Annotated in this window: 55 protein-coding genes (1 of these 55 only partly in view); 33 read left to right on the top strand and 22 right to left on the bottom strand. The window is 65.7% G+C overall.

Features of this window, described 5'->3' with window-relative positions; translation table 11 throughout:
* Positions 1-618: the 3' portion of an AraC family transcriptional regulator gene (locus A5785_RS14675; RefSeq protein WP_141630904.1), read on the top strand. The gene continues 84 nt to the left of window position 1, outside the view; only the last 618 of its 702 coding nucleotides appear in the window; the start codon falls outside the window, past its left edge; it ends in the stop codon at positions 616-618.
* On the opposite strand, the gene A5785_RS14670 is transcribed toward A5785_RS14675, so the two are convergent.
* From A5785_RS14670 to A5785_RS14660, 3 genes are all read right to left on the bottom strand, one after another.
* Complete coding sequence (locus A5785_RS14670; protein ID WP_005207369.1) at positions 600-1,007, bottom strand: VOC family protein; 408 nt, start codon at positions 1,005-1,007, stop codon at positions 600-602. The two genes, A5785_RS14675 and A5785_RS14670, sit on opposite strands and share 19 nt — an antisense overlap.
* A 61-nt stretch (positions 1,008-1,068) precedes the next feature.
* Positions 1,069-2,085: a zinc-dependent alcohol dehydrogenase family protein gene (locus A5785_RS14665; protein ID WP_039856253.1), complete on the bottom strand. Its 1,017-nt coding sequence runs from the start codon at positions 2,083-2,085 to the stop codon at positions 1,069-1,071.
* Between the two features lie 33 nt (positions 2,086-2,118).
* Complete coding sequence (locus A5785_RS14660; RefSeq protein WP_005207367.1) at positions 2,119-2,796, bottom strand: TetR/AcrR family transcriptional regulator; 678 nt, start codon at positions 2,794-2,796, stop codon at positions 2,119-2,121.
* A 111-nt stretch (positions 2,797-2,907) separates the two neighbouring features.
* On the opposite strand from A5785_RS14660, the gene A5785_RS14655 reads away from it, so the two are divergent.
* Both A5785_RS14655 and dapE read left to right on the top strand, forming a co-directional pair.
* Positions 2,908-4,536 (top strand): sulfatase-like hydrolase/transferase, encoded by a 1,629-nt coding sequence (locus A5785_RS14655; RefSeq protein ID WP_005207366.1) that lies wholly within the window; start codon positions 2,908-2,910, stop codon positions 4,534-4,536.
* 71 nt (positions 4,537-4,607) lie between these two features.
* Positions 4,608-5,723: a succinyl-diaminopimelate desuccinylase gene (gene dapE, locus A5785_RS14650; RefSeq protein ID WP_064867184.1), complete on the top strand. Its 1,116-nt coding sequence runs from the start codon at positions 4,608-4,610 to the stop codon at positions 5,721-5,723.
* On the opposite strand, the gene A5785_RS14645 is transcribed toward dapE, so the two are convergent.
* Entirely contained in the window at positions 5,704-6,354 is a 651-nt protein-coding gene (locus A5785_RS14645; RefSeq protein ID WP_039856239.1) for a TetR/AcrR family transcriptional regulator, read from the bottom strand. The genes dapE and A5785_RS14645 overlap by 20 nt on opposite strands.
* Positions 6,355-6,458: 104 nt before the next feature.
* Between A5785_RS14645 and A5785_RS14640 the strand changes: the two genes are divergently transcribed.
* The 9 genes from A5785_RS14640 to A5785_RS14600 all read left to right on the top strand — a co-directional run bounded on the left by A5785_RS14640 (position 6,459) and on the right by A5785_RS14600 (position 14,559).
* The gene (locus A5785_RS14640; RefSeq protein WP_064867182.1) at positions 6,459-7,493 is read left to right on the top strand and encodes an aldo/keto reductase; all 1,035 of its coding nucleotides are present in this window, start codon (positions 6,459-6,461) and stop codon (positions 7,491-7,493) included.
* Between the two features lie 187 nt (positions 7,494-7,680).
* Positions 7,681-8,535, top strand: coding sequence for a TIGR00730 family Rossman fold protein (locus A5785_RS14635; protein WP_387315592.1), 855 nt, complete (start codon positions 7,681-7,683; stop codon positions 8,533-8,535).
* The gene (locus tag A5785_RS14630) at positions 8,532-9,068 is read left to right on the top strand and encodes a TIGR00730 family Rossman fold protein (protein WP_064867180.1); all 537 of its coding nucleotides are present in this window, start codon (positions 8,532-8,534) and stop codon (positions 9,066-9,068) included. The genes A5785_RS14635 and A5785_RS14630 overlap by 4 nt, the downstream gene beginning before the upstream one ends.
* Before the next feature lie 57 nt (positions 9,069-9,125).
* Positions 9,126-10,901, top strand: coding sequence for a long-chain-acyl-CoA synthetase (locus tag A5785_RS14625; protein WP_005207360.1), 1,776 nt, complete (start codon positions 9,126-9,128; stop codon positions 10,899-10,901).
* Positions 10,902-10,972: 71 nt separating this feature from the next.
* On the top strand, positions 10,973-11,848 hold the full coding sequence (gene folP / locus A5785_RS14620) for a dihydropteroate synthase (RefSeq protein WP_005207359.1): 876 nt from the start codon (positions 10,973-10,975) through the stop codon (positions 11,846-11,848).
* The gene (locus A5785_RS14615) at positions 11,845-12,888 is read left to right on the top strand and encodes a glucosyl-3-phosphoglycerate synthase (protein WP_064867178.1); all 1,044 of its coding nucleotides are present in this window, start codon (positions 11,845-11,847) and stop codon (positions 12,886-12,888) included. The genes folP and A5785_RS14615 overlap by 4 nt, the downstream gene beginning before the upstream one ends.
* Positions 12,889-12,924: 36 nt before the next feature.
* On the top strand, positions 12,925-13,353 hold the full coding sequence (locus tag A5785_RS14610) for a DivIVA domain-containing protein (protein ID WP_064867176.1): 429 nt from the start codon (positions 12,925-12,927) through the stop codon (positions 13,351-13,353).
* A 115-nt stretch (positions 13,354-13,468) separates the two neighbouring features.
* Positions 13,469-13,636: a DUF3117 domain-containing protein gene (locus A5785_RS14605; RefSeq protein ID WP_004019232.1), complete on the top strand. Its 168-nt coding sequence runs from the start codon at positions 13,469-13,471 to the stop codon at positions 13,634-13,636.
* Positions 13,637-13,683: 47 nt separating this feature from the next.
* Positions 13,684-14,559 (top strand): putative RNA methyltransferase, encoded by an 876-nt coding sequence (locus A5785_RS14600; protein WP_064867174.1) that lies wholly within the window; start codon positions 13,684-13,686, stop codon positions 14,557-14,559.
* Here the strand turns inward: A5785_RS14600 and glgA are convergent.
* Positions 14,538-15,704: a glycogen synthase gene (gene glgA / locus A5785_RS14595; protein ID WP_197500830.1), complete on the bottom strand. Its 1,167-nt coding sequence runs from the start codon at positions 15,702-15,704 to the stop codon at positions 14,538-14,540. The two genes, A5785_RS14600 and glgA, sit on opposite strands and share 22 nt — an antisense overlap.
* A gap of 113 nt (positions 15,705-15,817) precedes the next feature.
* On the opposite strand from glgA, the gene glgC reads away from it, so the two are divergent.
* Positions 15,818-17,032: a glucose-1-phosphate adenylyltransferase gene (gene glgC / locus A5785_RS14590; RefSeq protein WP_039855631.1), complete on the top strand. Its 1,215-nt coding sequence runs from the start codon at positions 15,818-15,820 to the stop codon at positions 17,030-17,032.
* A 24-nt stretch (positions 17,033-17,056) separates the two neighbouring features.
* Here glgC and A5785_RS14585 read toward each other — a convergent pair whose 3' ends face one another.
* Genes A5785_RS14585 through cofD form a run of 3 tightly spaced genes read right to left on the bottom strand, consistent with a single transcriptional unit; the run spans position 17,057 to position 20,054 of the window.
* On the bottom strand, positions 17,057-17,635 hold the full coding sequence (locus tag A5785_RS14585) for an NUDIX hydrolase (RefSeq protein ID WP_064867172.1): 579 nt from the start codon (positions 17,633-17,635) through the stop codon (positions 17,057-17,059).
* A complete protein-coding gene (locus A5785_RS14580; RefSeq protein WP_064867170.1) occupies positions 17,632-19,011 on the bottom strand; it encodes a coenzyme F420-0:L-glutamate ligase in 1,380 nt (459 codons plus the stop codon). Before A5785_RS14580 ends, A5785_RS14585 begins: the two co-directional genes overlap by 4 nt.
* A complete protein-coding gene (gene cofD / locus A5785_RS14575) occupies positions 19,008-20,054 on the bottom strand; it encodes a 2-phospho-L-lactate transferase (RefSeq protein ID WP_064867168.1) in 1,047 nt (348 codons plus the stop codon). The genes A5785_RS14580 and cofD overlap by 4 nt, the downstream gene beginning before the upstream one ends.
* A gap of 609 nt (positions 20,055-20,663) precedes the next feature.
* On the opposite strand from cofD, the gene A5785_RS23510 reads away from it, so the two are divergent.
* Complete coding sequence (locus tag A5785_RS23510; RefSeq protein ID WP_168431294.1) at positions 20,664-20,921, top strand: WhiB family transcriptional regulator; 258 nt, start codon at positions 20,664-20,666, stop codon at positions 20,919-20,921.
* Positions 20,922-20,924: 3 nt separating this feature from the next.
* Here A5785_RS23510 and A5785_RS14565 read toward each other — a convergent pair whose 3' ends face one another.
* Positions 20,925-21,401 carry a metallopeptidase family protein gene (locus A5785_RS14565; protein ID WP_064867237.1) on the bottom strand — a complete coding sequence of 159 codons (477 nt, stop codon included), beginning with the start codon at positions 21,399-21,401 and terminating at the stop codon, positions 20,925-20,927.
* Positions 21,402-21,617: 216 nt separating this feature from the next.
* Here A5785_RS14565 and A5785_RS14560 point away from each other — a divergent pair, with 216 nt between their 5' ends.
* The 3 genes from A5785_RS14560 (at position 21,618) to manA (ending at position 24,583) form a co-directional block, all read left to right on the top strand.
* Positions 21,618-22,121, top strand: a complete 504-nt coding sequence (locus A5785_RS14560) for a DUF3499 domain-containing protein (protein WP_082946580.1) — start codon at positions 21,618-21,620, stop codon at positions 22,119-22,121.
* Positions 22,122-22,196: 75 nt separating this feature from the next.
* Entirely contained in the window at positions 22,197-23,318 is a 1,122-nt protein-coding gene (locus tag A5785_RS14555; RefSeq protein ID WP_064867162.1) for a hypothetical protein, read from the top strand.
* Entirely contained in the window at positions 23,318-24,583 is a 1,266-nt protein-coding gene (gene manA / locus A5785_RS14550; protein WP_064867160.1) for a mannose-6-phosphate isomerase, class I, read from the top strand. The genes A5785_RS14555 and manA overlap by 1 nt, the downstream gene beginning before the upstream one ends.
* A 38-nt stretch (positions 24,584-24,621) precedes the next feature.
* Here the strand turns inward: manA and eccE are convergent, their stop codons facing one another.
* Positions 24,622-26,373 carry a type VII secretion protein EccE gene (eccE, locus tag A5785_RS14545; RefSeq protein WP_064867158.1) on the bottom strand — a complete coding sequence of 584 codons (1,752 nt, stop codon included), beginning with the start codon at positions 26,371-26,373 and terminating at the stop codon, positions 24,622-24,624.
* A 302-nt stretch (positions 26,374-26,675) separates the two neighbouring features.
* On the opposite strand from eccE, the gene eccB reads away from it, so the two are divergent.
* A complete protein-coding gene (gene eccB, locus A5785_RS14540) occupies positions 26,676-28,211 on the top strand; it encodes a type VII secretion protein EccB (RefSeq protein ID WP_064867156.1) in 1,536 nt (511 codons plus the stop codon).
* A gap of 42 nt (positions 28,212-28,253) precedes the next feature.
* Here eccB and hpxO read toward each other — a convergent pair whose 3' ends face one another.
* On the bottom strand, positions 28,254-29,411 hold the full coding sequence (gene hpxO / locus A5785_RS14535; RefSeq protein WP_005205997.1) for an FAD-dependent urate hydroxylase HpxO: 1,158 nt from the start codon (positions 29,409-29,411) through the stop codon (positions 28,254-28,256).
* Positions 29,412-29,497: 86 nt separating this feature from the next.
* Entirely contained in the window at positions 29,498-30,127 is a 630-nt protein-coding gene (locus A5785_RS14530; RefSeq protein ID WP_064867154.1) for a TetR/AcrR family transcriptional regulator, read from the bottom strand.
* Between the two features lie 113 nt (positions 30,128-30,240).
* Here A5785_RS14530 and A5785_RS14525 point away from each other — a divergent pair, with 113 nt between their 5' ends.
* From A5785_RS14525 to nrdF, 5 genes are all read left to right on the top strand, one after another.
* Positions 30,241-30,834, top strand: a complete 594-nt coding sequence (locus A5785_RS14525) for an NADPH-dependent FMN reductase (RefSeq protein ID WP_064867152.1) — start codon at positions 30,241-30,243, stop codon at positions 30,832-30,834.
* 340 nt (positions 30,835-31,174) lie between these two features.
* Positions 31,175-31,408, top strand: a complete 234-nt coding sequence (gene nrdH / locus A5785_RS14520; protein ID WP_005174646.1) for a glutaredoxin-like protein NrdH — start codon at positions 31,175-31,177, stop codon at positions 31,406-31,408.
* A gap of 38 nt (positions 31,409-31,446) precedes the next feature.
* A complete protein-coding gene (gene nrdI / locus A5785_RS14515; protein ID WP_231895474.1) occupies positions 31,447-31,989 on the top strand; it encodes a class Ib ribonucleoside-diphosphate reductase assembly flavoprotein NrdI in 543 nt (180 codons plus the stop codon).
* Between the two features lie 86 nt (positions 31,990-32,075).
* Positions 32,076-34,286: a class 1b ribonucleoside-diphosphate reductase subunit alpha gene (nrdE, locus tag A5785_RS14510; RefSeq protein WP_064867150.1), complete on the top strand. Its 2,211-nt coding sequence runs from the start codon at positions 32,076-32,078 to the stop codon at positions 34,284-34,286.
* 55 nt (positions 34,287-34,341) lie between these two features.
* Positions 34,342-35,343, top strand: a complete 1,002-nt coding sequence (nrdF, locus tag A5785_RS14505) for a class 1b ribonucleoside-diphosphate reductase subunit beta (protein WP_005206006.1) — start codon at positions 34,342-34,344, stop codon at positions 35,341-35,343.
* 107 nt (positions 35,344-35,450) lie between these two features.
* On the opposite strand, the gene A5785_RS14500 is transcribed toward nrdF, so the two are convergent.
* The gene (locus tag A5785_RS14500) at positions 35,451-36,029 is read right to left on the bottom strand and encodes a TetR/AcrR family transcriptional regulator (protein WP_064867148.1); all 579 of its coding nucleotides are present in this window, start codon (positions 36,027-36,029) and stop codon (positions 35,451-35,453) included.
* Positions 36,030-36,104: 75 nt separating this feature from the next.
* On the opposite strand from A5785_RS14500, the gene A5785_RS14495 reads away from it, so the two are divergent.
* Positions 36,105-36,512 carry a VOC family protein gene (locus tag A5785_RS14495; RefSeq protein WP_064867146.1) on the top strand — a complete coding sequence of 136 codons (408 nt, stop codon included), beginning with the start codon at positions 36,105-36,107 and terminating at the stop codon, positions 36,510-36,512.
* A 21-nt stretch (positions 36,513-36,533) separates the two neighbouring features.
* Here A5785_RS14495 and A5785_RS14490 read toward each other — a convergent pair whose 3' ends face one another.
* Positions 36,534-37,385, bottom strand: coding sequence for an SWIM zinc finger family protein (locus A5785_RS14490; protein WP_039855638.1), 852 nt, complete (start codon positions 37,383-37,385; stop codon positions 36,534-36,536).
* 58 nt (positions 37,386-37,443) lie between these two features.
* A complete protein-coding gene (locus A5785_RS14485) occupies positions 37,444-40,389 on the bottom strand; it encodes a DEAD/DEAH box helicase (RefSeq protein ID WP_064867144.1) in 2,946 nt (981 codons plus the stop codon).
* A gap of 239 nt (positions 40,390-40,628) precedes the next feature.
* Here A5785_RS14485 and A5785_RS14480 point away from each other — a divergent pair, with 239 nt between their 5' ends.
* Positions 40,629-42,104, top strand: coding sequence for a DUF2252 domain-containing protein (locus A5785_RS14480; protein ID WP_005206011.1), 1,476 nt, complete (start codon positions 40,629-40,631; stop codon positions 42,102-42,104).
* 7 nt (positions 42,105-42,111) lie between these two features.
* On the opposite strand, the gene A5785_RS14475 is transcribed toward A5785_RS14480, so the two are convergent.
* The 3 genes from A5785_RS14475 to A5785_RS14465 all read right to left on the bottom strand — a co-directional run bounded on the left by A5785_RS14475 (position 42,112) and on the right by A5785_RS14465 (position 44,481).
* A complete protein-coding gene (locus A5785_RS14475; RefSeq protein ID WP_005206013.1) occupies positions 42,112-42,600 on the bottom strand; it encodes a beta-class carbonic anhydrase in 489 nt (162 codons plus the stop codon).
* Between the two features lie 86 nt (positions 42,601-42,686).
* Positions 42,687-43,472 carry an isocitrate lyase/PEP mutase family protein gene (locus A5785_RS14470; protein WP_005206015.1) on the bottom strand — a complete coding sequence of 262 codons (786 nt, stop codon included), beginning with the start codon at positions 43,470-43,472 and terminating at the stop codon, positions 42,687-42,689.
* Positions 43,450-44,481, bottom strand: coding sequence for an ABC transporter substrate-binding protein (locus A5785_RS14465; protein WP_372495550.1), 1,032 nt, complete (start codon positions 44,479-44,481; stop codon positions 43,450-43,452). The genes A5785_RS14470 and A5785_RS14465 overlap by 23 nt, the downstream gene beginning before the upstream one ends.
* A 296-nt stretch (positions 44,482-44,777) precedes the next feature.
* On the opposite strand from A5785_RS14465, the gene ctaD reads away from it, so the two are divergent.
* Genes ctaD through A5785_RS14445 form a run of 4 tightly spaced genes read left to right on the top strand, consistent with a single transcriptional unit; the run spans position 44,778 to position 49,009 of the window.
* The gene (gene ctaD / locus A5785_RS14460) at positions 44,778-46,556 is read left to right on the top strand and encodes an aa3-type cytochrome oxidase subunit I (protein WP_005205346.1); all 1,779 of its coding nucleotides are present in this window, start codon (positions 44,778-44,780) and stop codon (positions 46,554-46,556) included.
* 22 nt (positions 46,557-46,578) lie between these two features.
* A complete protein-coding gene (gene serB, locus A5785_RS14455) occupies positions 46,579-47,802 on the top strand; it encodes a phosphoserine phosphatase SerB (protein ID WP_064867141.1) in 1,224 nt (407 codons plus the stop codon).
* A complete protein-coding gene (locus A5785_RS14450; protein WP_064867139.1) occupies positions 47,799-48,548 on the top strand; it encodes an aminoacyl-tRNA hydrolase in 750 nt (249 codons plus the stop codon). Before serB ends, A5785_RS14450 begins: the two co-directional genes overlap by 4 nt.
* Positions 48,545-49,009: a cupin domain-containing protein gene (locus tag A5785_RS14445; protein WP_005205330.1), complete on the top strand. Its 465-nt coding sequence runs from the start codon at positions 48,545-48,547 to the stop codon at positions 49,007-49,009. Before A5785_RS14450 ends, A5785_RS14445 begins: the two co-directional genes overlap by 4 nt.
* A gap of 8 nt (positions 49,010-49,017) precedes the next feature.
* On the opposite strand, the gene A5785_RS14440 is transcribed toward A5785_RS14445, so the two are convergent.
* Entirely contained in the window at positions 49,018-49,992 is a 975-nt protein-coding gene (locus tag A5785_RS14440) for a metal-dependent hydrolase (protein ID WP_005205328.1), read from the bottom strand.
* A gap of 98 nt (positions 49,993-50,090) precedes the next feature.
* Entirely contained in the window at positions 50,091-51,089 is a 999-nt protein-coding gene (locus A5785_RS14435) for an LLM class flavin-dependent oxidoreductase (RefSeq protein ID WP_005205326.1), read from the bottom strand.
* Between the two features lie 132 nt (positions 51,090-51,221).
* Here A5785_RS14435 and A5785_RS14430 point away from each other — a divergent pair, with 132 nt between their 5' ends.
* Positions 51,222-52,070, top strand: a complete 849-nt coding sequence (locus A5785_RS14430) for an ABC transporter ATP-binding protein (protein WP_005205325.1) — start codon at positions 51,222-51,224, stop codon at positions 52,068-52,070.
* 91 nt (positions 52,071-52,161) lie between these two features.
* Positions 52,162-52,992, top strand: a complete 831-nt coding sequence (locus A5785_RS14425; RefSeq protein WP_064867235.1) for an NUDIX hydrolase — start codon at positions 52,162-52,164, stop codon at positions 52,990-52,992.
* Positions 52,993-53,026: 34 nt separating this feature from the next.
* Here the strand turns inward: A5785_RS14425 and ligD are convergent, their stop codons facing one another.
* Positions 53,027-54,013, bottom strand: coding sequence for a non-homologous end-joining DNA ligase (gene ligD, locus A5785_RS14420; protein WP_064867233.1), 987 nt, complete (start codon positions 54,011-54,013; stop codon positions 53,027-53,029).
* Positions 54,014-54,091: 78 nt separating this feature from the next.
* Here ligD and A5785_RS14415 point away from each other — a divergent pair, with 78 nt between their 5' ends.
* Entirely contained in the window at positions 54,092-54,880 is a 789-nt protein-coding gene (locus A5785_RS14415) for an enoyl-CoA hydratase/isomerase family protein (protein WP_064867137.1), read from the top strand.
* Between the two features lie 140 nt (positions 54,881-55,020).
* The gene (locus A5785_RS14410) at positions 55,021-56,007 is read left to right on the top strand and encodes a class I SAM-dependent methyltransferase (RefSeq protein ID WP_064867135.1); all 987 of its coding nucleotides are present in this window, start codon (positions 55,021-55,023) and stop codon (positions 56,005-56,007) included.
* 43 nt (positions 56,008-56,050) lie between these two features.
* Here A5785_RS14410 and A5785_RS14405 read toward each other — a convergent pair whose 3' ends face one another.
* Complete coding sequence (locus A5785_RS14405; RefSeq protein ID WP_082946579.1) at positions 56,051-56,356, bottom strand: tyrosine-type recombinase/integrase; 306 nt, start codon at positions 56,354-56,356, stop codon at positions 56,051-56,053.
* Positions 56,357-56,451 lie beyond the last annotated feature (95 nt).

The raw sequence follows: 56,451 nt of genomic DNA, 5'->3' as shown, positions 1-56,451 counted from the left end.
GGCTGTATGGACGTCATCTGGACCGGTGAGAGTCTGTTGTTCGCGGGCCCGGACACTCGTCCGAATGTTTTTGTCTCGCACCAACCGCGTGACATGGTCGGGCTTCGTTTCTTTCCCGGACATGCGCAGGGGCTGCTCGGTGTACCCGCCCGGGATCTCCGTGATCTGCGGGTCGACGCCGACGCCCTGTGGGAGCGACCGCGTGTCGAACGCTGGTGTGAGCTGTTGGAAGCCTCCGACGACAAGGTCGCCACGCTGACCGAGTTGTGCACCGCTGATCGGCACGCGGCCCCGCCGCTCTGGTCATGGCACCTCGTCGACATGCTGCATCGTCGGGTGCCGGTCGCCGAATGTGCAGCGGAACTGTCCGTCACCGAACGGACTCTGCATCGAATGTCGTTGCAGTACTTCGGGTATGGAGCGAAGACGTTGGCCAGGATTCTCCGCATGCGGCACGCGATGAGTGTGCTCGGCGACGACGAGCTGTCAGCGGTGGCATTTCGCACCGGATACGCCGACTACGCCCACATGTTCCGCGACTTCGTTGCGCTTGCGGGCGCGTCTCCGACAGCGTTCGTGCCAACGGAGGCCGACGTTGCTCAGCTCAGCGCGCAGTAGAGGTCAACCGGGTTGTCGTCGGGGTCGAGGATGACCGCGTAGCGCTGTCCCCACACCGCGTCGAACGGGGTGAGCAGCGATCGATAGCCGAGGTCGACAAGGCGGGTGTGCTCGGCGTCGACCGCTGCGGACGAAGAACATTCGAACGCGAGGGCGGCGCGATGGCCTCCCTCCGGCACGTACCAGTCGGGCATGAATGACAGCACGACGGCGCGGGTGTCGAACATGATCTGCATGCCTGCGACGGTGGCTTGTGCGTGTGGGGCGTTCGCGGCGTCGGGGTCGAACTCGAGTCCGAGTTGCGAATAGAACTCGACCGTCGCCGCCATGTCGGCGACGACGAACGAGATGGCGTTGAGAACGGGTCGTGGAGTGATGTCTTCGCTCATGGACGCGACACTATGCGACGGCCGCGGTCCGCACATGAACCTTTCGGACACGGTGGGTTTGTCAGGGTTGCAGCAACGCCTTGATCGCCCGTCGCTCGTCCATCGCGGCGTAGCCCTGCGCCACGTCGCTCAGTGGCAGTGTGAGGTCAAAGACCTTGCCCGGGTTGATGTCTCGACTCATGATGCGCGTGATGAGATCCGGGAGGAACCGACGGACGGGCGCCGGGCCGCCGTGGAGGTGGACGAGTTTGTAGAAGAGCTGGTCGCCGGGAATCTCCACTCCGTGTGCCACCCCGACGAAGCCGACGTGTCCGCCCGGCCGCGTCGAATCGATGGCCTGCGTCATCGACTGCTGCGTGCCGACTGCCTCGATCACCGAGTGTGCGCCGAGCCCGTTCGTCAGTTCCTTCACCGCCGCGACGCCCTCGTCGCCGCGTTCGGCGACGATATCGGTTGCCCCGAACTCCAGGGCCAGCTTCTGGCGCTGCTCATGCCTGCTCATCGCGATGATCCGCTCGGCGCCGAGTTGGGCAGAGGCGAGCACGGCCAACAGTCCGACGGCGCCGTCGCCGACCACGACGACGGTCTTGCCCGGCCCGACCTGGGCTGCGGTAGCACCGAACCAACCGGTCCCGAGGACGTCGGACGCACTGAGAAGGTCGGGCACGATCTCGTCGTCGGGAACCTCGGGTGTCGCGACCAGCGTGCCGTCGGCAAGCGGGACGCGGAGGTACTCGGCCTGCGCGCCGCGTACGGGCGCGCGGTGTACACAGCCGGTCTGGTATCCGGCCCGACAGATGTCGCAGGTGTTGTCGGATGCGAAGAACGAGCCGATCACGAACTGACCGGGCGCCACCCCGGTGACCGCGGACCCGACCTCTTCGACGACGCCGACGTATTCGTGTCCCATCGACACGGGGTGGGTGATCTCGTTGATGCCGCGATAGGTCCACAGATCCGACCCGCACACGCAGGTCGCCGACAGCCGGACGATCGCGTCGGTCGGTTCGATGATCGCGGGTCGATCGAGCTCTTCGAAGCGCACGTCGAATGGCGCGTGGATGACGGTTCCCAGCATGCGTTCCACCATGCCACCGGTGCTCGGCGACTGCTACCGGGCCGTCGACGCCGCCTCGTCGGCCAACACGATCTCGATCGCGGCCCCGAAGACGATCCGTGCGTGCAGTTCGAAGAGCGCGACGAAATCGACTGCATCGCCGTCGATCTCGCGTGCGACGAAGATACCGTCCGCGCCGGAGATGGCGTAGGTGGCGACCAGGTCGACCCCGCGGTCGCTCAACTCGGGCGCGGCGTCGCGAACAAGAGTGGCGAACTGGCCGTGGGTGATGGCGCGGGCATTGAGGTAGATCTCGCGGCCGCTCGGCTGCTTCTCCCGACGTTGGAGGGCGAGTTTGAGTCCGAGTCGGTGGAAGTCGGGACTTCGTGTCAGCGCACTCGCCACATGTCGTCCGATCTCCAGCGCCCGGACCCTCGCCTGATTGGTCGGTAGATCGATGGTCGTCACCCAGCGCTGGAAGCTGCGCTCGATGACCGCCGCGATCATCTCGTCTTTGTCGGCGAACTGCCAGTAGATCGATGTCGGCGGCAGCCCTGCGCGCTTGCTCACCTGGGCGATCGTGGTGCCGTCGTAGCCGAGCTCCGACGCGACTTCGGTTGCGGCATCGAGGATTCGCTCGCGCGATCCGGGCGAACGGCGACGCCCTGTCTGCGCGGTCGACGGTCGCTGGCGCGTCGACGGTGCAGACGGCTGTTCTGACGAGGAACTCACCAGGCCAGCCTACCCAGGACTCTGTGCATTCATGGACATCCGCTATATGAAGAGCTACATTCTCTGTAGTGAAGCATACAGAGAATGCTTCTCGACCCCTCGAGGTAACCGATGACTCAGCCCAACATCGTCTTCGTCTTCACCGATCAAGAGCGGTACTTCGACTCGTGGCCACAGGGCATGGACCTGCCGGGACGAGAACGACTGCAGTCCGAGGGCGTCAGCTTCGAGAAGCACTACGCCCCGGCATCGATGTGCACGAGTTCGCGATCGGTGATGATCACCGGACTGCAGACTCCGGACACCAAGATGTTCGACAACTCCGACATGCGCTACGTGGCGCCGATGAGCTACGACATCCCGACCGTCGGCGACATGCTCCGGATGGGCGGCTACTACACCGCCTACAAGGGCAAGTGGCATCTCAACGCCGCGTTCGACGTCGAGAACCCCGAGCGCCTGTTCACCGCGGAAATGAACAACTACGGGTTCTCTGACTACATGTGGCCGGGTGACGTGGTGGGAAAGACGTTGGGTGGCTACAAGTTCGACGACGTCATCGGCGGAACCGCGCTCGCGTGGCTGCGCAACAGGGGCCGTCCCCTCACCGACGAGCAGCGACCGTGGGCATTGTTCGTGTCGCTGGTGAACCCGCACGACATCATGTACTTCAACACCGATCTTCCCGGCGAGCCGGTGCAGGACACCGGGCGTCTTCTCATGGAGGCGGCGCCCGCGCCCACCAACGTCCTCTACGAGAAGTCGTGGAACACAACACTTCCGTCGAGCCTCGGGCAGCGATTCGACGAGTCGGGCCGACCGGCAGCACACGGTGAGTTCGACCGCGCATGGGCGTATACGCTCGGTCATATCCCGCTGGAAGAGGAACGCTGGCAACGGCATTCGGACTTCTACCTCAACAGCATCCGATCTGTCGACCGCCAACTCGAACTCTTGCTCACCGAGCTCGACAACCTCGGTCTCGGCGACAACACGATCGTGGTCTTCACCTCCGATCACGGCGAAATGGGTGGTGCGCACGGACTCCGCGGCAAAGGGCCGTTCGCCTACGAGGAGTGCATTCATCTGCCGATGCACGTCCGCCACCCGGACGTCGCCGGTGGCCAGAGCATGAATGCGCTCACCGGTCATATCGATCTGGTGCCCAGCCTGTTGTCGATGGCAGGAATCTCATCGACCAACGCATCTGAGTTCGCCGGGCGTGACCTCCCCGGATGCGACTTCTCCGAGGCGCTATCGGACCCGGCGTCGGCCGAACTGCACAGCAGGCGCGATGCAATCCTTTACACCTACAGTGGGATCGCGACCAACGACGCCGAGACGATTCGTGCCGTCGTCGAACTCAAGGCGGCAGGCAAGGATCCGCAGGCGGAGTTGTTCGCATCGGGCTGGCAACCCGACTTCACCAAGCGCGGCAGTCTGCGCACGGTCTTCGACGGCCGGTACAAGTTCACCCGCTACTTCGCGCCGATTCAACGGCACGTTCCCGCCGACATCGACGAACTCTACGAGCACAACGACGTCGAACTCTACGATCTGCGCACCGATCCCGGCGAGATGAACAATCTCGGCGCCGTCAAGGGCCGCAACGACGACCTGGTCATGGCGATGAGCAACGCGCTCGAAGCCGCCATCGCACGCGAGATCGGCGTCGACGACGGTCGCGAGATGCCCGCGTTCGAGTCCGTGGAGTGGCATCTGGACACGATCGACCTCTGAGGCCGTCGCCTGTGCCATCCCGACGGTGCACAAGGGGCGATGGGTCGGCACACGCGCGATAAGTTGGAGAGGTGAGCACCACCGAGAACTCCGTTGCCGAACTCGACCTGCATGCCGACCCCGTCGAGTTGACCGCTGCACTCGTCGACATCGAGAGCGAGTCGCACAACGAATCGGCGATCGCCGACGCCGTCGAGAAGGCGCTCCGCGAACAGACGGTCGGGTTCGAGGTGCTCCGGCACGGCAATCGCGTTCTCGCGCGCACGAATCGCGGTAAGCCGAGCCGAGTCATCCTCGCTGGCCACCTCGACACCGTGCCTGTCGCGGGCAACCTGCCGAGCCGACGCACCGTCGACGATGCCGAGGGCGACGTGCTGCACGGCTGCGGAACCGTCGACATGAAATCGGGCGACGCGGTCTTCCTCCATCTCGCCGCAACTCTCGACGATCCGTCGCACGATCTCACGCTCATCTTCTACGACTGCGAAGAGATCGCGGCCGAGTACAACGGGCTCGGATTCCTCGAACGCGAACTGCCCGAATGGCTTTCAGGCGACGTTGCGATTCTCGGTGAACCGACTGCCGGGCAGATCGAAGCCGGATGCCAGGGGACCCTGCGTGTTCGGCTCACCGCGTCGGGCACCCGTGCGCATTCGGCGCGATCGTGGATGGGCGACAACGCAATTCACAAACTCGCCGGAGTCCTCACCACGCTTGCGAACTATCAGCCGCGCTACGTCAACATCGACGGCTGTGAGTATCGCGAGGGGCTGTCGGCGGTCGGCATCGGCGGGGGAGTGGCGGGCAATGTGATACCCGACAGCGCCTGGGTGACCATCAACTTCCGGTTCGCCCCCGACCGCAGCGTCGACGACGCACTCGACCACGTTCGCGACGTGTTCGCCCACGATCTCGACACCGACATGATCACGCTCGAACTGACCGACGCCGCACCGGGCGCGCTGCCAGGACTCAGCCACCCCGCCGCAGCCGCGCTGGTCGACGCCGCTCACGGTCGGTTCCGTGCGAAGTACGGCTGGACCGACGTGTCGCGGTTCTCGGCTCTCGGAATCCCGGCCGTCAACCTCGGCCCGGGTGATCCGAACCTCGCGCACCGCGTCGACGAGCGCGTACCTGTCGCTCAGATCGCCGAGGTCACCGAACTCCTCAGGGCGTATCTGTCCTGACCGTGTCTGTGCTGAAGACCCCGGCGTCGAGCGCGGCGAGTGTCGCGTCGACCGCCACCCGTGCGTCGTGCTCGGTCGGCGTGCGGACGCCCGTGAGCATCAGGTAGTACAGCGGCGCCGACACGGATCGGATCACCGCAGACGTGTCGGTGTCGTCGGGGATGTCGCCTCGAACGATCGCGTCGTCGACGCAGCTCGCCCATTCACTCACCCGCGTGCGGTAGAACTCGGCGAGCGCGTCGCGCGTGCGGTCGTCACCGGTGGCCGCCGCGATGAGCGCGCCGAACAGCGGGCCCTGCCTCCGATCGCGCAGCGTGTCGACGACGAGCCGTGCGTTTGCCAGTAGGTCGTCGGCGAGATTGCCTGTGCGCGTGGCAGATACGGACTGTGTTGCCATCTCTCGCAGTAGATCGGCCACCAACGCCTCGGGTGTACCCCAACGTCGGTAGACCGTCGTCTTGCCGACACCCGCCGCAGCGGCAATCGCGCTGAGATCGATACTCGCGAAGCCCGCGTCGATGAGCGCGTCCTCGGTCGCGGTGAGGACCGCGGCCCGGACCGCCGCTGTGCGACCGCCCGGACGCGGTGGTGCTGTGCGACCTTCCGGACGCGGTGTCGTGGTGTCGACCATGAACTGAGCGTACCCACCGTCGACCCTTAACGGAACAGGGGTTCCGTTAAGGGGCAACATGCGCTACGTTCTTAACGGGAAACTGGTTCCGTTAAGGAGGAAATATGGAATATCGCACCGTGGGGAATTCCGAGCTCGTCGTCTCTGAGGTCGGGTTCGGGGCTGCGACGTTCGGCGGGGTCGGCGACTTCTTCGGCGCGTGGGGAAGTGTCGACGTCGACGAGGCGCGGGCGATGGTCGACGCGTGCCTCGACGCGGGCGTGACACTGTTCGACACCGCAGACGTCTACTCGGACGGGGCGTCGGAAGAGATCCTCGGCGCGGCGTTGAAGGGGCGACGCGACGATGTGATCGTGTCGACGAAGGCCGCACTGCCGACCGGAACGCGGCCGACCGACGCCGGAACGTCGCGATCACGCCTGATAGGTGCGGTCGATGCCGCGCTCCGACGACTCGACACCGATCGCATCGACCTCTTCCAACTCCATGCGTTCGACGCCCGCACGCCGATCGAGGAGACGGTCGACGCCCTCGACGACCTCGTGCGCGCGGGCAAGATCCGCTATGTCGGAGTGTCGAATTTCAGTGGGTGGCAACTGATGTCGTCGCTCGCGGTAGCCGAGCGTCGGGCGCGCGCCCGCTATGTCGCGCACCAGGTCTACTACTCACTCATCGGTCGCGACTACGAGTGGGAGCTGATGCCGCTCGGAGTGGCCGAGGGTGTCGGCGCGATCGTGTGGAGTCCACTCGGCTGGGGTCGGTTGACGGGCAAGCTGCGTCGTGGGGTCACGCCCTCCGGACCGTCTAGGTTGTCGGCGACCGCGGACGCGGGACCTCCCGTCGACGACGACCTGCTCTACGACGTCGTGGAGGTGCTCGCCGACATCGCCGCACAGACCGGTCGGAGCATTCCGCAGGTGGCACTCAACTGGTTGCTGCGTCGGCCGACCGTGTCGAGCGTGATCATCGGGGCGCGCACGCAGACGCAGTTGGCCGACAACCTCGGCAGCGTCGGCTGGACACTCGACGACGCCCAGGTCGCCCGCCTCGACGCGGTCTCCGAGCGCGAGGCGCCCTATCCCTACTTCCCGTACCGGCGGCAAGACGGCTTCGCGCAACTGTCGCCGCCGCTGGTCTGACGGCGGTCGCGGATTCGTCGGCGCCGCATTCGACGCGACCATCGATGATCCGCACCTCATCTGCCGCTCGGCACCTTCGGCAGTGCAGAAGGTAGATCGTCACAGATGAGGTGCGGTCTGTAGGGCTGCCGGCTCTCGGACCCCGACGACGTCGATCCGCACCCGAAGGCTTGCTAGCGTGACCTGCATGTCATCCGTACCTGAAGACGCCTCGTCCGACGCTGTGCCGAGCACGCCGCAACGCGCCACCGACTCCGACGCGAGCGGCGACCTGGCAGGCGCCGAGGTGGTGATCGACGAGGGTGCCTGCTACGTCGGGCCGATGCGGATCCGGCGAGATCTGCAGCGACCCGAGACCACCGATCGGCGGCTGCTGCAGTGGGTGGACCCACGTGACCAGACGCTGCGCGCCGAACGCACCATGCGCGACTCGTGGCGGGTGCTGCGCATCCAATCCGAGTTCGTTGCGGGCTTCGACGCGATGAACGACGTCGCCGAGGCGGTGACGGTGTTCGGGTCGGCGCGCACCCGGGAGGGAACCCCCGAGTACGACCTCGGCGTCCGGTTGGGCAAGGCACTCGGGGAGGCGGGTTACGCGGTCATCACCGGGGGTGGACCAGGTGTCATGGAGGCGGCCAATCGCGGTGCCGCGCATACGGATTCGCGCTCCATCGGCCTGAACATCGAGCTGCCGTTCGAGCAGCACCTCAACCCGTGGGTCGATCTCGGGATGAACTTCCGCTACTTCTTCGTCCGCAAGACGATGTTCGTCAAGTACGCGCAGGCATTCGTCTGTCTGCCCGGCGGGTTCGGGACGCTCGACGAACTCTTCGAGGCACTCACCCTGGTGCAGACCAAGAAGGTGGTGCGCTTCCCGATCGTGTTGCTCGGACGTGAGCACTGGGCGGGTCTCGTCGACTGGATGCGCGACCGTCTCCTCGCGGGAGGGATGATCTCCTCCGACGACCTCGACCTCTTCCACGTCGTCGACACCCCCGAGGAAGCGGTGCAGATCATCGTCGACGCGACTCCCACCCGATGACCGCGATCTGCGTGTACTGCGCGTCGGGTCCGGTCGACGCGCGCTACCTCGACCTCGCGGCAGAGCTCGGAACCGCGATCGGCGCCGCGGGACACACGCTGGTCTCGGGTGGTGGCAATGTGTCGATGATGGGGGCGGTCGCATCGGCAACACGCGCGGCGGGCGGCACGACCGTCGGGATCATCCCGCGGGCGCTGATGGAGCGCGAGGTCGCCGACCTCGACGCCGACGAACTCGTCGTGACCGAGACCATGCGCCAGCGCAAGCAACTGATGGACGACCGCGCCGACGCATTCATCACCTTGCCCGGAGGGATAGGCACCCTCGAGGAGTTCTTCGAGACCTGGACCGGCGGCTACCTCGGGATGCACGACAAACCGGTCATCATCTGCGATCCATTCGGTTTCTACTCGCCGCTGCTCGACTGGCTGCAAGACTTGCACGGTCAGGGGTTCGTGTCGGAGCGGTCACTTGCGCGGCTAAAAGTGGCGGCCACGGTGCCGGCCGCCCTCGCGTTTGCTACTGAACGGTAAGGTGTCGAAGAACACGTTTTGACGCGTGTTGGCACACGTAGCGGAGGGTGGAAATAGATGTCAGGTGACGCCACCAAGGTTGTCGGAATATCGGACGTGTTGAAGGGTGTCGCCAAGATGGCTCCCGACGCCGTCGGCATGATCAAGAACGCGCCGGGTCTGATCAGGCGCCCGCCCGATGCCAAGCGCACGATCGGCTCGATCTTCGCCAAGCGTGCGGCCGATCATCCGGAGCGTCCGTTCATCCGCTTCGAGGGCAAGACCATCACTTACGGCGAGGCCAACCGGCATGTGAACAGGTTCGCCGGGGTGCTCCAAGAGGACGGGGTGACCAAGGGCGACGTCGTCGCGATCCTGTCGAAGAACTGCCCGACGGACCTGTTGCTCATGCTCGCGACGGTCAAACTCGGTGCGATCGCCGGAATGCTGAATTACAACCAGCGCGGCGACGTTCTCGAACACAGTGTGAAGCTGCTCGGCGCACGTGTCCTGGTCTTCGATCCCGACTGCAGCGAGGCCCTCGAGTCCATCGACGCCGACGCGCTGCCGACGCATGTCTACGACTTCGAGCAGTTCGAGAAGGAAGCCGACGGGAAACCGGAAACCAACCCCTCGGTCACCGCGGACCTGCCTGCCTCCACCGAGGCGTTCTACATCTTCACCTCGGGCACGACGGGCATGCCCAAGGCGAGCGTGATGAGCCACAACCGTTGGCTGGCAAGCCTTTCCGGAATCGGTGGGCTCGCCGTCCGCCTCAAGCACAGCGACACCATGTACGTTCCGCTGCCGCTCTATCACAACAACGCGCTGAGCGTTTCGCTCTCGTCTGTCCTCGCGGCGGGCGCCTGCATCGCGATCGGCAAGCACTTCTCGGCGTCGAAATTCTGGGACGACGTCATCCGCAATCGCGCCACGGCGTTCTGCTACATCGGGGAGCTCTGCCGGTACCTGCTCGCCCAGCCCGAGAAGCCGACCGACCGCGCACACGACGTCCGGCTCATCGTCGGCAACGGCATGCGCCCCGATATCTGGGACGAGTTCCAGCGACGCTTCGGTATCGAGCGCATCGTCGAGTTCTACGGCGCGAGCGAACTCAACCTGGTCTTCGTCAATGCCTTCAGCGTCGAGCGCACCGCCGGGTTCTGCCCACTGCCGTACGCGATCGTCGAGTACGACGACGAGGGCAAGCCTCAGCGCAACGCCGACGGCCGACTGACCAAGGTCAAGCGCGGCGGCATCGGATTGCTGATCTCCGGCATCAATGACCGCGTCCCGATCGACGGCTACACTGATCCCTCGGAGACCGAGAAGAAGATCGTCCGCGATGCGTTCAAGGATGGCGACGAGTGGTTCAACTCGGGCGACCTCGTCCGCGATCAGGGCTTCTTCCACATCGCTTTCGTCGATCGCCTCGGTGACACGTTCCGCTGGAAGGGCGAGAACGTTGCGACGACGCAGGTCGAGGCGGGACTCGACGGGTTCGGTCAGGTCGGCCAGTCCGTCGTGTTCGGGGTCGAGGTCTCCGGAGCCGACGGCAAGGCGGGCATGGGTGCGATCACCCTCCGCGACGGAGGTGAGCTCGACGGCAAGGAGCTCGCGGCACACCTCTACGACGCACTGCCGTCGTATGCGATCCCGCTGTTCGTGCGCGTCGTCGACCATCTCGAGGCGACGTCGACATTCAAGAACCGCAAGGTCGAACTCCGTGACGAGGGCTACACCGACACCGGCGACGATCCGCTCTACGTGCTCAAGGGCCGCTCGGAGGGCTACGTCGAGTACTACGACGGCTACGCCGACGACGTGGCGAATGCCAAGGTGCCCAAGAACTGAACACGCAGTGAACCGCCGGCGCAGGCGGTCGCCGCGGTCTGTGATCGGCGGCGATCGCTACGCTGGCTCCCATGAACGCGACCCTGTGCGGCAGGCCCGTGCCTGCCGATCGGGCCCTGGTGATGGCCATCGTCAATCGCACGCCCGATTCGTTCTACGACCGCGGATCGTCGTTCTCCGACGACGCGGCGAAGGCCCGCATTAGGCAGGTCGTCGCCGAGGGTGCCGACATCGTCGACATCGGTGGGGTGAAGGCGGGTCCCGGCGAGGAGGTCGACGCCGCGACCGAGACCGAGCGGGTCGTGCCGATGGTCGAGTGGATCCGTGAGCGCTACCCGGATCTGCTGATCAGTGTGGATACCTGGCGCGCGGAAGTGGCCGATCGGGCGTGCGCCGTGGGAGCCGACCTCATCAACGACACCTGGGCGGGTGCCGATCCCGATCTGGTGAAGGTCGCCGCGGCACGGCGTGCCGGGATCGTGTGTTCACACACCGGCGGCATGGAGGTCCGCACGCGTCCCCATCGCGTCGCCTACGGCGAGAAACCGACCGATGTGGTGGCAGAGGTGATCGCCCAGGTGACCCGGGCGGCCGAAGCGGCCGAAGCGCAGGGCGTGGCCCGCGACTCAATCGTTATCGACCCGACACACGACTTCGGCAAAAACACTCATCACGGGCTGCTCCTGTTACGCCACGTAAAAGATCTTGTTAATACAGGCTGGCCAGTGCTGATGGCACTGAGCAACAAGGATTTCGTGGGGGAGACTCTGGGTGTGGACCTCGACGAACGAGTGGAGGGGACACTGGCCGCGACAGCGTTGAGCGCCGCATCCGGAGCTCGGATCTTTCGCGTCCATGAGGTCGCCGCCACGCGTCGCGTGGTCGACATGGTCGCTGCAATAGCGGGAACACGGCCACCCGCCCGAACAGTCAGGGGACTCGCATGACCGAACAGGTACGTCGAACCCAAGCTCGCCACAGGGCGACCGCTTCAAACAACCGCGACCGCACAGCCATGTGGCCGACCCCCGCCGACGCCATCGGCGAGGAACAGTCGTGGTCGAGTACGCACACGTGGGAACAGCCGGACTGGACCATTGAAGAACTCGTGGCTGCCAAACAGGGACGCACGGTGTCTGTCGTCCTGCCCGCGCTCAACGAGGAGGAGACCGTCGCCGATGTGATCGCGACGATCAGGCCTCTCGTCGGCACGCTCGTCGACGAACTCGTCGTCCTCGACTCCGGGTCCACCGACGCCACCGCGGAGCGAGCAATCGCCGCCGGTGCCCGGGTCATCACCCGCGAGGAGGCCGTACCGGAACTCGAGCCGGTGAAGGGCAAGGGAGAGGTGCTGTGGCGGTCCATCGCCGCGGTCACCGGCGACCTCATCGCCTTCGTCGACTCCGACCTCATCGACCCCGACCCGATGTTCGTGCCCAAGATGCTCGGACCGCTCCTGGTCAACCCGCAGATCCACCTCGTCAAGGGCTACTACCGGCGTCCACTGCGGACAGGAGCAACCCAGGACGCCAACGGTGGCGGGCGAGTCACCGAACTGGTGGCCCGGCCGCTGCTCGCATCGCAGAAACCCGAGCTGACCGCAGTGCTCCAGCCGCTGGGCGGCGAGTACGCGGGCACGCGGGAGTTGCTCTCGGCCGTTCCATTCGCGCCGGGGTACGGAGTCGAGATCGGACTGCTGATCGACACCTACGACCGCTATGGACTGCCCGGCATCGGCCAGGTGAATCTGGGTGTCCGCACACATCGCAACCGCCCGCTGATCGAGTTGGGCGTCATGAGCAGGCAGATCGTCGGCACGTTGATGCGACGATGCGGCATCGAGGACTCAGGGGCCGGGCTCACCCAGTTCACCGCGGAGCCGGACGGCACCTTCACCCCGCACACCACCGACCTCTATCTCGAGGATCGTCCGCCGATGAACACCGTTCGCGGCGCCGACGCGACGGCCGAGGAGATGGCCAGCTGATCTGAGCGTCGGCACGGCGGTCATAGACTTCTCTCCATGCAGACGCTGTTGCTCTACCTGCTGATCATGGTGGTGGTCGTGGCCGCCGTGTTCGCTGTCGTGTGGTTCGTGTTCGGTCGGGGAGAAGAATTGCCCCCGATCGACGACGACACAACCCTGACCCGCCTGCCCGCCGCGGGTATCGCAGGCGACGATGTGCGGTCCCTTGTCTTCGCTCAGACGATGCGCGGCTACAAGCCGCGAGAGGTGGACTGGGCTCTCGAGCGGCTTGCCGCGGAAATCGACGAGCTGCGTGCAGTGGTGCTCACCCTGCAGGCGCGTGACGGCGCCGAACCGGTGTCGGCCGAGAGCGGGTCGGTCTACGACTCCACGCACGCTGACTCCACGCACGCTGACTCCACACACGCTGACTCCACGCACGCCGCGCGTGCCGGGGATTCGACGTCGCAGGACGAATTCGACTAGGCGTTTGCGCGTCCGTCGGTCGGGCCGATTCAGTGAACACGTATCATTGACACGGCAGCCGTGCGCTGTCGTCGAATCCACCACGGCGAGGAGAACTCTGAAGGGAGTTTGCGAAATGGCGGCGATGAAGCCACGTACTGGGGATGGACCCCTGGAAGCAGCCAAGGAGGGGCGTGGGATCGTTGTCCGCATTCCTATCGAGGGTGGCGGCCGTCTCGTCGTCGAACTGACCGCAGACGAAGCCGCGGCGCTCGGTGAAGAGCTGCGCGGGGTCACCGGCTGACTCAGGAGCCACGGGCGCAGCCAGGACGGGCGGGGTCCGTCGGCGACATCGCCGACGTCGCCGACCTGCTCCGCTGCCCGGTCTGCGGGGAGCCTCTCACCGTCGATGAACCCGGCAGGCGCCTGTTCTGCCCGCTCCGACACTCGTTCGACATCGCCAAGCAGGGGTACGTATCGCTGCTCGACGGTCGATCGGGTTCGCTCAAGTCCGACACCGCCGACATGGTGTCGGCACGCCTGCGCGTCCACGACGCAGGTGTTCTCGATCCCGTCGTGTACGCGGTCGCCCAGGCTGCCGCAGCAGCAGTTCCCAGAGTTCAGGTGCACACGGGTGCACCGGTGATCGTCGATCTCGGTGCCGGACCGGGACACTACCTGTCGGCCGCGCTCGACGGCGTCGAGCACTCTCGCGGCGTTGGTGTCGATCTCTCGAAATACTGTGCCCGCGCGTTGACGCGCAGGATTCCCGGCGCCGGTGCCGTCGTCGCCGACGTCTGGCGCGATCTCCCATTCGTCGACGACTGCGCCGACGTCGTGCTGTCGGTGTTCGCGCCGCGCAACGTCGACGAGACCGCGCGCATTCTGCGCCGCGGTGGGCGGTGGATCATCGTCACGCCGCAACCCGATCACCTCGACGAGCTGATCGAGCCGATGTCGATGCTGTCGGTCGCTGCCGACAAGTCCGACGCCGTCTCCGCCGCGGTCGGTGAGCGTTTCGATATCGTCGAGCACACGGTGGTCCGTGACCGCCGTGACGTGTCGGCGTCGACGATCGCCGACCTCGTGGCCATGGGGCCGACGGCCTTCCATCGCGATCGTGACGAGATCGAGCGTGCCGCACACGCATTCGCGCCGGGATCGTCGACGACGCCGGTCACCGTCGCCGTGACGGTCACGGTGTGTCAGGCCAGCGTCGACCGGTAGACGTCGAGTGTCTGTTCGGCGATGGAGTCCCACGAGAACTCGGATTCGGCGCGCTCGCTTCCTGCGATACCCATCGCGGTGGCCGCTGTCGGATCGCCCACGACGTCGTTGACTGCCTCGGCGATTCCGCGTTCGAAGCCGACCGCATCGGTGGGATCGTAGGGAACGAGTCGTCCGGTGACGTTGTCGCGCACCACTTCCGGGATACCGCCGACGGCCGACGCGACTACAGCCGTTTGGCACGCCATCGCCTCGAGGTTGACGATTCCGAGTGGCTCGTACACCGAGGGGCACACGAAAACATCTGCCGCGGTGAGGATCTCGCGGATTCGAGGTAGCGGGAGCATCTCTCGCACCCAATACACTCCGTCGCGCGCGGCAGCGAGCTCGGCCACGGCGGCCTCGGTCTGCGCTGCGATCTCGGGGGTGTCGGGGGCGCCTGCACACAAGACGAGCTGGATCGCCGGATCGAAATGATGTGCGGCGGCGATGAGATGTCCGACGCCCTTCTGGCGCGTGATGCGTCCGACGAACGCGACGACGGGACGCTTCGGGTCGACTCCCAGCCGCACGAGCGTCGACTCCTGGTTGTACGGCTCGTCGACCGGGTACCACAGCGTCGTGTCGATTCCGTTGCGCACGACGTGAACTCGCTCAGGGTCCAACCGCGGGTAGGCGTTCACCACGTCGGCGCGCATGCCCGAACTCACCGCGATGACGGCATCGGCGTACTCGACGGCGTTGCGTTCCGACCAACTCGACACCTGATAGCCGCCGCCGAGTTGCTCGGCCTTCCAGGGCCGCAGTGGTTCGAGGGAGTGGGCGGTCAGGATGTGTGGAATGCCGTACAGGCGAGCGGCGAGATGCCCGGCGGTACCGGTGTACCAGGTGTGCGAGTGCGCGATGTCGGCGCCTGCCGCTCCCTGCGTCATCCGAAGATCCGTCGAGAGCATCGACAGCGCCGGATTGGCGTCGGCCAGTGCGGGGTCGGGGGAGTAGACGAAGGCGTCGTCCCGGGGGACGCCCATGCAGTGCACGTCCACGGTGACGAGACTTCGAAGATGCCGGACCAGTTCGGTGACATGAACTCCCGCACCGCCGTAGACCTCGGGTGGATACTCCCGCGTCATCATCGCCACCCTCATGGGTCCTGACGCTAGTGCCATGCGTCGGAGTTCGCCATTCACGCATGGAATCGCTCGAGAACGGACCCGCGATTCGTATGGCCCCACTGATGGTTGGCGGTTACGTTGGGAGTGTGAGATCGCAGCCGCACGTTCTCGGAATCGTCCTCGCCGGTGGCGAGGGAAAACGCCTGTACCCGTTAACCAAGGACCGCGCCAAACCCGCCGTTCCGTTCGGCGGTGCGTACCGGCTGATCGACTTCGTGCTCTCGAATCTGGTCAACGCGGGGTACGAGCGAATCTGTGTGCTGACACAGTACAAGTCGCACTCGCTCGACCGTCACATCTCGCAAACCTGGTGGACATCAGGATTTCATGGCGAGTACATCACGCCCGTCCCGGCGCAGCAGCGTCTCGGTCCGAGGTGGTACACGGGCAGTGCCGACGCGATCTATCAGTCGCTGAACCTGATCTTCGACGAGCAGCCGGAGTACATCGTCGTGTTCGGTGCCGATCACGTGTACCGGATGGATCCATCGCAGATGGTCGAGGCGCACATCGCGTCCGGTGCCGAGGTGACCGTGGCAGGCATTCGGGTGCCGCGCGTCGAGGCGTCGGCCTTCGGTGTCATCGACTCCGATGACTCGGGCAAGATCACGCGTTTCCTGGAGAAGCCGAGCGATCCGCCTGGGACGCCTGACGATCCGGACGTCACCTTTGCGTCGATGGGCAACTACGTGTTCACGACGGATGCTCTTGTCGAGGCGATCATCAAGGACGCGGCCGATGCCGACTCCGATCACGACATGGGTGGCGACATCATCCCGAGCTTCGTCGACCGCAAGGCCGCCTACGTCTACGACTTCAAGGACAACGAGGTTCCCGGGGCAACCGAACGCGACAAGGGCTACTGGCGTGACGTCGGAACGCTCGACGCATTCTACGACGCCCACATGGATCTCGTGTCGGTGCACCCGGTCTTCAATCTCTACAACCAGAACTGGCCGATACGTGCCGAGTCGTTGAACGTTCCGCCTGCCAAGTTCGTGCAGGGTGGCTCTGCGCAGGATTCCGTCGTCGGCGGCGGCAGCATCATCTCGGGTGGAACGGTGTCGCAGTCGGTCATCTCTGCGAACGTGCATGTCGAAGACGGCGCGATCGTCGAGGGCAGTGTGTTGATGCCCGGCGTGCGGATCGGCAAGGGCGCCGTTGTGCGGCATGCGATTCTCGACAAGAACGTCGTCGTCTCCGACGGCGGGCAGGTCGGCGTCGACCTCGCTGCCGACCGCGACCGCTTCGCCGTCAGCAACGGCGAGGTGGTCACCGTCGGCAAGGGCATCCGCATCTGAGCTCACGCTCGCGGCAGGGTGCTCTCAACCCTGCTGTCGGGCCGCGAGCTGCGCCAGGGCGGCGGCGACGAGGGATTCGATCTCGGTGCCGTCGTCATGGGGCAGCGCGTCCACGGGCCACCAGCGCAGGTCGTCCGACTCCGAGCTGATGTCGAAGTGCGGCAGCTTGCCATCCGGTTGCGGCGGCGCGACCGCGGCGAAGCGGACGTCGAGGTGTCGGGTCGGCACGCCGAGCGAGCAGGTGATGGGGTGGGTGTGCAGTTGCGCCAATGCGCCGAGCGTGAGGTCGTCGATCCCCGACTCCTCGCGCGCTTCGCGCAGTGCGGCGTCGGCGATCGAGTCGTCGGATTCCTCGCAGTGCCCACCGAGCTGAATCCATTTGCCCACACGCGGATGCAGTGTCAGCAGGACGTGGGTGTGCGTGGCGTCGAACACGATCGTCGACGCGGTGAGATGTCCGGGCACGCTGCGGCGTAGACATGCATCCGGCTGCGCGTCGAGAAATGCGAGATAGGCGTGGCGCAGCGAATCCTGTTCGGGCGCCTGCACATTCCATGACCGAAGAAGTTCGACGGCCGATGAGTGCAGGGAATCAGTGCTCATCTCTCGATCACCCACTCGTCGGTCGGGGCCGGCTCGCGTAGCTGCTGTGGCTCGGCGGGGTGCCCGATGGCGATGGCGCCCAACGGTTCCCACGACGGGTCGACGTCGAGCTCGCGACGCACGACCTCCGGCGCGAAGATCGTCGACCCGACCCAGCAACTGCCGAGTCCGCGGGCAGACAGCGCGACGAGCAGGCTCGCGACCGCGCCGCCCGCGGCGACGGTGAACATCGTGTGCTCCGCGGCGTTGCGACGTGAGTCGGGGTAGGTGTGCGCGCCGTCGCCGGTGAGCATCGGGATCACCAGTTCCGGTGCGTCGTAGAGTATCTGGCCGCGCCGCACGCGTTTGGCGATCGACTCCGGTGACTTGTCGTCCGACGAGAGGTCGGCCCGCCACGCGTCACCCATCGCATCGAGGAGGCGGACACGACGCTCGCGTGAACGCACCCAGACGAAGCGGAACGGATGCGTGTGGTGGGGCGCAGGCGCGGTCAACGCGTCGGCGAAAGCCGCTCGGAGATCTTCGGGCGCAACGGCTTCTTCTGAGAACGACCGGATCGATCGTCGGGTTCGGATCGCCTCGATCCTGCCCTGGTCGATCGCCTCGGCGGTCCCGAGGCGGAACAGGTCCTCGTCGGCCGGTCGGACGAGCTGGGCCGCCGACGACCCGTCGTCGTGCACGCGAAGCCCCCGCACCACCGCGACCGGCACGCCGTCGAGCTTTCCCTTCACCAGGTCTGCGGCAGAGGCGATCTCGTCAGCAACGGCGATGTCGGTGACGATCAACGGGTTGCCGTACGAATCCTCGCCGCCCTCGTAGGGGTGGCTCACGGCGATTCCCGACGCGCCGATGGCGACGTCGGTCTGACCGGTACGCCACGCGCGGCCCATCGTGTCGGTGACGATGACCGCGACGTGGTGACCCGTGCGCTCGGCGATGGCCTCACGCAACAGCCGCGCGCTGCCGTCGGGGTCGTCGGGGAGTAGCGCGATCTGGTCGGTGGGCACGTTGGAACCGTCGACGCCCGCGGCCGCCTGCACGAGGCCGAGTTTGTTCTCTGTGATGAGCGTGCGGTTCTTGCGCGCGAGGACGCGCACCGACTCGGCTTCGATGAGCTTGCGCCGCAGGGCATCACGCTCGTCGGGGTCGGTGGGTGCCGGAATCATCCGGCCCTCGGTCTTGGAGAAGACCTTGCTGGTGACGACGACGACGTCGTCGTTGCGCAACCACGGGGCGCGGCGTGTGATCTCCGCGGCGAGGTCGGTGGTGGCGTCGAACTCGGGCAGACCGGTGACGGGGATGATCTCCAGAGCCGCGGGGGCGCGGTGGTCGCGGAGTGCTCCGTCCCGCGATGCTGCGCCGGCGTCGGCCGTCATCGGGCGTCTCCGGCGGCGTCGGGGCGGGCGGGGTGTGGAATGTCGACGCCGACGAGGGCACACGCGTCACGGACCATCACGGCGGTCGTCTGTGGATCGCTCATCAGCAGTGGTGCCGCTCCGATGGCGATGCCATCGACGTGTGCGGTGTCGCCCTCGGCGATCAGCCATCCGTCGAGGATTCCGTTGCCACTGCGGGCCCCGTAGTGGGCGGCGATCGCCTCTGCGGAGGACTCGACGCCGATGACCGACAGGCATTCGTCGGCCATTCCCCGCAGCGGTCGATTGTCGATGACCGGTGAGATGCCGACCACGGGTGCCGACGTTGTGCGCAACGCGCTTCGGATGCCGGGGACGCTGACGATCGCGCCGATGCTGACGACGGGATTGCTCGGTGCGAGCAGGACGATGTCGGCGTCTGCGATCGCTTCGGCCACCCCCGGTGCTGGCGCGGTGTCGTCGGACCCGACCTGTGCGAACCCGAACGTCGGGATCTGCGCACGATGGCGAACCCACCACTCCTGGAAATGGATCGCGACGCGCTCGCCTTCGCGCCCATCGGGTTTGGAGACGACGACGTGTGTCTCGTGACGTTCGTCGGTGGCGGGAAGAAGTCGCACGCCGGGCTGCCAACGCCGACACAGCGCGGCGGTGACATCGGAGAGCCGGTATCCGGCGTCGAGCATCTGGGTGCGGATCAGATGTGTCGCCAGATCGCGGTCGCCGAGTCCGAACCAGTCGGGATCGGCTCCGTAGGCGGCCAGTTCCTCCTTGGCGTGCCACGACTCGTCGGCTCGACCCCAACTGCGCTCCGGGTCGATTCCGCCGCCGAGCGTGTACATACAGGTGTCGAGATCGGGACAGATGCGCACGCCGTGCATCCATGCGTCGTCACCGACGTTGACCACCGCGGTGATCTCGTTTCCGCTGCTCGACGCCGCGTCGCCCGCGGCGTCGGGAAACGGCGTCGGACCGAGCAGTTCGCGAACTCCGGACAAAAATCGTGCGCCGCCGACACCGCCGACGAGTACCGTCACCTTCACAACGACCCACTCTAGTGAGTCCGGATCGAATCGATATCATGGACCACGACGCTGCGCCCGCCATTCGCGTCCGATGTGACATTGATGTGTCCCCGCAACACAACTCGTGTCTTACGGGGAGTTTTTGTCAGTCGATGGTATTAAGGAATATTTCGATTCAACTTGACCGGACACGTCTCTGGCGTGTCTAATCACATCAGTGTCATTTCTGGTTCGAGATCGAGAATCGGTGCATCGCAACGAAGTTCGATCACGTGTTCGAATTCAGAAAGGTTGATCCGACACCGTGGTGGTGCCAGGTCGCGCCGGACACTTGGTGAAGATCGAGAATGTACGGGTATGAGTGGTGGTGTGGCACCGATGCCGCGCCGCCGTGACGACAGAGAACAACGACTTCCCAGGCAGGAGGCGCCGACGATGGCATTCGACAACGCGATCGGCAATCCCCTTGAACCACACGGACATTCAGAGATCGCGTCCCCGTTGAGTGGGGATGCGAATTACACAACCCTTGGGCCCGTTGATGATTCATTCATCGGGACACCTGAGATCGGGACACCTGAGGTGTCACTCGGCGCTGACGAGAACTCGCAGCGGCGCCATCTTTCCTTGGTGCCCAACGACTTCGAGGCCCTGTTCGACGAGATCGAAGACCAATGGCAAGATCGCGCGCTGTGCGCGCAGACCGATCCGGAGGCCTTCTTCCCGGAGAAGGGTGGCTCCACCCGCGAGGCGAAGCGCATCTGCCAGGGCTGCGAGGTGAAGGCCGAGTGCCTCGAGTACGCCTTGCACAATGACGAGCGTTTCGGAATCTGGGGCGGACTGTCCGAGCGTGAGCGTCGACGCCTCAAGCGCGGCATTATCTGACGCCTACTCGGGTCCCCGGTCGATGATGTCCTCGTCGAGTCCGAGGTGTGTCGCGACCTGCTGTACCAAGACCTCGTGAACGAGGTCGAGTAGGTCCTCGCCCTTCTTCGCCCTGCTCTCCAGTGGCCGGCGGAAGAGGATGATCTGCGCCCTGGTCGGCGCTCCGTGTACATCGACCCCCGCGGGCATCAACCGCGCAAGCGGAACGGCACCGTCGGCTGTCACCTCGTCGGGCCACTGCACGGTTTCCGGGTCACGCGGGAGAAGACGTGGGATCTCGTCGACGGCGATGTCGAGTGCCGAGAGTTGATCGTGCCAACGTGCATCTATCTCCGCGAACGCCTCGAGGACGACCGTGTCGAATTCGTCCGACTTACTACGCCACGCCGGCACACCCTGGGGCAGCAGCGGTGAGCGCAGACCCCGGCCTCGTCGGTCGCGACGTGCTCGACGCGCCGCGCGGACGGCCGAGAGCCGCATATCGGACACCCGGTTCTCCGAGGAGCGCACCGGCGAACCCTGGCTTCGATCGCGCGTGGCGCGCCGCCGTTCGATACGCATGCCGAGATTGTAAGTCTCCACCGTCCGCTGTCGCGTCGGAGATGCGTGCCGCGTGTCGGACCCCGGGCTGCGTGTCCGACTCCGCGCCGCGTGTCGCCTCACCGTTCGCCGGGGCGTGGGACTAACCTTTCTGCTGTGAAGCTTCCCCGACAATGCTGCCGCCCGGCTTGCTCCCGGTCGGCGGTGGCGACCCTGACCTTTGTGTACGCCGAGTCGACGGCGGTCATCGGTCCTCTCGCCACGTCGGATGAGCCGCATTCGTGGGATCTGTGCGACGAGCACGCGCGCCGCATCACTGTGCCGCGCGGGTGGGAGATGCTGCGCAGTAAGCGGGGATTCTCGGCGCCGGTCGCCGAAGACTACGAACTGACCGCCCTCGCCGAGGCCGTGCGCGAGGTCGGTGGGCGTGAGGTCGGTGCACGCGGAATCGCAGGTGCTGTGGGACGCGCGCCCGGTTTCGACCAGGAGGCGTTCGACGACGTTCACGCAGGCCGTCATCGTGCGGGTACGTCGACGACCGACGTGCGCTCGGGTCCCGATGTGCGTTCCGGGGCCGACGCTGCTCGCCGAAGCGGAGCGGTGAAGCCGCGCCCCGGCAGGCGTGGGCATCTTCGTGTGTTGCCCGACCCGGTCGACTGATGCGCCCGCGAGATCTGGTGGATCAGAATATGGCTGTGTGTGGGCAGCGACGCCATGCGTCGCTAGGCTGACCCTATGCGTACAGATGCCGCCGACCTCGATGATGTCGACGATCTGATTGCAGGCGACTCCGAGGGTCTGCTGCAGGCGGCGGCGTTGACGGGTGCGCAGGTGCGTGCCGTTGCCGAGGCCATGCGTGAGGGCGTCCTCGAACCGTTGGCGGCGCTGCGGCCCCGAAGTGTTGTCATCGTGCACGGCGTGTCGAGCGTTGCCCGCGACGCCGTCGCGCTCGTCGTGGCCTGCGTCGCCACCCGCGTCGATGTGCCGATCGTCTCCGCGCCCGCCCTGCCGGGCTGGGTCGGTCCACTCGATGTGGTTGTCGTCGCGGGCGACGACGCGGCCGACATGGCACTCGCGGATGCCGCGGCACGGGCGCAGCGTCGACGCGCAGAAGTCGTCGTCGCAGCACCCATCGAGGGGCCGTTGCGAGATGCTCTGGGCGGCAGCGGAATTGACCTTTCACCTCGTCTTCGCGTCGATCCGCGGTTCCGATTCGCGGCGTACGTCGCGGCGCTGTTGGCGGTATTCGCATCACTCTCCGATGTGCGGTTCACCGGTCCGGTGCCGCTCGTGGGCGACATTGCCGACGCACTCGACGACGAGGCGGCGACAGATCATCCCGCCCGCGAGACGTTTCACAACCGCGCCAAACTGCTGGCAGCTCGACTGGCAGATCGTCGAGTCGTATGGACGGGCGACAGTCCGGCTGCGTCGGTGGTCGCCGCACGGAACGCCAAGTCACTTCTCGCGTTGTCCGGAAAGGTCTGCGCCACAGCCGATATCGATGCCGTCGCGAGTATTTCGCTGCAGTCGTGGAGTACTTCGGGCGCGTCCGCCGTCGACTCGATCTTCCACGACCCCCAGATCGACGGTCCATTGGCAGCCGAACCGCCGCGCGTGCTCGCGGTCACGACGGCGTCGAGGCAATGGTTCGCCGAGCGCAGGATCGTCGGTATTCCGGATGCGGAAGCGGTGTTCGGCGACGTCGACGATGCCGATCCCGCGGCGCACCTGGCTGGGCCTGTCGGGCCGGAGGACCTCGCAGACGGACCCGCCGACCTCGTCGGCTATGTGCTTCTCGCGTTACGCGTCGACATCGCCGCGGTGTATCTGCGCCTGACCGGAATCGGAGACTGATGAAACTGCTGGACGGAGTGGTCCGCCCGTACGCCTGGGGGTCGCGAACGGCTATCGCGTCGCTGCGACAGAAGCCGGTTCCCTCGCCGCATCCGGAGGCGGAACTCTGGTTCGGCGCACACACCGAGGGGCCTGCGACGGTCCTCGGCAGCGACGGCGAGCCCGAAGGCACGCTGCTCGACGTCATCGACGACGATCCGCAGCAGGCACTCGGTGCTGCGACAACGGATCGTTTCGGCGATCGACTTCCTTTCTTGCTCAAGGTACTTGCCGCTGACGAACCGTTGTCGCTGCAGGCTCATCCCAGTGCTGAGCAGGCCCGTGAAGGGTTCGCGCGCGAAGAGGCCGCAGGGATTCCCATCGATGCGCCGACGCGCAACTACAAGGACGCCTCGCACAAGCCGGAGCTGATCGTCGCGATCTCCGAGTTCGACGCGTTGGCGGGTTTTCGTGACCCCGCGCAGACGATCGACTTGCTGCGCGAACTGCAGGTCTCAGAACTCGACCCCTATCTCGGGATGCTGGCGGGCCAACCGGATGCCGAAGGGTTGCGCGCGGTGTTCACCACGTGGCTCACCCTGCCGGAATCGCGGTTGCGCACCCTCGTTCCCGCCGTCCTCACCGGAGCGGTCGACGCGCTGAACGCGGGATCGCGGTTCGGCCCGGAGCTGCGTACGGCGCTCGAGCTCGGCGAGATCTACCCCAACGACCCGGGGGTACTCGCGTCGTTGTTGCTCAACAGGATTCACCTGTCGCCAACCGAAGGGCTGTACCTGCCTGCCGGGGTGCTCCACGCCTACCTGAGCGGCACCGGTGTGGAGATCATGGCCAACTCCGACAATGTGCTCCGCGGCGGCCTGACCCCCAAGCACATCGATGTGCCCGAGCTGTTGCGTGTTCTCGACTTCACCCCGGTCGACGCCGACGATCTCAAGCCGCGCGTCCGCACGGTCGGCACCGAGCGGATCTATCTGACGCCCGCGCCCGAATTCCGGCTCTCGCGTGTCGAGTTGGAGGGCACGGGTCTGCACCAGCCGTCGTCGATCTGCTTCGACATGCCCGGTCCGCAGATCCTTGCCGCGCTCGGGGGAACCATCGAGGCGCGGCTACCGGGCGACACGCCGCTGTCGGTCTCGTCGGGCTACGCGGCGTGGATTCCCGATGGTGACCCCGACGTCGTCGTGCGTGCGTCGTCGAGTCGGGCACTGTTCTTTCGCGCACGAGTTCCGGTCAACGATCCAGCAGGGTCGGCGTCAGAGAAATAGCGCGTCAGAGAAACAGATCTGTCACACAGAAGCTGTTGTCAGACGAGTAGTCCAAATCGGTCGGGACGCCTGGGGTAGGGCATCGGCTGCTCTGCCGGCTGGTCGCTGAACCGCGACTCCTCGGGAGTCGCGACCATCGTGACCCGGACGCAGGCATCAGCCGTTCGCAGCGTCACGTCGTGCGGCCGTGTGGGATCTTGCCTCACTTCGACCGCAGTCACTTCCATTGCGGTGGTGGAGGATTCGTCGACTGTCGCCTGATTGTTGGTGACGACGATTCGTGTCGTACCTGCTGAGACGGAGCGCGGTGCGACACCGTCGAAGAGGTGAATCCGCCCGCCGCCGTCGAGGTCGCCGTGGGGGTCGGCGAAACTCAGAACGTGATGATCGCCGACGCGCGCCACGAGGTGTTGCCACCCGTCCGGACGCGAGGTGTGCACCGTGACTGCGCCGCCGGTCGCGATGATCCGCAGCACGATCTGTGCGGCAAGGCGCGCATCGCCGATCAGGGCGACCTCTGATATGCCGGGGCCGAACAGTCGCGACGTGACCGCACGACCGGTGTGGTCGGCGCCGATCAACTGACCGCAGCCGCTGACCGGTATCCGGAGAGTGTCGAGCAATGCGTCGGCCTGTGCGCCCGACGTCGCGTGCGGTCCGCGGTGCATCCGATGCGCGGCGGCATAGGGGAGTGACGCCGTGAGGGCGTCGAACTGCCGTCCATCGAGCGGTGTGGCACCTGTTGGCCAGGTGTCGACGACGCGTCCGGCGTCCGGGGCGTCGTCGACGCGCATCAGCGCGCGCACCCGGAGCTTGCCGTCCTGTCCGTGGGACAGGGTGAGGGTGATCGTTGTCGCGAGCGCCCCGGGGCATGCGGTGCCGAAGAGTCGCGGTAGGTCGCGGGGATCGATCGCCGCGGTGCGGAAACGGACTCGTCCCGCTGTGACCTGCGACCACTCTTCGGTCATCGAGTCCGGATCCGAGCCATGAGTCAATTGCTCTGTGAGCGCACGCATCTCGGTAGCGTTGAGCGGAGTGGCGACGAGCCCGCATTCGCGGAGTCGGCGCGCAACCCGTCGCGTGGTGATGGTCGCGGTGCGCAGGGCCCCGGTCGCGCCTCCGCCGCGGCGGGCAACCGCGTTCGGGCATTGCGTCGGATCGAGTCGTAGGACGACGAAGGTGCTGCGGTGCGTCGTCGCGGGAAGTGGGCCGAGGATGCGTTCGTAGATCGCGGCCGCCTGTCCGACGCCGCCGACCCGTACGCCGTGGCTGATCACGTCGATCGACGAGAGCGGAATGTCGAAGGGGTCGATGCACCCGGCGAGGGTCGCCAGCGGTAGTTCCGGTTCGGCCGTCTCGCATCCGAATGGGGACAGGAACGTCGGGGTGCAGCGTGCGGGGGAGATCCTCAGGACGGTGATCATCGTGCCGCCTGCCCAGCGGACACCGATGGGGCCATCCTCTGCGCGCACATTCAGAGAGGAGGCGCGCGGCCTGCGACCTGATGTGGGTACGTCGAATGGTGCGGGTGCGAGCTCGGCGACACGACGCCGTGCCCGGGACCAGTAGAAGCCGAGTCGACGGATCATGTTGTCCGCCAGAGAATGTCGACCGGCGATCGGTACGAGTGTCACCGCCATGAGCGCCGCCGCGCCGAGTGCGACGACCCCCGCTCGGCCGCCCGCGGCCCACCAGCCGATGAACCCGGCGGCCAACAGCGCCTCGATCCCGACCAGCGTCGCGAATCCGGGCAGCCGTGAGCGCGTGGACGGCCCCGTCTCGAACGCCATGTGGTTGCTCCCTCTCCCCGAACCTGTACCAGCCCGTGTGCCGGCCGCCGCGCACACGTATCACCCAGTAGTAGAGCGTTTTCCGAGCCCGCGCGCGTCGAATCGGATGTTGTCCACAGCCGAAGACGTGATGCCGGATTGCCGGTTTTGTGCGTGTCCGGTTCGGTTAGGCTACTACCGCGCCGGTCAGCCGTCGTGATGTTGCGCAGTGATGTTGCGCAGGCCAGGTGTCACGCGAGAAGTGCCCTGACACAGGCGGTGCCACTACAGCGCGTGGGGAACGATGTTGGGGGAGGGGGAGTATGGCGCGTCAACTGACAACCCGAGCGCAGGTCAACGGCTACAGATTTCTGCTGCGCCGTCTCGATCACGCGCTGATTCGTCGAGACGTGCGGATGTTGCATGACCCGATGCGCTCACAGGGACGTGCCCTGGCGGTCGGGGCGGTGCTCGGCGTACTCGTGCTCGCAGGTTTCGCGGTGTGGGGCCTTGTCAGTCCGCAAGGCTCCGTGGGCAAGTCGACCATCGTCGCGGCGAAGACCGGTGGCACCTACGTCGTCATCGACGGCACCATGCACCCCGTGCTCAACCTGGCGTCGGCACGACTCATCACGGGTAGCGACGAGAAGCCTGCGTCGGCGTCGGAGAAGAAGCTTGCCCGATACCCGCGCGGTCCTCTCCTCGGTATCCCCGGTGCGCCGTCGGCGCTGCCGGTCTCGAGTGTTTCCGCGTGGACGGTGTGCGACAGTTCCGATGCGAGTGCGGCCGATGGCGCGTCGGGGGTCGGGGCGGGTTCGGTCGGCGCGCGCAGCGGAGCGCTGACGGTCGTCGCAGGCGAACCGGAACTCGGGGCCGACATCCGTGCCGCGAACGCCGACGATGCCCTGTACGTGACCGATGGTGCCGGGGTGTTCCTGATCTACCAGCTCGACCGCGACGGACACCCGACACCTGTTCGCGCGCAGGTGGATACGACCAGCGTTCCGGTGCTGCGGGCGCTGGGACTGGAGGGTCGGACGCCGCGGCCGATCAGTCGCGGGTTGCTCAACACTTTTCCCGAGGTCGACCCGTTGACGTTGCCGGACATCGCGGGTGAGGGTGGCGTGAGTTCACTGTCGGTCGGTTCACTGGCCGGCGGTGGAGCACGTGTCGGTTCGGTCATCAAGACGACAGCAGCCAATGGCGTCGCAGGCTATTACGTGGTGCTGCGCAGCGGTGTTCAACCCATCAGCGCGGCCGCGGCCGAGATTCTGCGTCTCGCTGAGCGTGACGACGCCGCGCCCGTGGCGACCGTCGCGCCAGGCGTAGTCGCCGCTAGTCCGATGCGTGACGAGCTGCCCATTGCCGACTTCCCCACGACGACACCGCATCTCGTCACAGCCGGCGAGGGTACGGTGTGCCGGGCGTGGGCGCGCGGCGCCGATGCGGCTCGGACAACGCTGCTCGTCGGCGATACCCTGCCGCTGCCCGGCGGTGCTAGACCGGTCCGTGTCGCGAGTGCCGACGGGTCGGGCCCCGGCGTCGACCAGGTGTACGTGCGACCGGGCTCGGGCGCCTATGTCCAGGTGACCGGAAACGAATCAGATAGTGCACGTGCGGAATCGAGGTTCTACGTCGCCGATACCGGTGTGCGGTACGGCGTGCCGGACGCGAAGACGGGGTCGGTCCTGCGACTCGGCGTATCGCCGACGCCCGCTCCGTGGGATGTGATCTCGCTGCTCGTCGCGGGGCCCACGCTCTCGCGTGAGAACGCGCTCGTCGCGCACGACGGCATGGGTGCCGATCCGGCAGGTATCGCTGTCAACCCGCCGGAGAGCGCGCAGCAGACAGGCGGTTAGCGCGGGCAGCGGTTATCCCGGTTACCCGCTACCGCCGGCTGCTCAGGTGACCGGACCGCCGACGATGTTGCCGACGATGCCCCGAATGATGTTGGTGCCGTCCTCTTCTCGGAGTTCGGAGTACCACTGCGCCGTCTTCTCGGGGTCTTTCGCATGTGTCACGTCGCAGCGCTTGCGCGCACGGAGGACAAGGTCCCCCGCGCGCTCGGCGCGCGCGGCCTGGTAGTCGGCGAGCGCGGCGTACACGTCGTCGGGGTGATCGCGGAAGGCGAACTGCAGTGCCACAGCGTCTTCCATCGCCGAACAGCCGCCCTGCCCGATGTCGGGAGTGGTGTTGTGCGCGGCGTCGCCGAGTACCGCCACGCGGCCCTTGACCCAGGTGTCGAACGGGTCGAGGTCGAGGATCTCGACGCGGTTCGTCGTTGCGGGATCGAGCTTCTCGATGAGCGTCTGCACCCCGGGCGCCCAGCCGTCGAACTCCTTGGTGAGTACCTCGCGGGCGGTTCCCCGCTCGAAGGGCTGTCCCTCGGGCATCGGGACGTCGAAGAAGAAGTAGAAGCGGTCGCCCGCCACCGGCATCACCGAAACCCGTTTGCCGTCACCGACATACGTCGTCCACTCGGTTGACGGGCCGATGGCCGGATCGGTGGCGACGAGGCCGTTGAAGTTGACGTAGCCCGCGTAGCGTCGGGTGACCGGGCCGCCCAGAACGTATTCGCGGGTCAGTGATTTCGCGCCGTCGGCGCCGATCACGATGTCGCCGCTGACGCTGGTTCCGTCGGCGAATTGCACTGTGGCAGCGTCGGGTCCGTCCTCGACGGAGACCATCTTCATACCGAAGTTGATGTCGTCGAATCCGTAGGCGTTCATGAGCATGAGCTGCAACTCGGCCCGCGCGATGGGGTAGGGGCGTTGGCCGACCTCGTCGATCAGCGGCTGCATGCTGAACCGGCACATGGTCTCGCCCGTGTGGCCGTCAACGTAGCTCATGGTGTCGACGATGCCTCCGAGCGCCGCGGTCTCTTCCTCGAGTCCGAGGTGATTGAGGCATTTGACGCCGTTGGACCACACCGAGATAGCGGCACCGACCGGCTTGTTCTCGGTCACCTGCTCATAGACCGCGACGTCGAATCCGAGTTGTTTCAGGGCGATAGCCGCGCTCATGCCGCCCATGCCCGCACCGATGATGACTGCCTTCACGTTGTCTTCCCTTCCACCATGAACAGGCTAGGGCCGATCGTGGCGTCGCGCGCGGCGAGGTCGATTGTGCGCCGGGCGTGCGATCGTCAGTTGCGCGACAAGCCGTCGACCATCGAGGTCACCATGGTGCGCCACTGCGTGATGATCGTCTCGAGGTCGAGACCGACAATCTCGGTCAGGTGTTTGACGGCGGTGGCACCGAGCGGGGTCAGCAGGGCGATTGCCGTCACCTCGACCGGATCCGGGAAACCCAACTGCCGCAGCAGGATCTGGACATGAAGGCTCGACGCCTGGGACACGGGGTGACTCCAGAACTCGGTGCCGGGTAGGTCTGCCTCGAGCAGGATGTCGAGGTGCGCCGCGTTCATCTTCAACCGCGCGGCGCCGTAGGCGAGGAGGCGGTCGAGGGGATCGGCGCCCGGTCCGAGTGGCGCGGGGCCCGAGAGATAGGACTGCTGTAGCTCCGATTCGGAGTGGTCGAGGAGGGCGAACATCAACCCGGTTCGGCTACCGAACCGTCGGAACACGGTGCCCTTGCCGACGCCTGCCTCGCGCGCGACCGCATCCATGGTGACCGCGGCGGCGCCGTGATTGTCGATCAGGTTTTTCGCTGCGGCCAGCAGCAATCGCCTATTACGTGCCGCGTCAGCGCGTTCGACGCTGTCGGGTTGGGTCAACTGCAGTGACCGTGGTCCTCCCTCGACCTCTTTACGCATGTGATGAGCCTAACGGTTGACGGATCCGCGCTGCGGAGCAATCTCGGTGGAACAAATCGGACCGCGGTCCGGTTTTACCCAGCAAGTGTAACGCCATAAAAAGGAGAAGTCTCGTGCCAGATCACGACATCACAGCACAGAACGCCAACGTCACCGTCGCCGTGTTGGTCGGCAGCCTGAGGTCGGCGTCGATCAACAAGCAGCTCGCCGAATCCGTGGTTCGCAATGCCCCCGCCGGTATCGAATTCTCGGTGGTCGAGAACATCGGTCGTGTGCCGTTCTACAACGAAGACGTCGACCACGCGCCGGGTTCGACCGACGGCGTACTCGATCCCGAGGTCGTCGCGCTTCGGGAGCGGGTGGCCGCGGCTGATGCCGTGTTGATCGTCACGCCCGAGTACAACGGTTCGGCCCCCGCGGTGTTGAAGAACGCCATCGACTGGTTGTCCCGCCCGTACGGAGCGGGTGCGCTGACCGGCAAGCCGGTCGGTGTCATCGGGGTCGCGCTTGGCCGTTTCGGAGGCACGTGGTCGCGTGAGGACATCCGCAAGTCGGTGAAGATCGCGGGCGGACAGGTCGTCGAGGAGGTGGAGTTCGGAGTGTCCGGAAGCCAGCTCGACGACTCGGGCCGACTTCCCGCCGAGGTCATCGACGGAGCCGTCGACGCCGTGCGCGTACTGGGATCCGAGGTTGCGGTATCGGTATGAGGTAGCGATCGGTGAGGGTCTGTTGCGGCCGCCCGTGTCGGAAGAATCACAAATGTGTGAGTCCCGACCAGGGCGGCCGCTGCATTTGGCGGGACGACACGCCGGAGTTCACGATCGTGTAGGCCTGCGACCTGCGACTTTCATCGATGTGATTACAAGCTCTAGTGGTGCAACCAAATGTCAGACACAAGGTGTAGTGTTTGGAACACCAGCAAGGCCGACGACGAGGATCGCTTGTAACCCTCCGAGGCGGCGGTGAGGTCGGTGACCCAGATCACTATCTTCACTCTGGAGAACCACCTGAGGCAGTACGACGTCACCACGACCGAGGAGCAATCTGATGGCCATCACCGTCTACACCAAGCCGGCCTGCGTGCAGTGCAATGCCACCTACAAGGCTCTCGACAAGCAGGGCATCGAGTACGAGGTCGTCGACATCACCCAGGATGCAGACGCTCGCGATTACGTCATGGCTCTCGGCTACCTGCAGGCGCCTGTTGTCGTCGCCGACGACGAGCACTGGTCGGGCTTCCGTCTCGACCGCATCAAAGCATTGGCAACACGCGCAGCCTGAAGCCTTCGCATCACGATCCGAAGGGGAAGCCGGATCGAATGTCTCTCACAACATCATCTTTTGAATCACCATCTCTCACGTCACAGCCGTCTCGAACGTCTCCGTCTCTCGAGTCACCACTGATCGTCTATTTCTCATCGGTGTCGGAGAACACTCATCGGTTCGTCGAGAAGCTGGGAATGCGCGCCGCGCGTATCCCGGTTCTCGACGGCGAGCGGTCCGGGGGTGCGGTATTCGAGGTCGACGAACCCTACGTCCTGATCTGTCCTACCTACGGCGGCGGCAAACCGTCGTCGACGGGAGGCAACGGCTTCGTGCCGAAGCAGGTCATCAAGTTCCTGAACAACACACACAATCGTTCGCTGATCCGTGGCGTCATTGCCGCGGGGAACACGAACTTCGGCGAGGAGTACTGTCTCGCCGGCGACATCATCTCGCGTAAGTGCTCGGTTCCGTATCTCTACCGGTTCGAGCTCATGGGCACTTCTGACGACGTCGACCGCGTCCGTAGCGGTCTGGCCGACTTCTCGCGCAGCGACGCCTTCGTCGATCCCGAGACGGCAGCCAACGTCCGAGCCTGAGTGTCGGTACCGCCCGCTATCGTCTCGACCATCCGGCAACCCTTCCATCACCTCCACACGCACCCCACACTCCGAGGAGTCTCTTCGTGTCGCCTACCGCATCCGTCTCGGAATCCACAGTCCCGGACACCACCACGTCGGCGAGTGTGTCGGGCGTGCACGCCGGCCCGGCCGATCACGATCCGGGTGAGCTCGACTACCACGCGCTCAACGCGATGTTGAACCTGTACGACGTCGACGGGAAGATCCAGTTCGAGAAGGACCGTGAAGCTGCACATCAGTACTTCCTGCAGCACGTCAACCAGAACACTGTGTTCTTCCACGATCTCGACGAGAAGCTCGACTACCTCCTCGAGGAGAACTACTACGAGCCGGAGGTTCTCGCCAAGTACGACCGCGAGTTCGTGAAGCTGCTCTTCGGTCACGCCTACGGCAAGAAGTTCCGTTTCCCGACGTTCCTCGGAGCGTTCAAGTACTACACCAGCTACACGCTCAAGACGTTCGACGGAAAGCGCTACCTCGAGCGTTTCGAGGATCGTGTGTGCATGGTCGCGCTGACGCTTGCCGACGGCGATACGTCGCTGGCACGTGCGCTGGTCGACGAGATCATCGAGGGCCGATTCCAGCCTGCGACACCCACGTTCCTCAACTCGGGAAAGAAGCAGCGCGGTGAGCCGGTGAGTTGCTTCCTGCTTCGCATCGAAGACAACATGGAATCCATTGGGCGAGCGATCAATTCGGCGCTGCAACTGTCCAAGCGGGGTGGTGGTGTCGCGCTGCTGCTCAGCAATATCCGTGAGCACGGCGCGCCGATCAAGAAGATCGAGAACCAGAGCTCGGGTGTCATTCCGATCATGAAGCTGCTCGAGGACTCGTTCTCGTATGCCAATCAGCTCGGCGCACGGCAGGGTGCCGGCGCGGTGTACCTGCACGCACATCACCCCGACATCTACCGCTTCCTCGACACCAAGCGTGAGAACGCCGACGAGAAGATCCGCATCAAGACGCTGAGCCTCGGTGTGGTCATCCCCGACATCACCTTCCAGCTCGCCAAGAACAACGACGACATGTACCTGTTCAGCCCGTACGACGTCGAGCGTGTCTACGGGGTGCCGTTCGCCGACATCAACGTGACGGACAAGTACCACGAGATGGTCGAGGACCGTCGGATTCGCAAGACCAAGATCAAGGCGCGTGAGTTCTTCCAGACCCTCGCCGAGCTGCAGTTCGAGTCGGGTTACCCCTACATCATGTTCGAGGACACGGTGAACCGGGCGAACCCGATCGACGGAAAGATCACCCACTCCAACCTGTGCTCGGAGATCCTGCAGGTCTCGACGCCTTCGACCTACAACGACGACCTCTCGTATTCCCATGTGGGCAAAGACATCTCGTGCAACCTGGGTTCACTCAACATCGCCAAGACCATGGATTCCCCCGATATCGGGCAGACGATCGACACGGCCATCCGTGGCCTGACCGCGGTGAGCGACCAGACGGCGATCACCTCGGTGCCCTCGATCGAGAAGGGCAACAACGATTCGCATGCCATCGGCCTCGGCCAGATGAACCTGCACGGTTACCTCGCACGCGAGCGCATCTTCTACGGCAGCGACGAGGGCATCGATTTCACGAACATGTACTTCTACACGGTGCTGTTCCACGCATTGCGGGCGTCGAATGCGATTGCGCGCGAACGCGGTAGGTCGTTCGCGGGCTTCGAGAAGTCCACGTATGCCAGCGGCGAGTTCTTCGACAAGTACACCGATCAGGCGTGGGAGCCCGCGACCGACCGTGTGCGGGAGTTGTTCGCCGAGGCCGAGATCGACCTCCCGACGCAAGAGGACTGGCGTGAGCTGAAGGCTGCAGTGGCGCGCGACGGCATCTACAACCAGAACCTGCAGGCGGTGCCCCCGACCGGATCGATCAGCTACATCAACCACTCGACGAGCTCGATCCACCCGGTCGCGGCGAAGATCGAGATCCGTAAGGAAGGCAAGATCGGCCGCGTCTACTACCCGGCGCCGTACATGACGAACGACAACCTGGACTACTACCAGGATGCGTACGAGATCGGCTACGAGAAGATCATCGACACCTACGCCGCCGCGACCCAACACGTCGACCAGGGGTTGAGTCTGACGCTGTTCTTCAAGGACACCGCCTCCACGCGCGACGTCAACAAGGCGCAGATCTACGCCTGGCGCAAAGGGATCAAGACGCTCTACTACATCCGCCTGCGTCAGATCGCACTGGAGGGTACCGAGGTAGAGGGCTGCGTCAGCTGCATGCTGTAACCACCACACCCCGCACACCTCCCAACCGTCAACACCGCCCCAGGAGGCGACCATCATGACCGCAGGCACGCACAGTCCCGCAGACGGCGCACCCATCAAGCTGGTGAGCCGGGTCTCGGCCATCAACTGGAACCGAGTGCCCGACGAGAAGGACGCGGAGGTGTGGGACCGCCTGACCGGCAATTTCTGGTTGCCCGAGAAGGTTCCTGTCTCCAACGACATCCCATCGTGGAACACGTTGACCGAGTACGAGAAACAGCTCACGATGCGTGTCTTCACGGGCCTCACGCTGCTCGACACCATCCAGGGCACCGTCGGTGCCGTGTCGCTGATCCCGGATGCGACCACACCGCACGAGGAAGCGGTGCTGACCAACATCGCGTTCATGGAGTCGGTGCACGCGAAGAGCTACAGTTCGATCTTCTCCACCCTGTGTTCCACCAAGGAGATCGACGAGGCGTTCCGGTGGTCGGAGGAGAACGAGCAACTGCAGCGCAAGGCGCAGATCGTCATGGACTACTACCGTGGCGACGATCCGCTCAAGCGCAAGGTCGCCTCGACGCTGCTCGAGTCGTTCCTCTTCTACTCCGGCTTCTACCTCCCGATGTACTGGTCGAGTCGGGCCAAGCTCACCAACACCGCCGACCTCATCCGGCTGATCATCCGCGACGAGGCCGTGCACGGCTACTACATCGGCTACAAGTATCAGCGCGGCTTGGAGACGCAGACCCCGGAGCGTCGCCAGGAGCTCAAGGACTACACCTTCGAGTTGTTGTTCGACCTGTACGACAACGAATCCGACTACACCGAGGCGCTCTACGACGAGGTCGGGCTCACCGAGGATGTCAAGAAGTTCCTGCGCTACAACGCGAACAAGGCGTTGATGAATCTCGGCTACGAGGCGATGTTCCCGCGCGACGACATCGACGTGAATCCCGCGATCCTGTCGGCGCTGTCGCCCAACGCCGACGAGAACCACGACTTCTTCTCCGGTTCGGGTAGCTCGTATGTCATCGGCAAGGCGGTCAACACCGAGGACGAGGACTGGGACTTCTGACACCCTGATCTGGCTGACGGTCCACAAAGACCGGTGAGAGGCTCGGATCTGCAGTTTCTGCAGATCCGGGCCTCTTGTCGTGGCGTGCGCTGCGGGTTGCCCTGGCCTCAGGGCAGGTAGGCGGCGAGCAGTCTGTCCAGCGCCAGATGGGACTGCTCGCGTGCCAGGTCGGTGTCGGCGTGCTGCGCCGTCCACAGCGCCGCTTCGTTCATCGCACCGGAGAGTTGTGCGGTGGATGCATCGAGAAGGTCTTCGGCGACTCCGACGTCGCGGAGCGCCTCGCGCAGGTGCGTTGCCGAGTTCGCAGCGTCGAGCCGGCGCCATTCCTGCCAGCCGATCACCGCGGGGGCATCGATGAGCAGGATGCGTACGGCGGAACCGTACGTGATCGCATCGAGGAATGCGTGTGATCCTGCCCGGAGTTGCTCGCTCGGCTGCGGGCCCGCTTCGTGCGCCGCCGCGACGACAGCCCGCGCGACGTCGGACTGGAGCGCAGCGGCGACCGCGCCGAACAACCCGGCCTTGTTTCGATAGTGGTGGTAGACGGCTCCTCGCGTCACCCGGGCCTCGCGGGCGACGTCATCGAGGGATACCTCGCTGAAGCCTCGGGTGGCGAAGAGTTCAGTCGCCGAGTCGAGGATGCGTTCGGCCGTCTGGGCGGCGGCGGCCGCGGAAGCACGAGGCATGATCCTCTTTCTTTACGTACAGACAGTATGTAAGCTGATCGCGTTACATTCACATTGTATGTAAAGGAGTGCTCCGTGTCCGTCACCAGCCTGTATCCAGTTCTCATGTCGCGCGATGTCGAGGCAGCGGCGTCGTTCTACCGCGATCTCATCGGCTTCGAGACGACCTTCGAATCCGACTGGTACGTCAGCCTGCGCCTGGGCGACTACGAGTTGGCGATCCTGGCTCACGATCACCCGACGGTCCCCAGCGGATACGGTGAGCTTCCGCGAGGCGTGATCGTGAACCTCGAAGTCGGCGACGTCGACGGCATCCATAGTCGGCTGGTCGGCTCGGCGGGGGTGAATGTGGTGTTGCCTCTTCGCGACGAGGACTTCGGTCAGCGACACTTCATCATTGCCGCACCCGACGGCGTGCTGCTCGACATCATCGCGCCCATTGCCCCCAGCGAGGAGTACGCGGAGGCCTACGTGCAGGCATGAATGCCCGCGGCCGAACAGCGTCTACTCCTGCACCAGCCGGTCGTAGAGGTCGCCGAGTTCGTCGACGGCTTCGGCGATGTCGCCGGGCGCTACCCCGGACGCCCGCAGGGCCGCGCGCAACGCCGTGCCGTCGAGGTCGGTGAGCGGGTTGCCGCGTGGCGGCCGAGGCAGCGGTGGCAGCGGTGCACGTGTTCCGAAGAAGTCGACGGCGCCGAGGTCGTCGTGCTCGGCGTTCCCATTGCGGTCGTTGCTCTCGCCGTTGGTGCCCGACTTGCTCGGCTCGGCGGACTCGTCCGGAGCTGTGCCGCTGTCATTGCCCAGAGCGTCGAGCAGCGACGGCAGGTCGGTGCCCATGACCGTGAACAGCGTGAGTGGGGAGCGGTCGATCTCTGCGGCAACCTCGTAGGCGACGGCCAGCACATGGATGCACCGGACCGACTCGTCGGGACACGTGCACTGCGAGGCGATGTCGGCCGACTCCGTCGGCCCGAGCAGCTCGCCGACGATCGGTGGTTGTTCACCACGCGCAACCGACATCACCTCCGCGACACCGGCGACGCTGCGGAGCAGCGTGGCGACGGTGTCGACGTCGACCGTGCGCATGGAGAGGATCACGTCGAACGGTTCGAGTTGGCTGCCCTCGACCGATGCGGTCACCTGGCCGGGGCGGATGGACAGGCGATGGACGTGGCGGTCGCGAAAGTATCGTCGCGCCTTGCTGATTCGTCGGCTGTCTGCTGACTCGGTGACCGAGCCCGCGCGCTGTGCGCCGGTGGCGTCGGCGATGTCGGTTCTGCCCTCGACAACGTCGACGAAGGCACGCGACCAGCGGGTGACCGCGTAGCCGCGCACCGGGACCGTCCCGCGCCTCATCGCGTGTGCCTCACGTGACTCGACCGCCCGCGTCTCGTGCATGCGTAGGTGTGCTCGGTCATTCGCTGACCGCCTCGTCGCGTAGTCGGAAGAGGTCGAACAGTTCGTCGTCGCCGAGGTCGCCGATCCAGTTCTCGCCTGCCGACACCGTCAGTCGCGACAGCTCGCGCTTCTTGGCGACCATGTCGTCGATGCGTTCCTCCAAGGTGCCGACGCAGACGAATCGTCGGACATGGACTCGTTGGTGTTGACCGATGCGATAGGCGCGATCGGTTGCCTGATCCTCGACGGCGGGGTTCCACCAGCGGTCGACATGCACGACGTGGGTTGCGGCGGTGAGGTTCAATCCGGTACCACCTGCCTTCAGTGTTGCGACGAGGATCGGGGGAGAGCCTGTTGACTCCTGTGTGCGACCGGCGTCTTGCCCTTGAAACTGCGCGACCATCCGGTCGCGTTCGGTGCGGCCGATACCACCGTGCAACAACGGGATCGGAGTGTCGAGCTGCTCGGACAACCATGCCGCCAGCATCTCGCCGAACGCCGCGAACTGCGTGAAGACGAGCGCTTTGTCGCCATCGGCGACGAGTGTCGTCGCGATGTCCCCGAGTAGTTCGAGCTTCCCCGAGCGGTGCCGGTCTCGCCGCATCATGGGTGAACCGTCGCCGAGATAGTGCGCCGGATGGTTGCACACCTGCTTGAGTCGTGTCAGCGCGGCGAGCACGGTCCGCCTGCGCATGGCGCGTTGCTGTTTGTCGCGTAGCGCGACCATCAGATCGTCGATGATCGCGCGGTAAAGCGCCGCCTGTTCGACGGTGAGGTTCGCGCGCACGGTGATCTCGGTCTTCTCCGGGAGATCGCTGATGATCGAGGGATCGGTCTTCTCCCTGCGCAGGATGAACGGTCGGGTGGCGCGGTTGAGTCGTCGAAGTGCGTCAGGATCCCGGTCGCGTTCGATGGGTTCGGCGAACGGCGCCCGGAACGTCGACGCCGAGCCGAGTAGGCCGGGATTCACGAGGTCGATCACGGCTCGCAGGTCCTCGAGGCGGTTCTCGACGGGCGTGCCGGTCAACGCGAGCCGATGACGGGCGGGGATGGCGCGCAACGCTTTTGCGGCAGCTGTTCTGACGTTCTTCACATGCTGCGCCTCGTCGACGACGATGCGCCGCCACCGCTGCGCGGCCAACAGTTCACGATCCCTGGTGGCGATCGCGAAGGTGGTGATGACCACGTCGACATCGGCGATCGTGGACGCGAAGGTGGCGCTGCGTGCGCGATCCGCACCGTGGTGGACGTGAACGCGCAGGCTCGGTGCGAAGTGGTTCAACTCACGAGACCAGTTGCCCACCAACGACATCGGGCACACCACGAGTGTGGGGGCGTGGTCGGTCGGCAAGCCGTCGCGTTCGGCACACAGCAGTGCGATGACCTGGACGGTCTTGCCGAGTCCCATGTCGTCGGCGAGTACGGCTCCGATGCCCAGAGCGCTCAGGTGGGCCAACCACTCGAGCCCGCGCTGCTGATAGGGGCGCAGCACGGCTCGAAGTTCCGGCGGCGCGGGGACCGGCTCGGCTCGCAGCATCGAGCCTGCGGCGACGTCGTCGAGCCAGCCGAGGCCGCGCACGGAACCCACTGGGATGGGGAGGGTGTCGGCGGTGCCGGTCACGAGTCCGAACAGTTCGCCCATGTCGGCGGGTTCGCCGGACGCTCGCAACGCCCGCTGGGTGCGGATGAAGGTGGCGGCACGCGTCAACGCGGCACCCTCCGCACGCATCCACACGCCGCGCACCCGAACGAGATCGCCCTTCTGCCTGGACAATTCGTCGAGATCGGAATCGGTGAGGGTGATGGCATCAGGGCCGTCGCCGAGAGCGAGACGCCACTCGAACTCGCGCATCTCGCGTAACCCGACCATGCGTGCGGGTGCGCCGCCGCCCGACACCGGGGCGGCGCGAAGACCGAGAGACGGCCGCACGTCGGCGATTGTGCGCGGCAGGAGTACGGGGAAACCCGCGTCGGCGAGAAGTGCGGTGCCGGACTCAAGGAGCTGTTCGACGCTGTCGGTCGGCAACAGGAAGTCGAGCGTGTTGCGGTCAGGATCAGCTTTGGCGAGTTCGCCGAACGCGCGGACCGCAGACGCGAGTTCGGTGGTCACCAGGTCGAGCTCGTGTGCGTCGAGGCGGTGTGGCGCAACAGGTTCGGTGTGGCCATCGGGTGCACGGCGGCACACCTGGAGCCTCCACCTCGGATCGGGAGCGGGTTCGTCATCCCATGCACCGAAGGTGTCGTCGGGATCGGGCAGATCGTCGGGTTCGAAGAGCCTGAACACCAGCAGCGACTCGTCCTGCGGTGCGCTGCCCGCCCATTGGCTCCACGCGGTGTGCGCCGCGGGTCTGCGTGCGGAGTTGGGGGCCGCGGCGTCGTCGACCAGCGCCGCGAGTACCGGCGTCGACGGCCGCGCGGGGCCAAGCCGTGCCGCCGAGTCGGCGAGTCGCGCGCGGCATGTGTGGTCGACCAATTCACCCGCGAAGTCGGCGAGCGCCTCCGCTCCGCCGTTGTGGGTGAGGGCGTCCGGTGCCCCGGCGGTGATCACCGTCATCCAACTGCGCCATGCCGCAGTGGGAATCGGTGTCCAGCGAACGACGGTCTCGCCGCCCAGATCAGTGATGACGGGTGCGACCGAACCTGCCGCGACGAACCTGCGCACGCCGTCGAGCATCATCCGGTACCACCGGACGTCGCCCGCCACGGATGTCGAGCGAGATGCGTCGAGCACAGCGACCGCCGATGATGTTCCCAGCGTGATCGCGGCGACGAACTCGCGGCGCCCGGTCGCTGCGATCATTCCGATGTCGCGTCGAAAACGCTTACCTGCCAACAATTGTGCGAGTTCGTCCGGCAGGTTCGCATCGTTGTCAAGCCAGATGGCCATACCGATGCCCGGTCGCCAGAGCGTGTGCCAGCTCGGCGCCTGCGGCGTGCTACGTATTGTCGGCGTGATCGACATTCAGTATCAGCATGGTGCGGACGCGTGGCGAAGACGCGGCAGGGTGGTCGAGACGGAAGGGTGGTCGAGACGGCGGGGTTTCGAGACGGCAGGGTTTCGAGGCGGCGGGGTTTTCGGGCAGGTCGGAGCATCCATAGGGAACGGCGGACATGATTCGAGATTAACTCTCGACCACGACACGGCTGGTCGAGAGTGGTCGAAGCTGCGCGAGGTGACGTCTCACGCGCCACACTGGTTGCATGACCTCTCCGACGGATGCAGCCGACGCTTCCATGCAGGAGTCCGGATCGCCCGGCGCGGACTCGCCGCACTTTCCCTCCCAACCCACCACCGAGAGCGGGCCGGTAACGCAGTCGGCGGCGCTGGCCTCCGGACCGACCGAGTACGCCTCTACAGAAAGCTCGAAGGGTAAGGCGGCGCGCAAGAAGGTGCCGAGAACGTCGCTGGGGGAGTGGGACCCGACCAGACGCGGTCACGACGCGTTGGAAACCATCTTGTCGCAGAACGAGATTCGCGATCAACGACTGCTCCCCATCCGGCATGGGCGGATGGCGGCGTCGCCGTGGACCTATTACCGGGGAGCCGCCGCCGTCATGGCGGCCGATCTCGCGTCGCGACCGAACACCGACATTCACGTCCAGATGTGCGGCGACGCCCACGTGCTGAACTTCGGGATGTGGAACACGCCCGAGCGGACATTGGCCTTTGATCTCCGTGACTTCGACGAGACGTTGCCGGGGCCGTTCGAATGGGACCTGCTGCGCTTTGTCGCGAGTCTCGTCGTGCTCGCCCGTGACAACGGTGTCGACGAGCAGGCGGCAGTCAAGGCGGTACGCGCTGGATTCACCGGCTACCGCGAGTCGATCGCCACCTACGCGAGTTGGCCGATCCTCGACGTGTGGTCGGCAAAGGTCTCTGCGGACGACCTGGCGGGTTACCTGGCCCCGGAGGACGGTGCTCAGTTGGACAAATACCTCACCAAACGCGCTGAGAAACGAAGCAACAGGGGAGCGTCGAAGAAGCTCACCCACCTGGTCGACGGCAGGCGGACCATCACCGAGGACCCGCCCTACCGGGTGCACGCCCTGTCCGACTTCGAGGACGTACTCAACGACGTCCTGGTGAGCTACTACGGCTCTGTCCAGGAGAACATCGCGGCGCTCCTGCGTCGCTTCGATCTCGTCGACCTCGTGCAGCAGGTGGTGGGAGTCGGGAGCGTCGGAATGCGTGTCTATCTCGCCCTCACCGAGGAGCACCAGACCGGCGACCCGCTGTTCTTCCAGATCAAACAGGCCGCGCCGTCGGTGTACGAGAAGTTCCTCGGCCCCAGCGTCTACCCCAATCACGGACAGCGCGTGGTCAACGGGCAACGGCTGATCCAGAGCGCGTCGGACAGCTTTCTCGGATGGTCGACGATCCGCGAATGGGATTTCTACGTCAGGCAGTTCCGTGACGGGAAGGTCATTCCCGACGGCAAGTCCGTTGCGCCACGACTCGCGACCTTCGCCACCGCATGCGGTCACGTTCTCGCTCGTGCCCATGCCCGCAGCGGTGACGCCAGGGCGATCGACGAGTACTTCGGCAAGTCGGACAAGACCCAGGAATCCGTGGTCGGTTTCGCCCAGGCGTATGCCGATCAGACCGAGCGGGACCACGCCCAACTGGTCGCCGCAATCGATGACGGGACCGTCGAATCGGCGCCTGGATGGCCGTGAGTGGCCGTCAGCTCACCTCTGTGAGCCGCCCGGTCGCGACGTCGAAGACGAATCCTCGCAGCGAACTCGTCTTGGTGATGAACGGGCTGTTCCGGATGCGCGCGAGTGACTGCCGGACATCCTCCTCGACGTCGGGGAACGATTCGGCAGCCCACTCGGGCTTCTGACCGATCTCATTCTGGATCTCGCGTTTGAACTCGTCGTCGGTGAACGTCAGCATGCCGCAGTCGGTGTGGTGGATGAGGATGATCTCGGTGGTACCGAGCAGCCGCTGACTGATGGTCAGTGAACGGATCTCGTCGTCGGTGACGACGCCTCCCGCGTTGCGGATGACGTGTGCCTCACCCTCGTTGATGCCGAGCGCGCGGTAGACGTCGAGGCGTGCGTCCATGCACGCGACGACGGCGACGTGCTTGCTCGGCGGCAGGGGCAGCGGGCCGCTGAACGTTGCGGCGTAGGCGTCGTTGTTGGCCAGGTACTCGTCGGTGACAGTCATGGGTCGACCCTTGTCGACGCTGCCCACCGGCGGGAACACTTGCGATCAGTCTGGGTCGATCTCGGTCGGGAATGCGAGCGCGGCGTTCACTGCCACGCGTGCAACAGTTCGACGGCGCGTTCGGCGAGGTTGGCCTGCCAGAATGGCCCGAAACTGATGCGTCCGACGCCGAGCTCGGCGAAGTGCGCCCGTCCGGAATCGGCTGCCGGGTTACCGATCGCGTTGACCGGAAGCGGGAGTTCGGCGGTGAGCGTGCGGTAGACGTCGTCGGTGTGGCGGCCGACGGGATACAAACAACTCGCGCCGGCGTCGGCGCACAGTTGCAGGCGTGCCACTGCGCGTTCGACGCGGTCGGACTCGTCGCCATCGGCGCGGAGGAACAGGTCGGTGCGGGCGTTGATCACCACGGGAACTCCGGCGGCGACGGAGGCCGCCCGCAACTCCCCGATGAGCGCGGCGTGCTCGGAGGCGCTGCGCAGACGCCCACCTTCGGAGTGCACGGTGTCCTCGATGTTGAGCCCGACGGCGCCCACCGAGAGCAGCCCCTCGATCAGCCGGGACGCGCTTTCGCCATACCCCGATTCGACGTCGACCGACACCGGGAGGGCAGTGGCCCCGGTGATCTGCTGGACTCGGGTCAGGAGGTCGTCGAACGTCATACCCTCGTTGTCGGACTTGCCGATCGAGTCGGCGACGGGATGACTGCCCACGGTCAGGCCGGAGAATCCCGCGTCGGCGGCGATCGTCGCCGACCACGCGTCCCAGACGGTGGGAAGCACGACGGGACTGCCGGGTTGGTGCAGCGCGAGCAGAGCCTGCGCCTTGGCGGCCAGAGCGTCGGGTGAGGAGTCAGTAGCTTCCGGAGTTGCCATTGAGTGAACCTTTCACGTCGTTCAGCACTAGCCACGCGGCGGCAAGTCCCGAAGTGCGATACCACACGTCGTCGTCCACGATGAGGACCCGTTTCCAGGTCGGCGCACCCATATCCAGCCAGCGGTCGCTGAGGAGGACCTCTTTGCCGTGTGCGAGACCTGCCGAACCCTCGAAGGAAACATAGATCAGATCGGCGTCGGCGTCCTTGAAGTTCTTGTCGGTGACGACGGTGGTGCCTGCAGAGCGTTGTGACGCCGGCCGCTGCACCCCGACGGTCGAGAGGATCTGACCCGCGAAGCTGTCGGTTCCCGCGATCACTTCGGAGTTGTTGCCGAATCGGACCAACGACACCTGGGAGTGGGCGGCGTCCATACGTTTGCCGGTCTTGCGTGCTTCCGTGTCGAACTCGTCGAGCAGGCGCGGTCCCTGCGACGCCCTGTCGAGTGCGTCGGCGACCTCGGTGAACTGTGTGCGCCAGTCGCCCGACTCGATGGTGGCCACCCTGGTGGACCCGAATGCCTTGGCGGCCGTCGCGGTGTCGGGCGTGGTCAGTACGACGTCGGGTGCTGCGGCGCCGATGGCCGCGGCGTCGGGCGAGGTGCCGATCGTGGGTACCGACGTCAGCTGTGGACCGAGGTAAGCGGGAATGCTGTTGGGCGCAGACGTCACCGCGACGACTTTCGAGCCGATGCCCAGTGCGCAAATCGCGTCGAGGAGCGACGGATCGGTGACCACGATGCGGTCGACGTCCGACTGGGGTTCATCCGACGCCGTCGGAGCGAGGCAGGTCTTGCTGTAATCGCGGTCGGGTGAGACCACGTTGACGTCGGCGATGCGCGTCGTCGAGGTGCTGATGGTCTTGCCGTCGGGCGTGGTCAAGGCCGTGTTGTCGTCGGAGCATCCCGACAAGCCCATCGCGAGCGCACCCGCGATGACGAGGGCGCCGAGGTGGACGCTGACCTTGCGCGTGCGACCTCTACTGACCGCGCTTTGCTTCCCGCCTGACACGCAGATCAACCTAGCACCGCCGCGCGGCCGTCTTTGGTGGCAGACCGTGGAGGTTTGCGTGACGTCTCTGCAGGGACTGGAATTGACCGCGCGACACGTCGTGTCGGCGGCCGAATATGGGCACTGACATGCCCTTTTCGGCTGTACCGGAGAATTTGTACGACAGATCGTAGGACCCACTCGGCCCAGCCGGGGCGAAGGGGCTACGATCGGTAACCAGCGCTCGGTGTGTCATTGCCAGCGGTAGTTTTTCGTTCGTTGCCGTCCCGAGCTCACGGTCGGTTAGAGGAGGATCTGTGACCGCGGTAGACCAGCCCACAACCCAGGTTGTGCCAGCGCGCCCGTACCCTGCGCGCTATCAGCCCAAGGGTTCTTTCATCTACAAGCTGATCACCACGACCGATCACAAGTTGATCGGCATGATGTACATCACCGCCTGCTTCGCGTTCTTCCTGATCGGTGGCCTGATGGCGCTGCTCATGCGCGCCGAGTTGGCTCATCCGGGCATGCAGTTCCTGTCGACGGAGCAGTTCAACCAGCTCTTCACGATGCACGGCACCGTGATGCTCCTGATGTACGCGACACCGATCGTCATCGGCTTCGCCAACTTCGTCCTTCCGCTGCAGATCGGTTCGCCCGACGTCGCGTTCCCGCGTCTGAACGCGTTCGGCTTCTGGCTGTTCGTGTTCGGGTCGACCGTCGCGATCGGTGGCTTCCTGACCCCCGGCGGTGCCGCCGACTTCGGCTGGACCGCCTACACGCCGCTGACCGACGCGGTGCACTCGCCCGGCGTCGGCGCCGACCTGTGGATCATGGGTCTCGGTGTGTCGGGTCTCGGCACCATCCTCGGTGCGGTCAACATGGTCACGACTGTCGTCTGTCTGCGTGCCCCCGGCATGACGATGTTCCGCATGCCGATCTTCACCTGGAACATCCTGGTGACCAGCGTCCTGATCCTGCTGATCTTCCCGCTGCTGACCGCTGCGCTGCTCGGCCTCGAGGTCGATCGACAATTCGGCGCGCATCTCTACGACCCCGCCAACGGTGGTGTGATCCTCTGGCAGCACCTCTTCTGGTTCTTCGGACACCCCGAGGTGTACGTCATCGCGCTGCCGTTCTTCGGCATCGTGTCCGAGGTGTTCCCTGTCTTCAGCCGTAAGCCGATCTTCGGTTACTCCGGTCTGGTGTACGCAACGCTGGCTATCGCTGCGCTGTCGGTGGCTGTGTGGGCGCACCACATGTACGTGACGGGCGCGGTTCTGCTGCCGTTCTTCTCCTTCATGACGTTCCTGATCGCGGTGCCGACCGGTGTGAAATTCTTCAACTGGATAGGCACGATGTGGAAGGGAAACATCACGTTCGAGACGCCGATGCTCTTCTCTGTTGGCTTCATCGTGACGTTCCTCTTCGGTGGTCTCACCGGCGTTCTGCTGGCCAGCCCGCCGCTGGACTTCCACCTCTCCGACAGCTACTTCGTCGTCGCGCACTTCCACTACGTGTTGTTCGGCACGATCGTGTTCGCCACCTACGCGGGAATCTACTTCTGGTTCCCCAAGATGACCGGACGCATGCTCGACGAGCGACTCGGCAAGTGGCACTTCTGGCTGACGTTCATCGGTTTCCACACGACGTTCCTGGTGCAGCACTGGCTGGGTAACGAAGGCATGCCGCGTCGCTACGCCGACTACCTCCCGTCCGACGGGTTCACCCGCCTGAACGAGATCTCGACGGTCGGTGCGTTCATCCTCGGTCTGTCGACGCTGCCGTTCCTGTGGAACGTCTTCAAGAGCTACCGCTACGGCGAGGTCGTGACCGTCGACGATCCGTGGGGCTTCGGCAACTCGCTCGAGTGGGCGACCAGTTGCCCGCCGCCGCGCCACAACTTCACCGAGCTTCCCCGCATTCGCTCCGAGCGTCCTGCGTTCGAACTGCATTACCCGCACATGGTCGATCGAATGCGTGAAGAAGCGCACGTCGGTGGCGGCCACGGGCATGAGAGCAGGGTGGCCGAGGATGTGCGTCGCGATCCGCTGACCACCGGCAGCCACGAGGCATCCGGCGACCGCGACCGCTGATCGCGGTCCTCACATCGCCTCGATGGAGCAATCCACACCGGTCCTGATCACGGTCACCGGCCCGGACAAGCCGGGCGTCACCTCGGTCCTCATGGGCGCACTCGCGGCGCAGCAGGTGAGCCTGCTCGACGTTGAGCAGGTCGTCATCAACGACCGCCTGACCCTCGGCGTGATGGTCTCGGTCGGCACCGACCCCGAAGAAGTTCAGGACATCGTCGAGCAGGCGATGGGGTCGATCGGCATGGACGTGATCGTCGAGGTCGGCGGCACGCCTGCCGGCCACCGTCCGTCGACTCACGCGGTGGTGTTGCTCGGCAGTCCGGTGACGGCCAAGGCTTTCCGCGCGGTCGCAGCCGAGCTGGCAGGCCAGGGCGGGAACATCGACTCGATCCGGGGCGTCGCCGACTACCCGGTGACCGGACTCGAATTGATGGTCAGCGTCGGTGGACGCAACAGCGTCGCAGCCGACGCCGACCTCCGCAAGGGTCTGGCAGGCGTGGCGGCCAAGCACGGGGTCGACATCGCGATCGAGCGGGGCGGACTCGCACGCCGCGCCAAGCGGCTTGTGGTCTTCGACGTCGACTCGACGCTCATCCAGGGCGAGGTCATCGAGATGCTCGCCGCACACGCGGGTCGCGAGGCCGAGGTCGCCGCGGTGACGGAAGCCGCGATGCGTGGCGAACTCGACTTCGCCGAATCGCTCCGTGAACGCGTCGCGGCGCTCGAGGGTCTCGATGCGCGGGTCCTCGACGAGGTTGCCGGATCGCTGCAACTGACTCCTGGCGCGCGCACCACGATCCGCACGCTGCACCGCCTCGGATACCGCTGTGGTGTGGTGTCCGGTGGGTTCCGACAGGTGATCGACGGTCTCGCGCACGACCTCGAACTCGACTTCGTCCGTGCCAACACCCTCGAAGTCGTCGACGGCCGCCTGACAGGTCGGGTCATCGGAGAAATCATCGACCGGCCCGGTAAAGCGCGGGCGCTGCGCGCGTTCGCCTACCAGGTCGGAGTGCCGATGGAACAGACGATCGCCGTCGGCGACGGAGCCAACGACATCGACATGCTCTCGGTCGCGGGCCTCGGGATCGCCTTCAACGCCAAACCCGCGCTTCGTGAGGTCGCCGACGCCGCGCTCAACCACCCGTTCCTCGACGCGGTGCTGTTCATCCTCGGCGTGACCCGCGATGAGATCGAGGCCGCCGACGCCGCGGATGGAACGTTGCGGCGCGTCTCGTTGCCATGACGTCTACGGAGTCCGGCGTCGATCCCTTCGACGACGCCTATCGACGTCTCGTCGACTATGTCGGCGGCGCCGATGATCCCGACGACCCCGCCGACGTGCTCGCGATGCAGATGGTGTTGCGGATCGAGAAGTCCGACCCACCCGACCGCACCGAGTTGCTCACCGCGGCAGCGCGGTCGGTTGCCTTGCTCTGTCTCGACGACCGATCCGGCGCGGACGGCCCGTGGTCGGAGCCGATGACGGCGTGGTGCGATGCGCGCATCCGCAAGATTGCGCGCCGTGCACGAGGGACGCATTGGCTTGCGGCACAAGAGGTGTGGGGTGTCACGGCCACTGAGGGCGACGCGCAGGCGCGGGCGTTCGTTCCCGGACGTGTCGGCGACGTCGACCGTCGTATTTCTCGCCTGCAGATCGGCGGCACCGACGTCGACGGGTCGTTGCCGTCGACGCCTGCGGGCGGGGGCGTATGCCTCTGGGTGAATCCCGACCTCGAGATGACCGTCGGCAAGCTCGCAGCGCAGGTCGGCCACGGGGCGATGCTCGCCGTCAAGCTTCTCGACGAGCCGTCGGCTCGTGCATGGCGTGACGCCGGGTGTCCACTGTCGGTGTGCCTCGCCGATCGAGATCGGTGGAAGGAACTGCTCGCCGCCGACGCTCAGCAGCAAGCCGTTGCGGTGCGTGACGCCGGCTTCACCGAGATCGCGCCCGGGTCGGTGACCGTGATCGCGGAGGTGGTCGACAAGTGAGCGAGGCGTCCCGACTACCCGACTGGGCACGTTCACTCGACCTGCAGCCCCACCCCGAGGGTGGTTGGTATCGCGAGACCTGGCGAAGCGGCGTCGAGATTCCTTGTGGCGCACTGCCTTCCGGATATGAGGGCACGCGCGTGGCTGCGACCGCGATCTACTTCGTGTTGCTTCCGGGCGAGCAGTCGTCGTGGCATACGGTGCGCGGTGCGGAGATGTGGCTCTTCCATCGCGGCGCCCCGGTGGAACTCGACCTCGGCGGTGACGGGGAAGCGCCGAACGACGTCGAGACCGTGGTCGTCGGACCCGACGTGGGGTCGGGACAGCGTCCGCAAGCCCTTGTCCCGCCAGGGCATTGGCAACGCGCGCGTGCAGTCGGCGACGAGGCGTCGCTCGTCAGTTGCGTCGTCGCACCGGGGTTCGACTTCGCGGATTTCGCGCTACTCGAACCGCGTCGATAAGCGCCGGTTCACGCCGTGGACGTCGCGTCGACGACGTCGCCCTGGCCGTCGGGTACGCGCTTGGCGATCTCGCCGACGCCGACCGAGTACCAGCGGGCGGCCGCCCGTGGGTCCTCGTCGTAGCGTCGGAACCAGCGGGCTGCGAAGTCGGGGAGTCGCTCGTAGAGCGGATCGTGGTCGGGTGCCTGTGACCGCACGAGTCCGACGAACATCTCGATCATCTCGCGCAGCGGTACCTCGGCGTAGGTCGTGTCGTACTCCGCGTGCGTCCGATTGAACCGCCACACGGCGGCCATCGACCGCAACGTGACCCCGGCCGGGACCAGGTCGGCGAACTCACCGCCCTCACCGACGGGTACGTGCTCACGGAAGCCGTCTCCGACGATCTTCAGCATCTCGTTCAAATGCTTGACCACGCCCGCGATGGTCTTGAGCCGGTAGGGATAACTGTCGTGGACGGCGTCGTACACCCTCAGCGCTGAGCTCCGATGCTCCATCTCCTCGACGAAGTGCCAGATGAATAGCGACGAAATGCGCTCATCACCGGGTTCGAAGAGCTTGTCGTCGTGGTCGAGAAACACGCGGAAGTAGGGCGTGAAGGTCGCCTCCACCACCGCGGCGTAGGCCAGACGCCAAGCGAGTGGCTTGGTCGCGAGCAACCGGTCGTAAGACGCGATGACCTCGTCCATCGTGTGTTTGAGTCCGGGCCACCGACGTATCAGCGCCCGGAGATGGGCCAGGTGGGCAGCCGTGTGCTGGCCCTCCTGTTTGATGTAGTCGGTCGCCTCGTCGACCATCTCCGGGTCTCGCATCAACGGCAGTGCTTCGCGTGTCGACTGCACGATCAGCTTCTCGAAGCCGGGCGCGAAGAACGACACGACGTTGCACTGCATCGCGAAGGCGGGTCGCTGTGGGTGCCAGTTGAATGGGATGTCGTCGCCGGCGAGGTCGAACTTGACTCTGCGGACCTTGAGGTCGGACATCCTGGCTCCTCATCGCCTGCCGAGCCCGACGCGGCCTCGGCATGATGAGGTTGATCATACATAGAACGACGATGTGTATGACCAAAACGTGCGATCGATCAAACCGGCTGCGTGGAGGGCTGCACCGCGGGAGCGAGGTGACCGAGCGTGCTCAGCCACACGTCGCGGTCGGGAGCGATCGACGCGACGATGAGTTCGTCGGCGTTGGCGTGCCCGGCAAACCAGTCGAGGTAGTCGCGGACCTCCGCGGGGGTGCCGACGCCCGCATAGGTCAGCATCGAGTCGATCTGCCTGCCCTGTGGCATCTCGAGGATCGCGTCGGCCTCGTCGTCGGTGAACTGCCGGCCACCGCGACCGAGGAGTGCGGTCACTCGCTGGCGCTTGGCCTGGCGGAGCTGCGCTGCCGCGACATCCGGATCGTCGTCGGCGATCACGCAGACGCCCGCGATGACATACGGCTCGGCGAGTGCCTCGGATGGCTGGAATTGGTCGCGGTAGAGCGCGACGGCTTCTTCTAGTGCCTGCGGAGCGAAGTGCGATGCGAAGGCATAGGGCAGTCCGAGCGCGGCGGCGAGTTGTGCCCCGAACAACGACGAACCGAGGATGTAGAGCGGGACGTCGGTGCCCGCGCCGGGCGTCGCCCCGACTCCGGGAATGCGAGACTCACCGCGCAGGTACCCCTGCAGTTCGAGGACGTCGGACGGGAAGCGGTCGGCCGATGCCATGTCCCGACGCAGTGCGGTGAAGGTCTGCTGGTCGCTGCCGGGGGCTCGACCGAGACCCAGATCGATGCGGCCGGGGTGCAGCTCGGCAAGGGTGCCGTACTGCTCGGCGATCGTCAGCGGCGCGTGGTTGGGGAGCATCACTCCGCCGGCGCCGAGGCGGATTGTCGAGGTGTGTGCCGCGACATGTGCGATGAGAACGGCAGGCGCCGACGACGCGATCGAGCGCATGTTGTGGTGTTCTGCGTACCAGATTCGCCGGTAGCCCCAGAGCTCGGCTTTGGTGGCCATTTCTGTTGAGGCGGCCAGGGATTGGGCGACGGTTTCGTTGCGACCGACCTGGGCGAGGTCGAGGATGGAGAGATCAACGGGCATACCTAGGGCAAGGAGCGTGGCGTCGAAGGTATTCCCGTTCCGGGGCCGTTTCGGTGTGGGCGAACACGTCGACAAAAACGTCGACGCGAAGTGTCGCGTCCGAGCATCCGGGAGGCCGCCCGGTAGGGCACGATGGGACGGGTGAGTGACACTGCATCCTCGGACCCGGACCTGCTCGTCGATTTTCGTGACGTCACACTCGTGCGCGGTGGAAAGACGCTTGTCGGGCCGATCACATGGCAGGTCGAGCTCGACGAGCGCTGGGTGATCATCGGCCCCAACGGTGCGGGCAAGACGTCGTTGTTGCGCATGGCTGCCGCCGAACTGCATCCGACGTCGGGCACCGCGTTTCTGCTCAACGAGCCACTCGGCCGAGTCGAGGTGCGCGAGTTGTCGACGCGCATCGGAGTGAGCAGTCCCGGCCTGGCGGACAGGGTTCCCGACGACGAGGTCGTCAGCGACGTCGTGATCTCGGCGGGCTATTCGGTGATCGGTCGGTGGCGTGAGGACTACGACGACGTCGATCGCGCGCAGGCCGTCGAATCGCTGGAGTCGATGGGCGCTGAACATCTCGCCGACCGGAGATTCGGCACGCTGTCGGAGGGTGAGCGGAAGCGCGTGTTGATCGCCCGCGCGTTGATGACCGACCCCGAGCTGCTGCTCCTCGACGAACCCGCAGCAGGCCTCGACCTCGGCGGTCGTGAGGAGCTCGTCGACCGGCTGTCGATTCTCGCGCAGGACCCCGACGCGCCAGCCACCGTGCTCATCACCCACCACGTCGAGGAGATCCCGCCCGGCTTTACCCACGCGATGCTGCTCTCGGAAGGCGGCGTCGTCGCGCAGGGCCTCCTCGGCGACGTGCTGACGAGCAAGAACCTCTCCGACACGTTCCGTCAGCAGATCACGCTGACCAAGGACGGCTCCCGCTTCTTCGCGCGTCGTTCGCGTCGTGCCGGATCCCATCGACGGGCCGCCGGGTAGCAGCGATAGTGTCGATTCGGTGACGCGGACCACAGGTGGTGGCCCACGTAGGAGTTGGCCGTACCCGTTCGGCACAGAGCAGGAGATCGACATGACCGATACAGACGCCGCGACAGCCCACGCGGAGACCGTCGCGCCATTGCGTGATGCCGCGACGGTCGTGCTGGCGCGCGACGCCGACGGCGGTATCGAGGTCTTTCTGCAGCGTCGGGTCAAGCAGATGGCGTTCGCCGGTGGGATGACGGTCTTTCCCGGTGGCGGCGTCGACCCTCGTGATGCCGACGCCGATCTCGCGTGGACCGGCCCCGACGCGGCCTGGTGGGCACAGCAGTTGGGCACCACGGAAGAGCTCGCCCAGGCCCTGGTCTGTGCGGCGGTCCGCGAGACGTTCGAGGAGTGCGGTGTGCTGCTCGCGTCGCGGCCCGACGGCTCGTTCGCCGACCCGGCGACGCTGGGCGACGAACGCCGCAGGCTGGTCGACAAGACGATCTCGTTTGCCGAGTTCCTCCGCGCCCACGACCTCACGCTGCGTGCCGACCTGTTGCGTCCGCTCGCGCACTGGATCACGCCGAAGAACGAGAAGCGACGCTACGACACCCGCTTCTTCCTCGCGGCCATGCCTGAGGGCCAGATTGCCGACGACGCGACGTCGGAGGCCGACGTCGCGCGGTGGGCCGGCGCGGCCGACGCTCTCGCGGCCTGGTCTGATGGCAAGCATTTCCTCCTGCCGCCGACCTGGTCTCAGCTGACCGAGGTCGCCCGGTTCGACACCGTCGACGAGCTGCTCGCCGCAGAGCGCACGATCGAGGCGATCGAACCAGAGGTGAGCGCTGGGCATGGGCTGAGCGGCTTGAGCTTCTCCGGTTCCGACGCATACATGGCGACGCTCGCCGACCAACCCATCCCCGACATCACGCTCTGAGGGCTACTGCCTGAACCTGCTGCGTGCGGGTTCGTCAGCGGTCGAGGTCGACGACGTCCGGGTCGTCGGTGCCGGTCTCGTCTCGATCGGCCCACTCCAGCAGGGTGTCGATGCGGTAGGCGACGTCGTCGATCTCCGCGTGCAGGTCGCCGAGTTCGGCGAAGCGCGCGGGCATTGTCGCGATGGTGAAGTCGTCGGGCGCGACGTCGTCGACCTCCGACCACAGGATCGGCGCCGAGACCGTTGCGCGTGGATTGCCTCGTACCGAGTAGGCCGCGGCCATCGTGTGGTCACGCGTGTTCTGGTTGTAATCGACGAACAGAGCAGCGGGGTCGCGGTCCTTGCGCCACCACGTCGTGGTGACCTCGTCAGGTGCTCGACGCTCGACCTCGCGTGCGAAAGCCAATGCGGCGCGGCGCAATTGGTTGAAGCTCCACTCCGGTTCGATTCGTACGTAGATGTGCATGCCGCGTCCGCCGGACGTCTTGGGGAAGCCGCGCACACCGAGTTCGTCGAGCACCTCGTGCGCGACGTGGGCCGCCCGCTGCACGCGATCGAAGGTGCACTCCGGCATCGGGTCGAGGTCGATGCGCCATTCGTCGGGCAGCTCGGGATTCGAGCAGCGCGAGTTCCACGGATGGAACTCGACCGTCGACATCTGCACCGCCCAGATGACGCTGCCCAGTTCGGTCACACAGAGCTCGTCGGCGGTGCGACCGAAGCGCGGGAAGTAGATCTCTGTGGTCTTCAGCCAGTCCGGGGCGCCCGCGGGTACCCGCTTCTGGTGGACCTTCTTGCCGTCGACGCCCTTGGGAAATCTGTGCAACATGCACGGCCGGTTGCGCAGCGCCCGCACGATGCCGTCGCCGACCGAGATGTAGTAGTCGGCGAGGTCGCGTTTGGTCTCGCCGCGTTCGGAGAAGTAGATCCGGTCTGGACTCGAGAGTCGGATCGTCCGTTCACCGACGGACAGTTCGACGGGTTCGCCGGCCGACGACTTCGAGGACGGCGAAGATGCCATGCACCAACTGTAGGTCGTCGGGGTCTCGGCGGTGGCCCACATCACGGCTGGGCGTCGCTGGACGGTAGCCTTCGACACATGCCTGAGTTCGTGACTCTCGAGACCTCTGACGACCATCCAGGAGTGGGAACGATCCTGCTCAACCGTCCGCCGATGAACGCGCTGAACCGGCAGGTCCAGACCGAGTTGGAGGCGGCGGCGCGCGAGGCGACCGACCGTGCCGACATCAAGGCCGTCGTCGTCTACGGCGGACCCAAGGTGCTGGCGGCAGGCGCCGACATCAAAGAGATGACCGATATGACGTTCGCCGAGATGTCGAAGGTGGCCGGTCGCCTGCAGCGTGCGCTCGGATCGATCTCCGAGATCCCCAAGCCGACCGTCGCCGCGATCACCGGATACGCACTCGGTGGCGGACTCGAGGTGGCGCTCGGCGCCGACCGTCGTATCGCGGGCGACAACGCGAAGCTCGGCGTCCCTGAGGCGCTTCTCGGCGTGATCCCCGGAGGTGGAGGCACGCAGCGGCTGGCGCGTCTGGTCGGCCCCGCCAAGGCCAAGGACATGATCTTCACCGGCCGCTTCGTGGGGGCAGAGGAAGCGCTGAGGATCGGTCTGGTCGACGAGGTCGTCGCACCCGACGAGGTCTACAACGCCGCACTGGCGTGGGCCGGGCAGTTCCGCAACGCCGCGAGCCTGGCGCTGGCGGCGGCAAAGAAGTCGGTCGACCAGGGGCTCGGCGTCGACCTGGAGACCGGTTTGAAGATCGAGGAACAGCAGTTCGCGTCGCTCTTCGGAACCGACGATCGCAAGATCGGCATGGATTCGTTCATCGCCAACGGGCCGGGCAAGGCACAGTTCACCGGGAAGTGACCACGGAACCTCCTCCCGACGGCGGGTAGGGTTCAACGGCAACGTGTCGTTACCGGCGGGTAGGGACCCGCTGTCGGCCACGGCAGTCGCGACGACACACGGCTGGTGCGACGACACAGAACAGGGCGAAAGTAGGAGACATGACGACCACGGAGAACGAGTCGGCAACAGATCACGTCGATCCAGCACCCAATCCGCATGCCACCGAGGAGCAGGTCAAGGCCGCGCTCGAAGACACCAAGCTCGCGCAGGTGCTCTACCACGACTGGGAAGCCGAGACCTACGACGAGAAGTGGTCGATCAGCTTCGACGAACGGTGCATCGACTACGCGCGCGGCAGGTTCGACGCCGTGGCCGCCGACGAGTCGCTGCCCTACGAGCGGGCAATGGAACTCGGTTGTGGCACAGGATTCTTCTTGCTCAACCTGTTGCAGTCCGGTGTCGCGAAGAAGGGCTCGGTCACCGATCTGTCGCCGGGAATGGTCAAGGTCGCGCTGCGCAACGCGGAGAACCTCGGCCTCGACGTCGACGGCCGGGTTGCCGACGCCGAGCGGATTCCCTACGACGACAACACCTTCGACCTCGTCGTCGGCCACGCGGTGCTGCATCACATCCCCGACGTCGAGCAGGCGTTGAGTGAAGTGCTCCGTGTGCTCAAGCCGGGCGGGCGTTTTGTGTTCGCGGGCGAGCCGTCGACGATCGGCGACTTCTACGCGCGGTGGATGAGCCGGGCAACCTGGTGGGCCACCACCCACGTCACCAAGTTAGGGCCGCTCAAGGCGTGGCGTCGACCGCAGGAGGAGCTCGACGAGTCGTCGCGCGCGGCGGCTCTCGAGGCCGTTGTCGACATCCACACCTTCGATCCCGACGAGTTGGCCGACATCGCGCGTTCGGCGGGGGCCGACCGGGTCGAGACCGCGACCGAGGAGTTGGCCGCCGCGATGCTCGGCTGGCCCGTGCGTACCTTCGAGGCCGCCGTGCCGTCGGAGAAGCTCGGTTGGGGCTGGGCCGGATTCGCCTTCGGCGGGTGGAAGCGCATGACCTGGCTCGACGAGAACGTGCTGCGCAAGGTCGTGCCGCCGAAGTTCTTCTACAACGTCGTGGTGAGCGGGTACAAGCCGCGTTAGCCCTGGTCAGGGCCATTCGCAGATTCACTCGTCCGCAGTAGATTCATCGAAACATCGCTGCGGACGCCTTGCGGGTCCGGTCCTCGGCTTTGGGCCACAGGTGCGAGTAGGTGTTCAGCGTGGTGGTGGCGTCCTTGTGGCCCATCGCCCGCTGCACCGTCACCACATCGCATCCGGCCGCAATCAGGCCGCTCGCGTAGAAGTGGCGCAGATCGTGCAACGTGTACTGGAGGCCGACCTTCTCGCGTAGCCGAGCGAACCTCGGTTCCACAATGTCGGCCGTCCACGGTCCCTTCACATTGGCCCATAACCATCGGTCGGGGTCAGTGCAGGGGGAGTGGATGCGCACATGCTCGGACAGTTCCTCGACGAGTCCTTTTCGGGGGTGGCTGTGGGGTCGGGAAGCTGTCTCTTATACACATCTGACGCTGCCGACGATCGCAT

The sequence above is a fragment of the Gordonia sp. 852002-50395_SCH5434458 genome (assembly GCF_001665905.1).
Classification (GTDB): Bacteria; Actinomycetota; Actinomycetes; order Mycobacteriales; family Mycobacteriaceae; genus Gordonia; species Gordonia jacobaea.
Note: the sequence above shows the minus strand (reverse complement) of the source record. Positions and strands in the feature narration are given on the sequence as shown.

Coding starts and splice junctions, on each gene's coding strand:
- A5785_RS14670 (WP_005207369.1), bottom strand. CDS start 1,007: ATGAGCGAAGACATCACTCCACGACCCGTTCTCAACGCCATCTCGTTC.
- A5785_RS14665 (WP_039856253.1), bottom strand. CDS start 2,085: ATGCTGGGAACCGTCATCCACGCGCCATTCGACGTGCGCTTCGAAGAG.
- A5785_RS14655 (WP_005207366.1), top strand. CDS start 2,908: ATGACTCAGCCCAACATCGTCTTCGTCTTCACCGATCAAGAGCGGTAC.
- A5785_RS14645 (WP_039856239.1), bottom strand. CDS start 6,354: ATGGTCGACACCACGACACCGCGTCCGGAAGGTCGCACAGCACCACCG.
- A5785_RS14640 (WP_064867182.1), top strand. CDS start 6,459: ATGGAATATCGCACCGTGGGGAATTCCGAGCTCGTCGTCTCTGAGGTC.
- A5785_RS14635 (WP_387315592.1), top strand. CDS start 7,681: ATGTCATCCGTACCTGAAGACGCCTCGTCCGACGCTGTGCCGAGCACG.
- A5785_RS14630 (WP_064867180.1), top strand. CDS start 8,532: ATGACCGCGATCTGCGTGTACTGCGCGTCGGGTCCGGTCGACGCGCGC.
- A5785_RS14625 (WP_005207360.1), top strand. CDS start 9,126: ATGTCAGGTGACGCCACCAAGGTTGTCGGAATATCGGACGTGTTGAAG.
- folP (WP_005207359.1), top strand. CDS start 10,973: ATGAACGCGACCCTGTGCGGCAGGCCCGTGCCTGCCGATCGGGCCCTG.
- A5785_RS14615 (WP_064867178.1), top strand. CDS start 11,845: ATGACCGAACAGGTACGTCGAACCCAAGCTCGCCACAGGGCGACCGCT.
- A5785_RS14610 (WP_064867176.1), top strand. CDS start 12,925: ATGCAGACGCTGTTGCTCTACCTGCTGATCATGGTGGTGGTCGTGGCC.
- A5785_RS14605 (WP_004019232.1), top strand. CDS start 13,469: ATGGCGGCGATGAAGCCACGTACTGGGGATGGACCCCTGGAAGCAGCC.
- glgA (WP_197500830.1), bottom strand. CDS start 15,704: ATGAGGGTGGCGATGATGACGCGGGAGTATCCACCCGAGGTCTACGGC.
- A5785_RS14585 (WP_064867172.1), bottom strand. CDS start 17,635: ATGAGCACTGATTCCCTGCACTCATCGGCCGTCGAACTTCTTCGGTCA.
- A5785_RS14580 (WP_064867170.1), bottom strand. CDS start 19,011: ATGACGGCCGACGCCGGCGCAGCATCGCGGGACGGAGCACTCCGCGAC.
- A5785_RS14565 (WP_064867237.1), bottom strand. CDS start 21,401: ATGCGGCTCTCGGCCGTCCGCGCGGCGCGTCGAGCACGTCGCGACCGA.
- A5785_RS14555 (WP_064867162.1), top strand. CDS start 22,197: ATGCGTACAGATGCCGCCGACCTCGATGATGTCGACGATCTGATTGCA.
- manA (WP_064867160.1), top strand. CDS start 23,318: ATGAAACTGCTGGACGGAGTGGTCCGCCCGTACGCCTGGGGGTCGCGA.
- eccE (WP_064867158.1), bottom strand. CDS start 26,373: ATGGCGTTCGAGACGGGGCCGTCCACGCGCTCACGGCTGCCCGGATTC.
- eccB (WP_064867156.1), top strand. CDS start 26,676: ATGGCGCGTCAACTGACAACCCGAGCGCAGGTCAACGGCTACAGATTT.
- A5785_RS14530 (WP_064867154.1), bottom strand. CDS start 30,127: ATGCGTAAAGAGGTCGAGGGAGGACCACGGTCACTGCAGTTGACCCAA.
- nrdH (WP_005174646.1), top strand. CDS start 31,175: ATGGCCATCACCGTCTACACCAAGCCGGCCTGCGTGCAGTGCAATGCC.
- nrdI (WP_231895474.1), top strand. CDS start 31,447: ATGTCTCTCACAACATCATCTTTTGAATCACCATCTCTCACGTCACAG.
- nrdF (WP_005206006.1), top strand. CDS start 34,342: ATGACCGCAGGCACGCACAGTCCCGCAGACGGCGCACCCATCAAGCTG.
- A5785_RS14500 (WP_064867148.1), bottom strand. CDS start 36,029: ATGCCTCGTGCTTCCGCGGCCGCCGCCGCCCAGACGGCCGAACGCATC.
- A5785_RS14490 (WP_039855638.1), bottom strand. CDS start 37,385: ATGAGGCGCGGGACGGTCCCGGTGCGCGGCTACGCGGTCACCCGCTGG.
- A5785_RS14485 (WP_064867144.1), bottom strand. CDS start 40,389: ATGTCGATCACGCCGACAATACGTAGCACGCCGCAGGCGCCGAGCTGG.
- A5785_RS14480 (WP_005206011.1), top strand. CDS start 40,629: ATGACCTCTCCGACGGATGCAGCCGACGCTTCCATGCAGGAGTCCGGA.
- A5785_RS14475 (WP_005206013.1), bottom strand. CDS start 42,600: ATGACTGTCACCGACGAGTACCTGGCCAACAACGACGCCTACGCCGCA.
- A5785_RS14470 (WP_005206015.1), bottom strand. CDS start 43,472: ATGGCAACTCCGGAAGCTACTGACTCCTCACCCGACGCTCTGGCCGCC.
- serB (WP_064867141.1), top strand. CDS start 46,579: ATGGAGCAATCCACACCGGTCCTGATCACGGTCACCGGCCCGGACAAG.
- A5785_RS14450 (WP_064867139.1), top strand. CDS start 47,799: ATGACGTCTACGGAGTCCGGCGTCGATCCCTTCGACGACGCCTATCGA.
- A5785_RS14440 (WP_005205328.1), bottom strand. CDS start 49,992: ATGTCCGACCTCAAGGTCCGCAGAGTCAAGTTCGACCTCGCCGGCGAC.
- A5785_RS14435 (WP_005205326.1), bottom strand. CDS start 51,089: ATGCCCGTTGATCTCTCCATCCTCGACCTCGCCCAGGTCGGTCGCAAC.
- A5785_RS14430 (WP_005205325.1), top strand. CDS start 51,222: ATGGGACGGGTGAGTGACACTGCATCCTCGGACCCGGACCTGCTCGTC.
- A5785_RS14425 (WP_064867235.1), top strand. CDS start 52,162: ATGACCGATACAGACGCCGCGACAGCCCACGCGGAGACCGTCGCGCCA.
- ligD (WP_064867233.1), bottom strand. CDS start 54,013: ATGGCATCTTCGCCGTCCTCGAAGTCGTCGGCCGGCGAACCCGTCGAA.
- A5785_RS14415 (WP_064867137.1), top strand. CDS start 54,092: ATGCCTGAGTTCGTGACTCTCGAGACCTCTGACGACCATCCAGGAGTG.
- A5785_RS14410 (WP_064867135.1), top strand. CDS start 55,021: ATGACGACCACGGAGAACGAGTCGGCAACAGATCACGTCGATCCAGCA.